Genomic DNA, 57191 nt, shown 5'->3' with positions numbered 1-57191 from the left:
CTGGTGAAAAAGCAGGTGACTCTGTCTCCGCAGATCTCTCTGATGGCAGAAACGATGGTGCTGGCTCCGGTAGGACTGGCCTACGTGATCTGGCTGCAGACCCAGGGGAGCAACACCTTTGTTCAAGACGGACCCAGCCACGCGGTGCTGCTGATGCTGGCGGGCGTGGTCACTGCCTTGCCGCTGCTCTGCTTCGCGCGCGCCGCGCATGAAATGACGCTGACCAGCCTGGGCATGATTCAGTACATCACCCCGATGCTGCAGATTGTATGGGCAGTCTTTGTCACCCATGAGTTCATCGAAACCGGCCGCTGGGTGGGCTTTTGCATCATCTGGGTGGCGCTGGCGATCTTCGTGTTCGACCTCGCGATGAATGCGCGAAAAACTCGCGCTGCTCGAGCAGCACGAGTTACCTCCGTGCCGCTCGAAAGCTAGCTCCCTCGTCCTACAAGCCGAAGATCCGATCCACCATCGCGTTGCGGAACAACCCTTGCGGATCAATCTGCTTGCGGAATTCGCTAGCGCGCGCCAGATCCTCGTGGCGCTCCAGCAGATCCTCGTGCGTCAGGCTGTGCAACTTGCCCCAGTGAGGGCGGCCACCCGCAGCCTTGAAGATTGGCTCGATCCGGCGAAAATACGCCCAGTGGTCCTGCTTGAAGTAGCGGTGCACCGCAATGTAGCAGGATTCGCGTCCCTTGGCGGTGGACATTGGAACATCGTCCGCACCCGTGCATCGCACCTCGATGGGGAACAGCACCTCTTCACCGCTGTTATTGATCGCACGGTGCACCTCGGCAAGCACCTCGGTGGCATCCGCCAGCGGAACGGCATATTCCATTTCGTTGAAGCGCACGCGACGCTTAGACACGAACACCCCGTGGGCCACGTCTGAGTACTCGCGCTGCGCCAACGCCTTCGCCGAGAACTTAGCCAGCGGATACGTGCTGGCAGGAACGAGTCCACTGAGCTGGTTCATTGCCCCGAAGATGCCATTGTTCAGCACCTCGTCTTCCATCACGGACTTCCACCGGGGAATAGGGTGGGTCGGCGTGCCGCCTGGGCGTCGAATATTGGTCTTCACATGCGCCACGGACGTCTGCGGGAACCAGTAGTACTCCAGGTGATCCACGGCGTGACAGCGCGCCGGGAAGTTAGCCACCAGCTGATCGAGGGGCTCGGCAACCTCGCTGGCCTCCAGCACGAACGTCGGCACCACGGACATTTCCACCTCGGTGACGATGCCCCATGCGCCCAGGGAAATCCGGGCGAGGTCAAACAGCTCCCGGTCCACAGCACTTTCGGATTCCGGAGACACGTGGCGAACCTGGCCGTCCGGGGTGACGATGCAGAAACTGCGCACCATCCCCGCGAAACCAGTGAAGTTCGCGCCGGTGCCGTGCGTACCCGTGCTGATCGCACCCACCACGGACTGCGGATCCACATCTCCCTGGTTGGCGAACGCCACACCCAAAGGACGCAGAAGATCCGGCACATCGCGCAGGCGCGTTCCAGCCCGCAGGGTGACGGTCATCTTGTCCTTGTTGAACTCCACCAGCCCGCTGAGGTTATCCAGGTTCACCAGTGTGCCGTCCGTCTGCGCCATGCTCGTAAAGGAGTGGCCCGCGCCGACTGCCTTGACCCGACCCGCTGATTCGGCCGCGGTGCGGATGATCTCCTGCACCTCGCCTTCGCTGCTGGGCTGAGCGATTCGCGTGGGGTTGGACGTTGCCACCCCGGACCAGTTGCTCCACGTGTTCTTAGCCATTAGACAAAGCTCCTTCCTTCACCGCGGTAGGTGGGCCATTCGTCGACCACCTCACCGCCGGATACCACCAACACGGTGTCGATGTATTCAGTTTGTTCGCCCGCCTTGGACGGCCGCATCCACACGTGATCGCCGATGCGCATGGTGCGTGCGGCCTCACCGGTCAGCGGCGTTTGCACTTCGCCGAAGCCTTCGAGCGAGCTGGTCTTGAGTCCTTGTGGCCAGTCCACGACAGGTAGTCGGTCTTTTCCTATCGGGCCCGACGCCACTCTGCCGCCTCCCGCTACCGTCACAGTCTCGAGGTTGGGGCGGCGCACCACGGGAAGAACGAACCATTCCGCGGGCTGCGGCGAGAAGTTCTTGTAGTGATCGAACAACGCGGGGCCGATGATCCCCGATCCAGCGCCGATCTCCGTGATCACCTTTTCCGCCGAGGTGCTTTCGACGGAGCCCGTGCCGCCTCCGTTGACGAACTCCAAGGCGGGCTTGCCTGCCTTGCGGAGATCGGAATTGACGGCCTTGACCAGCTGCTCCCTGCGGTGGGCGAGCTCCCGGGTGGAGAACTTTTTCATCATCGCTACGGCTGGAGAGGTATCCGTGGTGCCGGCGATCTGCCCTTCGTAGGCCATCAACCCGACTAGATCAAAGCCCTTGCGGGTGCCAACCGCCCGGACGAATTCTTGTACCTCGTCAACGCTGCGGATAGGGGAGCGCAGGGCTCCGATATGAAGCTTGCCGAGCTCGAGCGCGGCGTCGATATCAACACAAATACGAAGAGGACCACGCTCGTTGGCGGGCACCACACTATCGATGAAATCGAGGTGCTCCACTGAATCCACCATGAGGGTGATGCACCGGCGGAGGTGATCGTCCGTGATCAAGCGATGGAGGGCCTCGCGGTGCGCAGAAGGGTAGGCCACCAGGACATCGTTGCTGGTAGAAGATTCCACCAGCCAGATGGCCTCGTTGAGGTTGTATCCCAACACACCCTGGTAGCCGGGCTCTTCCAAAATGCGACTGATCAGCCCGCGGATGCGGATGGATTTACTGGCGAGGCGGATGGGGGTACCCGAAGCGCGCCGCGCCATATCGGCGGCATTTGCCAGCGCAGCATCGAGATCCAGCACCGCAAACGGGGCATCGAGGTGTTCAACGACGGAACGAATATCTGGCTTCACAATCGATAGACTACGGTGGGATTATTGCCCTTTGGGCGGAAACAAAATGTTTGTAGTCAAGATTCCTGGCTCGGCAAGAAGTTAGTAGGAAATGCGTTAATGGCTGGATCTTCTTTCGTCCATCTGCATAATCACACCGAGTATTCGATGCTCGACGGCATGGCCAAGGTCGACATGCTGGCCGAAGAAGTGGTGCGCCAAGGCATGCCTGCGGTGGGTATGACGGACCACGGCAACATGTACGGCGCGGACGCGTTCTACCGGGCGATGACCGCCGCCGGTGTGAAGCCGATCATCGGCATCGAGGCCTACATTGCGCCCGAGTCCCGGTTCAACCTGAGCCGTGTGCGCTGGGGAAACCCGGAGCAGAAGCGCGATGACGTGTCTGCCTCCGGTGCGTACCTGCACCAGACGATGCTGGCGGAAAACGCCACGGGACTGCGCAACCTGTTCTACTTGAGTTCGATGGCCAGCTACGAGGGCCAGCTGGGCAAGTGGCCGCGCATGGACGCGGAACTCATCGCAGAGCGCGCCGAGGGCATCATCGCCACCACGGGTTGTCCTTCAGGCGATGTGCAAACTCGTTTGCGCTTAGGACAGTTCGATAAGGCCGTGGAAGCTGCTGCGATGTGGCAGGACATCTACGGCAAGGACAACTACTTCCTCGAGCTGATGGACCACGGCCTGGACATTGAAAAGCGCGTGCGAGATGACCTGCTAGAGGTCGGGCGAAAGCTCAGCATCCCGCCGCTCGTAACTAATGACTGCCACTACGTGCTGGAAAGCCAGGCCGCGGCGCACGAGGTGATGCTGTGCGTGCAGTCCGGTTCCACAATGGATGAGCCCACCTATGACGAAGGCGGCAAGCGCTTCGCCTTCTCCGGTTCGGGCTTTTATGTGCGCACCGCGGAGGATGTACGTGCGCAGTGGGATCACATCGTTGAAGACGGTTGCGATAACACCCTGCTCATCGCAGAGCGCGTGCAGGACTACAGCGAGGTCTGGGAAGAACACCCGCATGACCGCATGCCTGTCGCGGAAGTCCCTGAGGGACATACTCCCACCACGTGGCTGACCCACGAGGTGATGAAGGGACTGGACGAGCGCTTCGCCGGCGAGCAGGTTCCGGACGAGTACATCGATCGGGCGAAGTATGAGATCGACGTCATCGACATGAAGGGCTACCCGTCCTACTTCCTCATCGTGGCGGAGCTGATCAAGTACGCTCGCTCCGTGGGCATTCGCGTGGGACCCGGACGTGGTTCGGCCGCCGGTGCGCTGGTGGCGTACGCGCTGACCATCACCAATATTGATCCGATCGAGCACGGCTTGCTCTTCGAGCGCTTCCTCAACCCGGAGCGTCCGTCCGCACCCGATATCGATATCGACTTCGATGATCGCCGCCGCGGCGAGATGATTCGCTATGCCTCGGACCGCTGGGGCGAGGACAAGATTGCCCAGGTGATCACCTTCGGAACGGTGAAGACCAAGCAAGCAATCAAGGACTCCGCGCGCGCTCACTACGGGCAGGCCGGTTTCCAGATGGCGGATCGCATCACCAAGGCACTGCCACCGGCGATCATGGCCAAGGACATTCCGCTGTCCGGCATTACGGATCCCAACCACGAGCGTTATAACGAGGCCGCCGAAGTTCGTCAGCTGGTGGAGACCGATCCCGATGTGAAGAAGATCTACGACGATGCCCTCGGCTTGGAAGGCGTGGTGCGCCAAGCGGGCGTGCACGCGTGTGCCGTGATTATGTCCTCCGTGCCACTGCTGGACTGCATTCCGATGTGGAAGCGCAAACAGGACGGCGCGTTAATTACGGGCTGGCCGTATCCAGCCTGTGAGGCTATTGGCCTGTTGAAGATGGACTTCCTGGGCCTGCGAAACCTCACGGTCATTGGCGATTGCATCGATAACATCAAGGCCAATCGTGGGGAAGACTTAGACCTCGAGGGACTGACCACGGATGACGAGGCGGCCTATAAGCTGCTCGCCCGCGGCGACACCCTGGGTGTGTTCCAGCTGGACTCCGGCGGCATGCAGGAGCTGCTGAAGCGCATGTCTCCTACGGGCTTCAATGACATCGTGGCCGCACTGGCGCTGTACCGACCGGGCCCCATGGGTGTGGGCGCGCACTGGGAATACGCGGACCGTAAGAATGGACGCAAGCCCATCGTCCCCATCCACCCGGAGTTGGAAGAGCCGCTGCAGGAGATCCTGGAGGAGACCTATGGTCTGATCGTGTACCAGGAGCAGATCATGAGGATCTCGCAAAAGGTCGCGAACTACACCGCTGGCCAGGCAGATGGATTCCGTAAAGCCATGGGTAAGAAGAAACTCGATGTGCTCGAAAAAGAGTTTTCCACCTTCGAAGCAGGAATGCAGTCCAACGGATATTCCGCCGCGGCCATCAAGACGTTGTGGGACACTATCTTGCCGTTCGCTTCCTACGCGTTTAACAAGTCGCACGCAGCAGGCTACGGCCTGGTGAGCTTCTGGACCGCGTACTTGAAGGCTAACTACACCGCGGAATACATGGCCGCGCTGTTGACCAGTGTGTCTGACAAGAAGGACAAGTCCGCGATCTACCTCGCCGACTGTCGTCACCTCGGCATCAAGGTGTTGTCCCCGGATGTCAACGAGTCTGCCTATACCTTCCAGTCCGTCGGCGAGGACATCCGCTTCGGCCTAGGAGCCGTGCGCAACGTGGGCGAAGAAGTGGTGGAGTCAATCATTGCGTCGAGAAAAGAAAAGGGCCTCTTTACGGACTTTTCCGATTACCTCGACAAGATTGACGCCGTGGCCGCCTCCAAGAGAGTCACCGAATCGCTCATCAAGGCGGGCGCGTTCGACTCGCTGGGTCACCCACGCAAGGGTCTGGTGCTGATCCACGAGGACGCGGTGGATGCCGTGATTTCCACGAAGAAGGCAGCGGCGAAGGGGCAGTTTGACCTGTTCGCAGGGCTAGATGCGGGTGAGGCGGGCGACGTGTTCCGCGTGGATGTCCCGGATCAGACGTGGGAGCGCAAGCACGAGCTGGCTCTGGAGCGAGACATGCTGGGTCTCTACGTGTCCGGGCACCCTCTGGATGGCTTTGAGGATGCACTCGAGGCGCAGGTGGATACGCCGCTGACCCAGGTGCTGTCCGGCGAGCTGGCGGACAACAAGGAGATCAAGATCGGCGGCATTATTTCCTCAGTCGAGCGGCGTGTGGATCGCAACGGTTCGCCGTGGGTCATCGCCACGGTGGAGGACCACCACGGCGCGCAGGTGGAACTGTTGGTGTTCTCCAAGACGTATCAGATGGTCGCGCCGCAGATTGTTGAAGATAACATCGTGCTGGCTAAGGCGAGGATCCGCTACAAGGATGACCGCATGAGCCTGTTCTGCGAGGATCTGAAGTCCGCGGAGCTGTCCATCGGTGCTGGTTCGGGAGTTCCGCTGCGTTTGCACATGCGTGTGGACCAGGCCACGCCGGAGAATATGGATCGTTTGCGCCGAGTTCTTGCGCAGAATAAGGGCGATTCCGATGTCTACCTCACGGTGGTTGATGGCGAGGAAGAGGTGCAGTACATGCTGGCGCCGGAGATGCGCGTGGCGAAGTCCCCGTCCCTGATGGGAGATCTGAAGGCGGCGACGTGGGAGGGAATCTTTGCCTGATCAAAGTTCTTCGCAGACGGTCATCGAGGTCAGCGCGGTAGTTTTCTTCAACGCAGAGGGTCGCATGCTCACCGTCCGCAAGCGTGGCACCGAGCTGTTCATGCACCCGGGCGGCAAGCCGGAGCTAGGGGAGAGTGCAGTCGACGCTGCCGTGCGTGAGGTGGCGGAGGAACTGGGCGTTCGTGTACAGCCGGCCGAGCTCACGCTCTTGGGGACCTTTATTTCCGACGCCGCCAATGAATCAGATGCTCTGGTCAAGGCTCATTTGTTTGAGTATCGCCCAGGGGATCCGGAGGAGAATGCGGGGACGCTTATCTCGCAACCGGCTGCGGAGATTGCCGAGCTGCGGTGGCTGGATTTCTCTGAAGGTGTTGAGCTGCCAGGCGATCTCGCTCCGTTGGTGACGGAGCGTGTGCTGCCGCTTTATGGGCGGGGCTAGCCAGGATCAGACTGGGGAGGGACGGAATGCGAAAGACCCTTTTTTGACCAATTGATCCCCTCGAACTTAATGAGAGGGAAGTTGACACTTACACGCGTCTTCTATGGGTAGTGATGACAACTTTGGCGGAACTACTTGGTGGAGCCCTGTCACTCTCACTGATTATCCCGCTCGCTGTTTGACACAGCGGACGATGCCCACGGCTTATCGTTGGCATGTACAACGTCGCCAGAGTCGATCGACTTGCCCATCTGCGTGACGAGGTGAGCGCCGTGATCGGACAACCAGCCCACGCCACCGAGACTAAGAAGCAAAACTTCTCTAGTGGACGTGAGCTGATCGAGGCTGTCCGTACACCGCGAACATGCTCAACAAGCCCACGCGCTCTTAGACTCGCTGAAATCAGAAAATCTTAGCGCAGATGCACTCGACGGTGACCGTATCGACGGCGTCAAGGTGTTGTGGATCTCCGAGGGGCGCGCTGCGCGCGACGAGACAGCGTTCCGGCACGCACTGGCCACTGGTCACCGTCTCCGCGAAGCGGGGGAACGGATGACGGATGCGAAGATCATCGACGCATACGAACGCGCCTACAACATCGTTCAGGCCATTGGCGCGGATAACCGTGAGCCTGAGATGCCGCCGCAGCGTGATCGTGTGACCATGGCGCATCGCGCGCGCGGTTACGTGATGTCGAAAAACCGCTCGTCTGGGGCGTCCGCCTTTAGCGGTGCTACAGACGGCGTGAATGCACGGGAGCGTAAAGCGCTAGCCACGATGGGACGTAAGGGCGGGCAAAAAGCTGCAGAACGATGGAACGATCGGGACAGCGAGTACGCCCAAAAGGAACTAGAGAAGTTACGAAAGACGCAACAGCGGAAGAAAGCTAGAGGACGTTCCACCCGTTCCCGTATCTCTCAGTATGTCAACGACCAATACATAGAGACGGGTCTCGTTCCTACCTGGAAGGAGATCGCAGCTGAAGTGAACGCTTCACGTAGAACAGTGGCCTATCACATGTCCGCACTCAAGAAACTAGAGGAGATTCCCGAGAGCTAGGGGGTGCAATACCGTAAGCAATACACGGTTCCCCTGCCCCTCTTTTGGGCAGTTAGCTTTTAGAGAAACCCACTCTTACAGGGGCACCATGGTGCCTGCTGAGATCACTCAAGAGTCTGCTGGAAGACTGGGGCTGATTTTCTCCGAGCTCTGGTACGTAGTAGTTGAATACAGTGGGTCAGTGAGTGTGAGAGTTCTTCAAGCACACACGCGTGCGTGTGTGCTATTAGCCGAGGGGCGGGCTCTGTTGCAGAGGTAGAGACCCCCAGAGTTAGCCACGAACTAACTACAGTGCAACGCCCTGGCGCTCAACGGTAGCTACTCAAACTTGTCGAACCACTGAGTGTCAACAGTCGGACGCAGCTTCACACCAGACTCCCCATTTGAACGAGTGAGCTTTGCAAGACGATCGCAGCTAATGAGGTCAACCGTCGGAACAGCCGATGAAGCTGCCCTGCGAGCAGTTCGGCCCCTGGCAAATGGTCTGGACTTGGCTGCGTGTTTTAGGGGCCACGCCCTAACCCAAACCGCGCTATCCACTCCGTCTCCAAAGGGGTCCACCGAAAAGAGGTTGACCCTGATCCTCGACGGGGTCGGAGGTCAATTGCGTGACCGGACTACGGCTTGAGCACCACCTTGATGCAGCCGTCCTCCTTCTTCTGGAACTTCTCGTACATCGCCGGCGCCTCCTCCAACGACGCGGTGTGCGTTTTGAGGTCGAGCACGCCCAGTGGATCGGACGGATCGTCCACCAGCGGCAGCAGCGTCTCGGTCCAGGAGCGCACATTGCACTGGCCCATACGCAGCTGGATTTGCTTGTCGAACATCGTCAGCATCGGCATCGGGTCCTTCATGCCGCCGTATACGCCGCTGATCGAGATCGTCCCGCCACGGCGAACGGAGTCGATGGCGGTGTACAACGCGCTCATCCGGTCTACCCCGGCCCTGCCCATTGCTGCGCGCCCCAGCGGCGACGGCAGTTTGCCGACGGCTGCCTGGGCCGCGCTGGCCACCGGCGAACCGTGCGCTTCCATGCCGACGGCGTCGACCACCGAGTTCGGGCCACGCCCGTCGGTCAGATCCTTGAGCTGCTCCGCCACGCCGTCCTCGGAGGAATCCAGCGTTTCAATGCCGTAACGCTCGGCCATGGCGCGACGCTCGGGCACTGCATCCGTCGCGATCACCCGGTATCCCAGGTGCTTGCCGATCCGGGCGCTCATCTGGCCGATCGGGCCCAGGCCCAGCACCGCCAGCGAGCCGCCGTCGGGGACCGCCGCGTAGTCCACGGCCTGCCAGGCGGTGGGCACGACGTCGGAAAGAAACAGGTAGCGCTCGTCTTCACCGACGGTGGGAACCTTGATCGCCCCGTAGTCCGCGTGCGGCACGCGCAAGTACTCCGCCTGTCCGCCGGGCACCGAGCCGTAAAGCCGCGAGTAACCGAGGAACTGCGCGCCGGTGCCGTATTCGCGGACCTGGGTGGTTTCACACTGCGACTGCAGACCCTGGCGACACATGAAGCAATGCCCGCAGGAAACGTTGAAGGGGATGACCACCCGATCCCCCGGCTTGATGTGGGTGACGGCTGAGCCGACCTCCTCGACGATGCCCATGGGCTCATGGCCGATGATGTCGCCCTTGTCCATGAACGGAGTCAGCACCTCATAGAGGTGCAGGTCAGATCCGCAGATGGCGGTCGAGGTGACCCGGATGACCGCATCGGTGGGTTCCTGGATCTGTGGGTCCGGGACCTCCTCCACGCTCACCGTATTTGACGCCTGCCAGGTCAATGCTTTCATGTGTCCTCCTCGCCAGGGCGGCCGCCTCAGCTGAAACGGCGCCATTGTTTGGTTGGTTGAGTCCGACTGTACTGAAAACACGGTGGGCGGGTTGCCCACGTCGCGGCCGGGGTCTCACATCCCGACGGGGCCCTAGGGAGTGTTTTCTACATGGCTGTGGCCTGAGCCTTACCTCTCCGCGTCCAACGCACCGCGGGCGGGCATACGCATAGGCGTACATGTACGCACAGGTCTCTCCCAGGTTTTGATCACGCCCCGCTTTAAGCGGGGCTTATGCCGCATATCGTCTCCATCATCCAGTCCAAAGGAGGCACGGGGGATGAGCTTATTAAAGGCCGAAGGCGCCGCCGCTGACGAGGATGAAGATACCCAGGCCGATCAAGACGATAGGGAACAGTACATGCTCCCAGCGTTCGAGAACTTCCGCGATGGGTGGACGGGTGGCCGCGAACTTCGCCAACAGGACCAGGCCTGCCACCAGGATCAGAAAGACGACGCAGTAGATGATAACGGTGGCGGTATCCACGTTGAGAAAAACCGGGACATAGACGCCGATATTGTCGCCACCGTTGGCAAAGGTCACCCCGGCGACGATCAAGGCGCTTACGTTCTTTCCGCTGACTTTCGCGTCATCGTCGTCGTCATCGTCTCCCTGCCAGGCTTGCCAGGCCGCCCACAGTCCCAGGGCCAGGGGGATCAGCCCGAAGTAGGGGATCGCCTCGGTGGGCAGGAAGGCATCCGCCCCTAGGGTGACCAGGATCGTGGCTGCGAGGATGCCCGCGAAACCAAGGTACTGCCCGGCCAGGATCCGAAGTGTGGTCCCTGCTTGGCCGGCCCCGCGGGCGAAGAACAGCGAGAGCACGATGATGTCGTCGATATTGGTTGCGGTAAACAGACCAACCGCCCCCAGGAGATCAGTTACCACTTACCTGTTCCCCTCTCCGGTGGCGCACCCGGGCACGTCACATGCCGAGTCAATACATGGGGCATTCTCGTCGGCAGCCAGAGTGGTATCCAGCAGTGAGTTCAGCGCCTGGACGAGATGGGCGTCGACGATCTCGTAGCGGGTCTTCCGCCCCTGCGGTTCGGCGACCACAATTCCGCAGTCCCGTAGGCAAGTGAGGTGGTTCGACACATTTGACCGCGTCAGTTCCAGCTCCCGGGCGAGAGCGGCCGGGTAGGCCGGGCCGCCCAGCAGGGTCAGGAGAATACGGGATCGGGTGGGATCGGCCATCGCCCGGCCCAATCGGTTCATCACGTCCAAGCGCGAAGGAATAGTCAGCATGCACTGAACTATACAGCTGTTGCTGAACTGTTGCAACGAGGGTCGAACGTCGGCCCGACGGTGTTGTGTTTCTGAGCCTGTTTCCGCGCGGCTTTAGTGTCTTCCCTTTTTGTGTTTGTGTGGTTGTTGAATCTGTGCCTGTGGCGCAACCTGCTTGTCCCCTACTTTTTACAAACCGTCGTGAACTTTAGTTCGCGACGGAGCTTTTAATGACCCCAGTTCGTGCCCGTCTAAGTGGGGTACACCCCAGACGAACACTTTGAGAATGACAAAAGATCCTGTTCGCTAGGGTTGGTTCCATGGCTAATGGAACAGAACCGTCACTACCTCTAGAGATCACTGAACAGTTAGGTGTGATCTCGGGGTAGAAGGTGGGCTATGCCCGGGTGAGTTCGAAAGATCAGAATCTTGAGCGCCAGATTGAACAACTCAAGGCGGAGAAAGTCTTTACTTACTACACCGATAAGGCCAGCGGTGGATCGCGTGAGCGGCCTGGTCTTGATGAGGCGATGCGGTATGTCCGCGCGGGGGATCAGCTTGTGGTCACGTCGACGGATCGGTGCGCGCGTTCCCTAACGGATCTGTATGCCATTGTTGACGAGCTAGTCAGCAAAGGGGTGTCGGTGAAGTTCCTCAAGGAGGGGCAGACCTACTCAAAAGACTCCACCCCGATCGCCAAGCTGATGCTAGGGCTATTGGGTTCGGTGGCAGAGTTTGAGCGCTCCATTATTAGGGAGCGTCAGGCAGAAGGAATTGCCCGGGCGAAAGAGCGTGGGGTGTACAAAGGGCGCACTCGTGCGCTGACTTATGAGCAAGTGGCTCAGGCACGTACATGTGTCAACGCTGGCGTACCGAAGGCAGAGGTCGCGCGACGTCTTGGGGTGGAAAGGACGACGCTATACAGCTACCTTGGGTAAGCCCGTGAAAGCACATAGCATCCGCCGATGGGGCAGCAAGCTTGAACGGCGGCAGGTTTTGCAATGGGGCATCCTGTCTTAGCTCAGATATGCCCAGCGAATGATCAAGTATCTACCGCAGGGTTTCGAGAATTGTCGCGATGTAGTCATCCTTTAGTTTGAAGCCGTCTGAAGTTTCGGTGAGGACACCTGCTTCCATTCGCCTTTTCCACCAGATTCTCAACATGGCTTCGCTGCATGCTACTCCAGCGAAATCCCCCTCCAATAGGAAAGAACTGCGGATCAGTGATGGGAATTGATATTCATTGCCGTCCCATGGAGTATCTTCCCAAAAAGGCCAGTTGAAGGATTCGAGGCTAGAGGATGATTGCACCTGTTGAGCAGCCCAGTACACGACATCGAGGAGATGTAGCCAAGCTGGGTTACTGCCCCATACTCCGAAGCCGCCTTCAGTTAAGGCCAAGTTGTATGCAGCGCGGCGAATGATTTCTTCATAATCGGCGATATGTGTAGCTGCAATGGATTCCTTCAATTGTGGCGATAAGGTTCCCTCACGTGCGCCTGTGATGTCTTGTTGCATCTTCTCGCTTAGCTGCCCTTGGCCCGCTGTGTCAGGGTCGTAATCGGGCGTGGGTTTCAACTTTTAGAGAAACGTTTCGAAAGACTCAGCTACCAAAGTGAACTGACCAGGCTCGTCATTGTCGAGATACAGGACAGAATGAAGAGGGAAGCCCTCCAGGTCATAGTTGAGCGCGAAGCTCTCATGCATACCGGCGCCGGGGTTGCCAATGAGCAGCACTTTTGTGGGGATTTCCCATTCTTCGTCGAGAAAGCTGGCATAGTCAGCTAGGTCATTGTCATCATCCTCGGAATGGCCGTTGCCGAAAATCTGTTCAACGTTGATCTCGAGCTCTTCGCCGTCGGGAAGACTGATGCCAGTAAGAGTAGTGTTTTCTAAGCTGAGGGTGCCACCGCCAGTCGTCTTGATGAACTTCTTGTAGTCCTCAGGAAGCTTGCCCCCAATTTTTTCCTCGATGGAACGGATACGGAAACTGCCGCAGGGCTTTCCTTGATGGGTGAATTCAATCTGTGACAGTTTCATGGTGTGTCCCTCATAAGCGTTACATGCACTGTATTCCGGTAAGTCCCCGACTGCTACGAGGTCCCAATCCGATAGCTCCAAGCGTCCAGCCCACGCGCAGGTTCGTCGCTCAGATTGACCGTGAGCGTGACAAGCTTTTCCGGCGCTTGGTAGACCAACTCGACCCATCGGCCAGAGATGTCCTCGTTTCCAGCCGCCGGGGTATTACTTGCAGCAAGATCGTCAGACTCTGCTGGGGTGCCACTATATTTAAGGCCTCCAGATCCCGTCACCGGCGCCACCGTAAACAGCTCACCGCTTAACGGCTCGTCGGCGTGCCAGCGCACATCCACCAGTTCTGCCTCCGCCATGCGCAGCTCCTTGCGAAGCCGCAGCAGCTCCTTGTATCCGGCCAACACGTGGGCGTGACCGCCCTCAGTCCGCTCAGACCAGTTCAGCTTGGAATCTAGGAACGTCTGCTCCGCCGCAGGATCTGGCACCTCCTCAGGATTCCATCCCGCCCGGGCAAACTCCCGCATCCGCCCCTCACGGGTCAAACGATTGAGCTCCGGGTCCTCGTGATCCACGAAGAATGCGAACGGGGTAGAGGCTCCCCACTCCTCGCCCTGGAACAACATCACCGTAAACGGGCTGATCAGGACCAGCGCGGCCTTGGCCAACTGCTGCTCCACGCTCAAGTTCATGCTCGGCCGGTCACCGGCAGCGCGGTTACCGGTCTGGTCATGCGTGGTCGTATAAACCACGAACTTTGAGTAGTCGGGACTCTGCAGCGCCCGGCCGTGGGTGCGCTCACGGAAACTGGAAAAGCGACCGTCGTGCCAGAACACGCGTTGGAACGTGGTGGCCAGCACCTCCACCGTCCCGAAATCGGCGTAGTACGCGTGATTCTCCCCAGACACCGCCGTGTGGATCGCATGGTGGATGTCATCGTTCCACTGCGCCACGCCGAAAGTCTCCGTGTACTTCGGATCATTCTGATCAGTCTCCGCGATCACATAGCTGGGCGCGGCCACGTCCCGAATCTGCTCCACGATGCTCACCGCGCCCACATCATCCAACGCATGCACCGCGTCCAACCGCAGTCCATCAATCCCGAACTCCTTGGTCCATATCGCCACAGCATCCAAGATGTAGGCACGCACCTCGTCCGAGAGCGAACCCTGGATGTTGATGACCTCGCCCCATCCTGTGGAACCGCCAGACGTATAAGGACCGAAAACCCCCGTGTAGTTGCCGTCTGGGCCGAAGTGGTTGAACACCACATCCAGAATCACCGCCACGCCCTTGGCATGCGCCGCCTCCACGAAACGCGCCAGCGCATCCGGGCCACCATAGACCTCGGACACAGCGTGCCAGCTGACCCCGTCATAACCCCAGTTGCGCTGCCCGCCGAAAGGCTGAACAGGCAACAGCTCCACAGCAGTGACACCCAGATCAACCAGGCCATCAAGCCGCTCGATGGCGGAATCCAGCGTCCCCGCAGGAGTAAACGTTCCCACGTGCAGCTCATAAATCACCTCGCCCTTGAGCGGGCGCCCTAGCGTCTGAGTGGGCTCGTCCTTCATCCAGACCTGCGACAAACCGTGAATGCCATCAGGTTGGCGTCGAGAACGAGGATCCGGAAACACATCGGACCCATCCACGCTAAACCCATAGCGAGCACCCTCGATCCTGGGCGTGGCGACCCGGAACCACTCACCGTGACGCTCCATCGGATGGCGCGCACCTTCAAGTTCCAACTCCACATTTTTGGCCTTAGGTGCCCAGACACTAAACATGGACTCAACCCTAACTGCGATAATGCATCCATGCCCGCTAACTCCCAGCCCTACCTGCGCCCCTCCACCGGCGAGTGGAGTGCAGAGATCGAGATCAAACGTTCGCGGTTCATCGGGTTCGTTGCCAGGACTGCCGATGAAGGTGCGGCCCGTTCATTTATCGACGCCATCGCCTCCCGCTATCCCGATGCCCGCCATCACTGCACCGCATTCATCGTCCACGTGGACGAGGCCCAACCCATCGAGCGTTCCTCCGACGATGGCGAACCGGCAGGAACTGCTGGCCAACCCATACTCGAGGTGCTGCGGGGAAGTGGCCTGCTGGATGTGACCGTCGTAGTGGTGCGTTACTTCGGTGGAGTGAAGCTGGGTACCGGCGGGCTGGTGCGTGCCTACCAAGACGCGACCAAGGAAGTTCTGGCCCAGGTCACGCGCGTGAGTCACGAGCCGGTGGACCTGTTCCGGGTTTCGGTCCCACACGCGGATGCGGGACGGTTCGAGGCGGACATTCGCACCGAAGACGTCCAGGTGGTCAACGTGGACTACGCGGCCCAGGCTGAGTTCACACTGGGAGTGCCCGCAGGGGATGGGCCGCGGCTGGAATCAGTGGTGGCGAAAATCAGCGGCGGAAACGTGGACATTCACGAGGCCGGAAGTACGTGGGTGGATAGGCCCTCCGGTCAGTAGTGCGCGGCGCAGGACAGTAGAGTGGGACAGCATGAGCATGAATAACTACTCAGGTGGATCCGGAGACATCGTCGGGCAGCGCAAGCAGCAAATGCGCAAGCACGTCTACACCGCGCGCACCTCGGGTGCTGTGGCAGTTGTGAGCTTGGTGGCCGGGCTGATCCTGGACATCCCCCTCCTTTCCGTGGTGATTCCGATCATCGCCGTGATTGTCTTTATCTACTCCGGTGTGCAGATCAAGAAAATCCTGGACCACAAAGACGAGTGGTGAGCGTAGGTCAAGGCGGTTCTGTCAGGATCGACGCCTGGGTGTGGGCAGTCCGGCTGTATAAAACCCGCACGGCAGCCGCGGACGCAGTGCGCGCCGGGCACGTGAAGCTCAACGGCGTGGCGGTAAAGCCTGCGCAGACCGTGGTTCCCGGGGATACCGTGCGCGCGTGGGTGAACCACCGCGAGTACGTGGTGGAAGTAGTGCAGCTGCACAGCAAGCGCGTGGGGCCAGCCATTGCGCGGGCGGCTTATGCAGATCACTCGCCGCCGCCTCCGCCCAAGGAAGTGCTGGCCTCAATTCCGCGACGTGATCGGGGAGCGGGGCGCCCGACCAAGCGGGAGCGACGTCAAATGGACCGCCTCATGGGCAAGCGCTAGCGCTGTACGTTTTAGAGTTGTACGTCCTAGTCTGAGTCGGCTTGGACCTCTGTGTCAGCCTAGAGCTCTCCGTCAGTGGATGTTTCAGACATCGTGGTCTGCCCCAACTTTTGCCAACGGTTGCCCAACCGGCCGGGGCGGCTGGTCGCATCATCGCCGATATGAACGGTCTTGCGAATGTGATCGCGCCCGTAGACATACAAGAGCATGTCGTCGAGAAAACGGACCTGACCCGGCGAGTACGGGTACTCGAACGCCTGCAGCAAGCGCTGTACACGGTCCGGAGATAGCAAATCCGCGAGCTGCTGATACGTGGTGATCCCGTGGGCGGCGAGCATGTCCACGGCGTATCCGTAGTAGGCCACCTTGGAGGCAGGGAACTGCTCTCCCAACAGGCTGGTCAGCACGCGCGGGAGGGTGGATTCCTGGATCTCGCCCTCGGTGTAGTTGGCGCGATCCTCTGGGTTATCCACGGCATCAGCGATCAGATCGAACTGCTGATCAGCGAGCTCAATTAAGCCCGCGGCCAGGGTAAACGCGCGCTGCACTTCGGGCTTGGGGTTCCCGGTGAGGCTCTTGTAGCGCACGTCGTGCTCAAACTCCGCCCATGCGTGCTGCAGCACGGTGCGCAATTGGATCTCCATGAGCATGTCGTCCAGCTGCGGAACCCGCACGATGACGTGCTGAGAGGAATAGCCGAACCCGCCGCGCCGGGCAGTTTCCGCGGCCTTGTCCACCACGGCCTCGATGGTGAACAGATCCTCCATCACGGTGAGAAGCTGTGGGATCTCCGAGGAGTGATACGTGATCACGCGGGCGCCGAGGATGTCATAAGCGCTGGCGATGTCCACGTAATCCGGGTAGTTCTCGTTGGCGACCTTGGCCATGAAGCTCACGCGATCCTTGATGCGCACCACCACCTGGTCATAGGCAATGCCGGCATCGTCCAGGGCTTCCTGAATCACGTCGCGAATCTCTGCCCGGATGCCGGGGTTAGCGGCGACCCAAGCATCGTATTGCGCGAGTTGGCGGTTAGTGCGGCTGCGAGAACTCATGCCATCCTAGATAGCACAGCCTGCCCACGATCGGAAAACAGATCGCGCAGGGGAACTTCGCCTTGCCACATGCGGCCGCCTGGCAGTTGATCCTCCCAGAGACCCTCGGGGAGCATGACCATGGTCTCGCCCCATCCGCCCGCACGCTGCACGGTCAAGGGACGGCGGATGGCCAGGATAATGGCGGATTTATCACGCATCATGCCGACCATGGAGCGGTAGAGGGGACCCTGAGCCATGACAGGAAAGTAGCCAGCGTCATCCAGTTCCAAATGGGAGCGCACGCGCAGCGCGGTAGTTATGAGACCTAACCGACGGTCATCCGGCGTGGAAATATCGCCCCGGGAGACGCGCTCTAGCGCCTCTTCGCGGGCATCGAAATCCACCGGGCGGCGGTTGTCCGGATCCACCAAGGAATCAGTGAAGAATTCCGTGCCCTGATAAATGTCCGGAATGCCCGGGGACATCAGCTGCAGGAGCTTCTTGCTCAGGGAGATCTCCTGACCGGCATCGTCGATCAGAGACACGAAACGGGTGATCAGAGCGGCGTGGGCATCGAAGAGCTCGTCGATCCAATTCAAGATTGAGTTTTCGAAATCCTCATCAACATCGAACCAGGTGGTGTGCACACCTGCTTCGCGCATCGCCTTGGTGGCGTAATCATGCACGCGCGTGCGCAGTTCCTCAGATATAACGCCGTCACTGGGCCACACTCCGATGATGTTCTGCAGCAGGAAGTGGCAGGTCATCCCGTCCACGTAGGTGATCTGCTTGCACAGCTCAGCGAAGTCTTCCGGAACTTCGGTGATGGCGGTGATCCGGGAGCGGACGTCCTCGCCACGCTTCGTATCGTGCGTGGTCAAAGCCGTCATCGCGCGAGGCCACAGTCGGATTCGCTCGGCCTGCAGCATGTGGTACTCGGCTAGGGATACTCCGAAACGACCGGGAGCGCCGCCGACTTCCTGCAAGCTGACCAGACGTGAGCCGCGATAGAACGCCGTGTCTTCCACGCCCTTGGCCATCACCGCTCCACAGACCTGGGCGAAGCGAGTATTGGCCTCGCCGTAGGAGAGCAACGCAGAACTAATCAGGTCCAACGCATCTGCGCGTTCGGGGTGCTTCATCAGCATTTTGGCCAGAACGGTGCTGGTGACACGAGACAGCGATTGGTAGTCCGCGCGGTAGACCGGCATCGCGGCTACCAAACCGACGAGGGTTTCCTCGAGAAGTTCGTCCGAGACCTGGTCCCCTTGGGTGGACCAGTTATCTGCGCGCACGGCGCGGGCCAAGCGATGAACCTCCGCTGCCAGCTCGAAGCGGGCAACCTCGGACTTCAGTTCTTCCTCAGCAGCCTCGAACGCTGCATTGTCCCAGCGCACGCCCGTCCACTGATCGGCGATATCACCCATGCTCTGCACAGCGTTGCGGTTGACGAAGACTCCGTCGAACTCGCGCAGGGCGTCGTAGCCGGTGGTGCCGTCCACGCTGAGGCGGGGATCCAGTGGCTCGTTGACAGCCAGGATCTTTTCGATCAGCAGCCAGCGGTCCTCACCGATGAGCATGCGCAGGTGCTCTAGGTATCCAAAGGGGTCGGCCAGGCCATCGGGATGGTCCACGCGCACTCCGTCGATGACACCTGCAGCCAGCAGCTGATTAAGGATGCGGTGCGTGTGTTCAAAGACCACGGGATCTTCCTGGCGTAGCCCTGCCAACCCATTGATGGAGAAGAAGCGACGGTAGTTGATGATGCCGTCTCGCCAGAACATCAACCGGTAGCTCTGACGGTCGTGAACCTCCTGCGGAGTGCCCTCGTTGGTGCCGGGAGCGATGGGGAATTCGTTGTCGTAGTAGCGCAGGACATCGCCGTCTACTTCGAGCTTGTCCACGTCTTCCTCGCTGCCCAGCACGGGGATGCCCATGCGCCCACCGGCGCCGTTGTCCGCGGACCAGTCGATATCGAAGTAGGTGGCGTATTCGGACTCTTTGCCATGCTTGAGTACATCCCACCACCAGTCGTTGAGGCGGGGATCATCCACGCCCACATGGTTGGGAACGATGTCCACCAGAATCTTGATGCCAGCGGCGTGTGCTGCCTCAGCGAGGGATTTCAGACCCTCGATTCCGCCGAGCTCTGGGTTGACCGTGGTCGGGTCGATCACGTCGTAGTTGTGGGTGGACTCTTTGGGAGCCGTCAAAATGGGGGAGAGGTACAGGTGGCTGACCCCAAGGCGGGAGAAGTAATCGATGCGCGCTTCAGCATCAGCGAAGGTAAACGCTTGTGCAGGATCACTGCTAGGGCCGCGCAGTTGGAGTCGGTAAGTGGCAGACATGCCTCCTACCTTAGGGGAAGAGACATGCAGTAGCCCGCGGACAAATCCAGTGGCCCAACCCATTCCGGCACCACATGAGCATCGCGCGCAGCACACGCACGCAACTGGCCGTCGCGATAATAGACCGCAGGTCGGCAGCCCAGAGCGATCTCTAGCGCCTCCAGGAGCACCGTGGCAATCTTCGGATGGGTCAGCAAGCACTCGGCGGGCAGCTCATCTGCTACTACCCGGATGGCGATCCACCGCATTGCCCCGCCCGGGATCAGCTCGTCCGTCCATCGATATTCGAGTGCCGTTCCGTGCAGGGACAGCAGCCTGCGTAGTTGCTGGAGAATCTCTTCCGCCCGCTGGTGCCACCGCGCGCTTGCTCGGCCCGGGCCTGCGGGAATGGACGCGCACAAGCCGCTACCTAGAGCCACCAGCTCAGTGCGCTGGGCGTCCGCGACGTGGGGACTACCCGAAGCAGCGGAACTCGAACGAAGCTGAGAGGCGGTTTCTGTGGTGAGAGTCAGCATGAGTTATCTGACTCCGCACCCATAAGAAACGTTCACCGCAGCGCGAGGCAGTAAGAACGAGCTACCACCGCGCGAAAAATGCCCCGGCAAACCCCAGAAAACTAGGCCTTACCCACGGCCTTCAGGAACTCGGCAAAGCTCAGGATCTTGATCTCCTGACCCTTATCCTGCAACTCCCGAGCCCGCTTTTCCTTGCTGGTCATCGAGGCCCATTCGCCCACCACCAGCATGGTGGTCTTCTTCGTCACGTTCTTGCCCACCGTTCCACCGGCCTCGGCAATCATGTCCCAGACCTCGCCCTTGTCGTACGGCTCCACGTCACCGGTGACGGTCACATTCTGCTCGAAGATGGGGTTATCGATGTCCGCGTCTGGGTTCGCCTCGGGAACCTCGTCCGGAGTCGCCACCTTTTCCCACGGTGCCGGGCGCCTAGCGCCACCAGATTCCTTCTCCTCAGCAGCCGCCTCCGTAGAGCCTCCGCTCAGCCACTCTTCAGCAGTGACCGACTCATCCTTCGCGTCCGTTTCAGCAGCAGGAATAGACACATCGTCCAAGGGATAGCCCGCCTGCAGATTGGTGAGCCGTTGATGCGCGGTCAGAAAATCCTCGAGGTGATTCGGGGAGTAGTTAATGCGCGTGCGGACCAGATCCTGCTGATCATCGCGGGAAAGAAGCTCAATCCATCCCGGAGATAACTGGTCCGGGGCCTGCAAGTACCAGCCGAGAAGCGCAGAGGGATCGATGTTGGCGTCGGGAAAAAGGGACGCTGCCACCGAGGAACGGGTGACGGTGACGGCCTCCTCGGTCACGGTGACCTCGGCGCCACGGGCGTGAAGGGTAGGAGTACTCATGGTTTCACCAACGTATCAAGAGGACGCTGTAGGATCACCACGCTGCGACCTCCCACCTTGAGGGAATCATTGGCGGAGAAGGTGCGGGTCTCCTCGGAAATGCCGTGCGGCAGACGAGTATCCAGCACCACGGTCCAAGAGCCTTCCTCGCCGGGATCCACGTGCATGACGCTATCGCGGGAAGGCATGCTGAACTCGATGGGCTCATTGTGTGCGTTGAAGCACAACAGGAAGGAATCATCTTCCACCTTGCGGCCCTGCTTGTCTGGCTCCTCGATCGCCATGCCGTTGAGATGCACCATCAGGGACTTCCCAAAGTGATGGGACCAATCTTCCTCGGTCATCAGGCGCGCCTCTGGGGTCAGCCAAGCAATATCTCGCTCGGCCACGTCCTCGCCCAGCGGACCACCGGCGAGGAAGCGACGGCGACGGAACACCGGGTGCTTCTTGCGCATCTTCAACACGTAGCGCGTGAAGGCAAGTAGGTCCTCATCCGCAGAATCCCAATCCATCCACGAGATCTCGTTGTCCTGGCAGTACACGTTGTTGTTACCGCCCTGGGTACGGCCGATCTCATCACCATGGGCCAACATGGGCGTGCCTTGGCTCAGGATCAGCGTGGTCAGAAAGTTGCGGCGCTGCTGCTGGCGCAGCTCGAGGATGTCCTGGTTATCGGTCGGCCCCTCTTCGCCGCAGTTCCACGACCGGTTGTGGCTCTCGCCGTCCCGGTTGTCCTCGCCATTGGCCACGTTGTGCTTTTCGTTGTAGCTCACCAAGTCATTGAGAGTGAAGCCATCGTGCGCAGTGACGAAGTTGATCGACGCCGTGGGTCGGCGCCCGTTGCTGGCGTACAAGTCCGAGGAACCCGTGAGGCGCGACGCAAACTCACCCAATGTCGCCGGTTCGCCCCGCCAAAAGTCGCGGACAGTATCGCGGTACTTGCCGTTCCACTCTTTCCACAACGTGGGGAAGTTGCCCACTTGGTAGCCGCCTTCACCTACATCCCACGGCTCGGCGATCAAGCGCACCTGGCTGACAATTGGGTCTTGCTGTACCAAGTCGAAGAACGCGGACAGGCGATCCACGTCGTGGAACTCGCGAGCCAGCGTAGAGGCGAGGTCAAAGCGGAACCCGTCAACGTGCATCTCCGTGACCCAGTAGCGCAGGGAATCCATGATAAGCTGCAGAGTTTGCGGGTGGCGCACATTCAGGGAGTTACCGGTGCCGGTGTAGTCCATGTAGTGCGCGCGATCGTCTTCCATCAGGCGGTAGTACGCCGAGTTGTCGATCCCGCGGAAGTTGTAGGTCGGGCCCATATGGTTGCCCTCGGCGGTGTGGTTGTAGACCACGTCGAGGATCACTTCCAGTCCCGCATCGTGGAAGTTATGCACCATCTGCTTGAACTCAGCCACAGCGCCCTCGGCGGAGTTCGATGCTGCGTAATCCCGGTGCGGGGCAAAAAATCCCAGGGTGTTGTAGCCCCAATAGTTGCGTAGCCCGAGCTCGCGGAGGCGATCATCGTGGACGAACTGGTGCACGGGCATCAGCTCCACGGCCGTGACTCCAAGATTCTTTAGATAGTCCACGGTCGCGTGGTGGCCTAGGCCGGCGTACGTTCCGCGCAGGTGCTCCGGGACGCCGGGCAGGGTGGCAGTCATGCCCTTGACGTGGAGCTCGTAGATCACGGTCTCATGATCTTCGATGTGTGGGCGACGGTCGTTGGACCAGTCGAAGTAGGGATTGATCACCACAGAACGCATGGCGTGTGCTGCGGAATCCTGGTGATTGCGCTCTGCTGGGCTGAGGATGTCGTAGTTGAACAGGGACGCATCGCCGTCAAATGCGCCGTCGAAGGACTTGCCATAGGGATCCATGACCAGCTTGGAAGGGTCGCAACGGTGGCCGTTTTCCGGATCCCACGGGCCGTGGATGCGGTAGCCATAGCGCTGTCCAGGGACGATTCCCGGGAGATAGCAGTGCCAAATGTGCGCATCCACCTCATCGAGCTGCACCCGGGTTTCCATCCCGCGGTAGTCAAACAGGCACAGCTCCACCTTTTCGGCGACTTCGGAGAAGATGGCGAAGTTGGTGCCGTTTCCATCGAAGGTTGCACCGAGGGGATATGCATCGCCCGGCCACACTAGTAATGGCGCTCCGGGGGCGCGCAAGCCACTCTTATCAGCCAAGCCAAAAGACATGCTGACCATCCTAGCCCCGCGCCAGACACCTAGCCGGGCAGTAGGGGTGCGAGGATCACTTCCACGTTGCGGCGAACGTGGTGCGCATCGGCTGATGCCTGGGCAGCGTCCGCATCGCCGAGAGCGCTGGCTACAGCCTGCTGCGCCTGGACGTCCATGGCCGCGCCCAAGACGTAATGAAAGGCGATTTCCCCTAAGGAACCAGCAGTTTCCCGTACATCGGCACGCAAGTCTCGGTCCGTGGTTCCGGAAGCCAAAGCAGCCAAAGTAATTTCCGCGCCATCGCGCAGGCTCGTCATCGCCGAATAAATTGCCACGCAGTAGTTAACGATCCGGGTCCACTCATCACGCGATTGCAGACGCGCGCCGGGTGTGGTCTGCGGTGGCTGAACACACTCGAGTAGCTGATTTGCTATAGCTCCCAATAGTTCCTGTTTACTGGGGAAATGCCAATACAGAGCACCGGGAGCGACATCCAGCGAGCGCGCTAATCGGCGCATGGTCAGATCAGCTAAGCCGTATTCGGCGAGGATCTGCGTGGCATGAGCCAGGATGGTGGAAGGGTTGAGCTGCACGGATTTCAGGGTAGTCTGCTTTGCATGACACATCGCAAGACCCTTCTGGCTGCCGTAATGGCGGTTCCGCTTTTCCTCGCCGCTTGTGGCTCAGACGAGGAAGGCTCCTCGGACGCCTCCAGCACTTCCGCATCCAGCGAGGCAACGCAGTCGAAAGACAGCTCCGAAACTGCAGCATCGGGAGAGTCCTCTGCTACTCCGTCCAGCTCAGAGGGGCAAGATCCCGCCAAGGATCCCCAAGATCCGGCACGAGGCGAACAGTCTGACCAATCCCAAGAGGGCTCGCCCGCTCCAGCCAACGGTGAAGGTCAGGCTCCGGTTCCTGCAGCCGCCGGCACCGGCTCCGAGGAAGACCGCCAGGCCATCACCAACTTGGTTTACGGCATGGACGATGGCGGGGATAACGTCGGCGCATTCCTGACCTACACGGTGGATCATTCCTGCAGTGCGTACAAGGAGCGCTACGGTGGCGACGAAACTCTGCGCCAGCAAGCGGACGAGGCCAGGAACTTGACCTTCACCCAGATCGGCAGCCCCAAGCCCACCGTCACCGGTGTGGACAACGTCCAGGTCAACGGCGATTCAGCGTCCGCAGACGTGTCTTCAGACACCAGCACGGAGAACCTCAAGTTTGTCCGCGAGGGTGGAAGCTGGATGTTCTGCAACTAGGCAAAGCGCACACCAAACACATGAGTAGTGGTTTCTTGTTCGGCCGTCGGGCCGTCCCTCGGGGCGTTTCCGATGGCTTGCTTGTTTTTGTAGTCACCACGGTGATCTTCACCATCGCCGGCGCCGTGTGGGGATGGCTGTATCCCACCTCGCAGTTCTTGGTGACCCCGAACCGCGGATTGGAAGAAGTCCCGGGTACCGCCGATTCTGGCTTCCGCGCCTTCCTGATTTTCGCTGCGGTGACGTGCGTGCTGGGTCTGCTGACAGCCGTGTGGGCATTCCGGTTTCTGTGGCGGGGAATCGGCCAGCTGATCTGGGTGGCCGCCTGCGTGGCGTTTGGGACGTGGTGGTTCGTCTTTATCGGCGAGCAGGTGCTTGACTGGCTCGCTCCGGTGTACGACGCAAACTCGACGCACGCCGGGGATATCATCAAAATCTCGCACGCCATTTCACCGTGGCCGGGAATCATGCTGGCCCCAGCCGTGGCGATGATGACCTATTGGATCGGGGCTGTGACCTCGACCGATGCAGATTTTGAGCGTGCCCGCTAGCTAGCTGGGAGCTAGTCCCTAGTCCTCTTTGCGGAAATCCAGGATGTATCGGTAGTGCTCGATGAGTTCCTGGATGACCGGATCGAAGTCCGCATCTGTGTCATCCATCCACTGCTGCAAGTCGGGGAGGGCAGCGGTGGCCTTGGTGATGGAAGCGTCTGCATCCATCGTGAGACCGATAGCCAACTGAGCACCTGCCATCGTCAACCAGGCCATACATTCCTTGATGGGGTCTGCAGCTAGGTGGAAGTTTTCCGCAGCCAGGCGTGACTGTTCCACTACGTCGTCTTCGCTGACCACGATGTGCGCCATGGTTAGATGCCATTCGCCGAGGTTCCACCGTGCGTCAGATTCCGGCAACGCCAGGGTGGCGTCCCCCGCGGGATCTTCTCTAAGCAGCTCGCGAGCTTCGTTCATCATGGTCAGAGCATCGGGGTAGTCCACGTCGCCGGACATGGCGATGGATTGCAGCACCTGGGAGGCATTGATGTTCTGTCCGGCCTGTCGGTACAACTCGGCGCGGCGGGACTGAATCTTCCGTACCTCTTCCTCTAAGCCCAGCTCCAGCCCTGCGAAGGTGGCGATGGTGTAGCAGGCGATGGTCCGGTCTAGGTTCGGGGAAAACTCGGACCACTCGGCGACCGCGCGAGAGTTCTCCCACGCTTCGTGGTGCAGGCCAGACATGAATGCGGCCTGCGCCAGCATCGCGCGCATGTCCAACATCGCGGGGCATACGGGGATGCCGTCCGTGGCTTTGACCATGCGGGAGGCCAGCTCCCACGCATCGCCTTCTCGTCCCAAGGTGGACATGGTGCGGCACGCCAGTTCGGCTCGTTCCATGGCCATGACTGGGGCTTCGATCTCTATCGCGATGTCTGCGCACTGACCCCAATGGTTGGCGATTCTGCGGTCATTGTCCGCCGTGACGGACAGAGTCAGGTCGTCGAATTCATCAGAGCTGGCATCGATTCCGCCCAGATCTTGCGGAGCATTGAGATTATCCAGCATCGCGAAGTGCCCCAGCATGTAGTGTGCCTCGAAGTGGGAGACGGGCTGGTGTGGCAACTCCAAGACCGCCTCGGCGGAGGCGCGGGCCTCGTCTAGGCGGCCTTCGGCCCAGTGTTCTTGAGCAAACCACAAAAGCTCGTCTGCACGCTGCGCGGGGTTGCGCCCGAAGCGACGGACAACCGAGGCGAAGAACTGCGCCAATTTATCCTCGGAGATCTCAGGAACGGAAGACTCAGGCGAATCACCGTCCGCCTGTTCACCGGCAGAGCCGAGGAAATAGTCACTCGAGGGCACCCCAGCCAGCGCCCCGATGTCCCCGCGCTCGCGGGCTGCCTTGAGGCTGGTGGCCACGGTGTGCGCGGTGGTGGCAGAGGCGGTCAACATGCCGGCCTGCCGCTTGCTCACGTTCTTCCACGACATCTCTGGGTTTTCAGACAACGTGAGGGAATCGGCATCCGGCCGCCACAAACGCATGCGCTCGGCCAGATCCGCCAGCAGGGAGGCGGCCGAAGGCAGCGGATACACCGAATGCTCGGACTGGTTGAGCGATTGATAGGCCAAGTGGGAGCCTGCAATCAGCCCTGCTTCGTTGTCGTTGCCTTCGCGCGCCCAGTGCAGCAGGTTGCGCAGGGCGCTAATGGCCTCGTCTTCCAAGCCCATCCAGTCCGCCGCCGCAGCCCGCACCGCGTAGAAGTCTCCTCGCTGTTTGGTGGGGATGTCTGCCTCGTCGACCAGCCAGAAGTGCTGCGCGTAATCATTGATGAGCTTCCAACTACGCCGAGTGTCCCCAGAGGCGGATGCCGACGCTGACTCGGAGAGCAAAGAGGTGATGGTTTGTGCCATTGTCTCGTGCCACCTGCCTTTCCTGTCTGTCTCCACCGCTGGGTAAGATCGCTATGAAGCCTAGAAGTCCACGTTAGTGGAAACGCCCACAGGAGGATGTCACCGATGCTTGCCCGGATTGATCTCAGAGGTCAGACCCCCACCACATCCGAGCTGCGACATGTCCTGCCCAGGGGCGGCACGGACATTGAGTCGGTTTTGCCCACGGTCTCGCCCATCGTGGAGGACGTTCGTACCCGCGGTAGCCAGGCAGCGTTGGAGTACGGCGCGAAGTTCGATGGCGTAACCCCTGAGTCCGTTCGGGTTCCGGAACGCGTTATTTCCGACGCCCTGCTCACCCTCGATTCCGATGTTCGCGCAGCTTTGGAGGAATCCATCCGCCGCGTGCGCGCGTTCCATTCCACTCAGGTGCCAGAAGACTACACGGTGGAGATCGCTCCCGGGGGACTGGTGACGGAACGTTGGGTACCGATCGAGCGCGTGGGTTTGTATGTCCCGGGTGGCAAAGCGGTATATCCATCGTCGGTGATCATGAATGTGGTTCCAGCGCAGGAGGCTGGCGTCGGCACCTTGGTGATTGCCTCCCCACCACAGGAACAAGGATGGCCACATCCCACCATCCTGGCGGCCTGCGCACTGCTGGGCGTGGAAGAAGTGTGGGCGGTCGGCGGTGCTCAGGCCGTGGCGCTGATGGCCTATGGCTGCGACGAGCAGAGCTTGGATCCAGTGGATCTAGTGACCGGGCCGGGCAACATCTTCGTGACTGCGGCAAAGCGCCTGGTGCGTTCCGTGGTGGGCATCGATTCCGAGGCTGGACCTACGGAGATCGCCATCATTGCCGATGATTCAGCGGATGCCGTGGAAGTGGCTTATGACTTGATCAGCCAGGCGGAACACGATCCGATGGCTGCCTCTGTGCTGATAACCACATCAGAGCAGCTGGCAGATGAGGTAGATCGTGAGGTTGCGGAGCGTTACTCCGTGACGCTGAACGCGGACCGCGTGCAGGAAGCGTTGGAAGGCCAGCAGAGTGGCATCGTTGTGGTGGATTCCATTAAGGCTGCCATCGCTGCGGCCAACGCGTATGCCGCGGAACACCTGGAGATCCACACCGAAGGTGCGGAACAGGTTGCGCAGCGAATCGTAAATGCCGGCGCGATCTTCATCGGCCGGTACAGCCCAGTACCGCTTGGCGATTACTCCGCGGGTTCCAACCACGTCCTGCCTACGTCCGGCTCGGCTCGCCACAGCTCCGGACTGTCCACGCACACCTTCATGAAGTCCATCCACGTGGTGAACTACAGCAAGGATGCCCTCTGCGATGTGTCGCAGACCGTGATTGCGCTGGCCGACGCAGAACGCCTGCCCGCCCACGGTGAAGCCATCGCCGCACGATTCAACAACTAGACAATCCACGGGAGCACATTCATGGCACAGTTGTCCGATCTTCCCCTGCGCGAGGAACTGCGTGGCCAGTCCGCCTACGGCGCCCCGCAGCTCAAGGTGGCCAACCAGCTCAACACCAACGAAAACCCCTACGCGCCCAGCCAGGCGATCATCGACGAGATCGCAGAAAAGGTTCGGGAGCTGGGCGAGGAACTCAACCGTTACCCAGACCGCGATGCCACAGGCCTGCGCACGGAATTGGCGCGCTACATCTCCCAGCAGACGGGAGTGGACGTAGACGCGAACAACGTGTGGGCGGCCAACGGTTCCAACGAGGTGCTGCAGCAGCTATTGCAGGCCTTCGGTGGCCCCGGTCGCTCCGCTCTGGGCTTTACCCCCAGCTACTCCATGCACCCCATCCTGTCCGCGGGCACCCAAACGGAATTCATCGCCGTGCCTCGGCCGGAGTCCGAAGGCTTCGCTATCGACATGGATGCAGCGCTGGCAGCCATCGAACAACACCAACCAGACATCATCTTTGTCACCACGCCCAACAACCCCACCGGAAACGTCACCTCGTTGGAGGACATCCGGCGGATCCTCGATGCCGCGCCGGGCATCGTGATCGTGGATGAGGCCTACGCGGAGTTCTCTGATGAGCCTTCCGCGCTGACGTTGATCTCCGAATACCCGACCTCGCTGGTGGTTTCCCGCACCATGAGCAAGGCCTTCGACTTCGCCGGAGGCCGCCTGGGCTACTTCGTGGCAGATCCCGCATTCATTGAAGCCGTGATGCTGGTGCGCCTGCCATACCACCTGTCCACACTGTCCCAAGCTGCAGCCACCGCAGCCCTGCACCACAGTCAGGACACGCTGGCCACCGTGGAAAAGCTCCGCGAGGAGCGCGACCGCGTGGTGGCGCGCCTGCGCGAGCTGGGATTCACCACCATCAATTCCCACTCCAACTTCGTATTCTTCGGCAGGTTCGCGGACTCGCACACCACCTGGCAGGAGTTTTTGGATCGAGACGTTCTCATCAGAGACGTTGGCGTACCCGGATGGCTGCGCGTCACTATTGGCCTACCGCAGGAAAACGATGCATTCTTGGAGGCAGCACAAGCATTGGCGTCGAAAGAAAAGAAGAACTCATGAGCCAGCAACCAGAAGGAAACGCGAGCCAGCGCACTGGACGCGTGAGCCGCACCACCCGCGAATCCGAGATCACCGTGGAGATCAACCTCGACGGCACCGGACGCACGGAGATTTCCACTGGCCTGCCGTTCTTTGACCACATGCTGACCGCCTTCGGCGCTCACGGTTCCTTTGACCTGAAGGTTCAAGCCAAAGGCGATGTGGAGATCGACGCACACCACACCGTGGAGGACACGGGCATCGTGCTGGGGCAAGCGCTGGGTGAGGCGCTGGGTTCCAAGGAAGGCATCCGTCGTTTCGGCGATTCCTTCATCCCCATGGACGAGACGCTGGCACACGCAGCAGTGGATGTCTCCGGTCGCCCGTACTACGTGGGCACCGGTGAGCCAGACGCACTGTTGCACACCATCATCGGCGGGCACTACGCCACCGTGATCAACCAGCACTTCTTCGAAACACTGGCGCTCAACGCCCGCATCGCGTTGCACGTGCGCTGCATCTACGGACGCGATCCGCACCACATCACCGAAGCGGAATTCAAGGCCGTGGCCCGGGCACTGCGGGAAGCCACGGAAAATGACCCTCGCGTATCCGGCATTCCATCAACCAAGGGAGCTCTCTAAAACGACATGGCAATCAGCAGGCAACCAGCGCTATCCCCGGAGGAACTCGACCAGCTAGAGACTGTGTGGAAGGCTCCGGGCCTGGTGGCCACGCTGATTTCCGTGTTCTGTGCTTTCGGCGGATGGTCGTTGCTGCTGCCCGTGATCCCGCTGGCAGTGATCCAGCAGGGCGGATCCGATTCGCTGGCGGGTCTATCCACTGGCGTATTCATGGGGGCCACCGTGATCACGCAGGCGTTTACGCCGTGGTTAATCAAGCGGGTTGGTTTTCCCGCGGTGATGGCATTTGCCGGGCTGATGCTCGGCCTGCCCGCGCTGTTTTATGTGGTGGATATGTCCGCGGTTCCACTGCTGGTGGTGGCGGTGATCCGCGGTATTGGGTTCGGCGCCGTGACCGTGGCGGAAGCCGCATTGATCGCGGAGTTGGTGCCGCCGCGCATGATGGGCAATTCCTCCGCTGCGCTGGGCGTGTCCGTGGGGCTATCGCAGCTGCTGAGCTTCCCGCTGGGTCTGTGGCTACTCAACGCGCACGGCGAGGCCGTGGTGTTCGTCACCGCGGCGGTCTATGCCTCGGTGGGAGCCGCGGCGGCGTATTGGATCCCGTATCGTTCCCGTGCTCAGCTGCAACAAGCGCGCCGTTCGCAGGCCGCACCTTCTATTTCCGACGCCACCTCCGACCAGATCATCCATGGTCCCCAAGCGCATCCGCCACAGGCCGCTACGTGGAAACTCGCCGCCGTTCCGGGGCTGGCAATTGGCGCCATCGCCACTGGATTTGCGGCATTCAGCACCTTCCTTGCGCCCGCCGTGGAAGAGGTGGATGTCTCCGTCGCCGCGTTGGTCTCGGCAGCGGGTCTGTCCGTCTTGGGCGGACTGCAGATGCTGGGTCGCGTGCTGGCCGGGCGTGTCGCCTCCCGCAGCGGTCAGGCTGGGCGATTGGCTGCGACCGGCCTGGGCTTTGGCATCGCCGGACTGCTGACCGGGGGCGCAGTGATCACCTTTGCCGACGGGGGACTGGTGCTGGTCATCGGCGCATTCGCTGCCGCAGGGCTGTTCGGCTTAGGCTTCGGCATCGTCCAAAACGAGGCCTTGCTGATGCTGTTTGAACGCCTGCCGCGAGAAAAGACAACGCTGGCCAGCGCCCTGTGGAACATGACCTTCGATTCCGGTACCGGCATCGGCGCAGTGGTGCTGGGCATGGTGGCGGGCGTGCTCGCGTACTACCAAACCTTTTGGATCGCTGCGTGCATTGTGGCCGTGGCACTGTTGGCCGTCATTACCGACGGCATCATCGGGCGCAGGCGTCAGTGGGAACACAACAACATGGCTCATCAACTCCGCGCAGTCCGGCAGAGGGTCCGCGCACCGCGCATGGACCGCGAACACTAGGATGACAACTTATGGGATTGCAACCTACGAACGAATCATCTGAACAGTCTTCCGCGCCACGCACCGAGTCTCCTACCGTTGCGCTGCTGGATTACGGCAGCGGCAACGTCCGCTCCGCACAGCGCGCACTGGAACGCGCCGGCGCGGAAGTCACAGTCACCGCGGATCCTGAGACCGTGCTGGCTGCAGACGGATTGCTCGTCCCGGGAGTGGGAGCCTTCGCCGCGTGCATGGAGGGACTCAAAGAGGTCAAGGGAGACCGGATGATAGGGGAACGGCTCGCCGGAGGCCGTCCTGTGTTGGGAATCTGTGTGGGGATGCAGATTTTGTTTGAGTATGGCGTCGAATTTTCAGACGGAGAGGGCGCCAAGCCAGCAGAAGGCACCGGAGAATGGCCGGGCACCGTGCAACATCTGGATGCCGACGTGCTGCCGCACATGGGGTGGAACACGGTTGACGTGGCGGAAGGATCCGCGTTGTTCGCAGGAGCCGCGGCGGACGAACGCTACTACTTTGTCCACTCCTATGGCGTGACGGACTGGGAATTGATCACCGACGGGCGCACCGTAGCGCCGCTGGTCCACTGGGCAGAACACGGCCGTTCCCGGTTCGTCGCCGCCGTGGAAAACGGCCCGCTGTGGGCCACGCAGTTCCACCCGGAGAAGTCAGGAGACGCCGGTGCGTTGTTGTTGCGCAATTGGGTCGATACTCTGCGTTAAGTTCTGTCTTGGCCGTGCGTTAGACTTTGTTGAGCTGGGTCACAACGTATGGCCCATCACGCCGGTTTAGCGCCGCGCGCGATTTAACTCAATACTTATTCCAGTTTTCCGTTTTGTCGAGTCACTAAGGATTCCTTCAGTCATGACTTCTGCCGCCCAACCGCTCGTTTTGCTTCCCGCAGTCGATGTCGCCGATGGGCAGGCCGTGCGCCTCGTCCAGGGCGAAGCTGGCACGGAGACCAACTATGGTGCTCCCATCGACGCGGCCCTGGCCTGGCAAAACGCTGGCGCAGAGTGGGTCCACCTAGTGGACCTGGATGCGGCCTTCGGGCGCGGAAGCAACTTCAAAATCTTGCGTGACGTGGTGGGGCAGCTGGACGTAGACGTGGAGCTCTCCGGTGGTATCCGCGACGACGAATCCCTGGAACGCGCACTGTCCACCGGCTGCCGCCGCGTGAATATCGGCACCGCCGCTCTGGAAGATCCCGAGTGGTGTGAGTCCGTGATCAAGCGCTACGGAGACAAGGTGGCCATCGGCCTGGATACACGCCAGGTGGACGGCGAATGGCGCCTGCGTGGACGCGGTTGGACCTCCGATGGTGGCGAGCTTTGGGAGGTTCTGGAGCGCCTGGATTCCCAGGGCGTATCCCGTTTGGTCGTCACCGATGTCAGCCGCGATGGCATGCTCAACGGTCCGAACATCGAGCTGCTCCGCGAAGTCGCCGCAGCTACCTCTGCGCCCGTGGTGGCCTCGGGTGGAATTTCTTCGCTGGACGATATCCGTGCGCTGGCAAAGGTTGTGGGCGAGGGCGTGGATTCCGCCATCGTGGGTAAGGCCCTGTACGCAGGTAAGTTCACTTTGGAAGAAGCTCTGGAGGCAGCGCGACCATGAGCATGGACAACAGCGACCAGCTAGATACGCGCACGCTGCTGGCTATCGCCGAAGCTGCCGTGGATGAAGCCGAATCTACCTTTTCCGCAGCTGTGGGTGCGGAGCCAGAGATCATCAAGTCTCCCGGAGACTTCGCCACCGAGGCGGATCTCTCTGTGGAGCGCCAGCTGCGCACGCTACTGAGCCAATACACCGGCCTGCCCGTGCACGGCGAGGAATTCGGCACGGTTCTTCCCGGTGAGATCCCTGGCGAAATGCCACAGGAGCGCTACCCGAACCAAGACAAGGCCGATGGCATCGACGGTCCCCGCGCGAACACCGTGCAGGAAGACATCGAGCCAGAGACCTACTGGGTGGTCGATCCCATTGATGGCACCGCCAACTACGCGGTAGGCAATCCCTTTGCCTGCATCCTGTTGGCACTGGTCCACAAAGGCGAGACACAACTGTCTGTCACGGAGATGCCGCTGCTAGGACGCCGTATTTCTGCCCGTCGGGGGCACGGATTGCTGGTGGACGGCATGCCTGCCCGCCCGTTGCCACCGTCAGATCCCGGTGTGACGCAGATCAGCTTCGGCTCCATCCTCTCGCAGCGCCGCGGCAACCTGCCCATCAGCTACCGCCAGGACATGCTCAACGAAATCGGCAAGTCCTACCCACGCATGCGTGTGACGGGTTCCGTGGGCATCGACTTGGCCTTCACCGCCGCCGGAGTGTTCGGCGGCACCGTGACTTTCAGCCCGAACCTGTGGGACAACGCCGCGGGCATCCTTGCCGTGCAGGAAAACGGGGGAGTGGCCACCGACTTCGCTGGAAACCCGTGGCGCCCAGGCGTCTCCGGTTTGGTCGCCGGTGAGCCAGAGGTGCACGCCACTTTGCTGCAGCACATTCAGGCCGTTCCCATCGGCACTGCCGCACGCACCGCTCAAGAAATCCGCGACCGAGGAGGCATCAATTGAGCGTCACCACTCGAGTCATCCCGTGCCTGGACGTCAAAGAAGGACGGGTAGTCAAGGGCGTAAACTTCCAGGGACTCCGCGATGCCGGTGACCCCGTAGAACTCGCGGCTCGGTATGACGCTGAAGGTGCAGATGAGCTGACCTTTTTGGATGTGTCGGCGTCGAAAGAAGGACGCGGCACCATCCTGGAGGTCGTGCGACGCACCGCCGACCAAATCTTCATCCCACTGACCGTGGGCGGCGGCGTGCGCAGCGCCGATGACGTGGACGCCCTGCTGCGCGCAGGCGCGGACAAAGTCTCCGTGAACTCCTCTGCCATCGCGCGGCCGGAGCTGCTGCGCGAGCTGTCCGAGCGCTTCGGCGCGCAGTGCATCGTTTTGTCCGTTGACGCTCGGCGCTTGCCCGAAGGCGAGCCTGGTGCTTACGAGGTGACCACGCACGGTGGCACCAAGGGCACGGGAATCGACGCTATCGAATGGGCTCGCCGCGGCGAAGAGCTGGGCGTGGGGGAGATCCTGCTGAACTCTATGGATGCGGATGGCACCAAAGAGGGATTCGACATCGAGATGCTCGAAGCCGTACGCGCGGCCGTGAACATCCCCGTCATCGCCTCCGGTGGTGCAGGCAAGGCCAGCGACTTCGCACCGGCCGTCGCCGCTGGCGCCGATGCTGTATTGGCTGCCTCCATCTTCCACTTCGGCCAGGTCACTATCCCCGAGGTCAAGCAGGCCATGGCGGACGAAGGCATCGAGGTGCGCTTGTGAGCAGCACCAATCCCGCGGAATATGAGCTGGATCCAGACATCGCATCCCGCTTGAAGACCAACGCAGACGGGCTCGTGCCAGCCATCGTCCAAGACGCGGATACCAACGACGTGCTGATGATGGCGTGGATGAATGATCACGCCCTGGCTCACACGCTGGCTACCAAGAAGGGCACCTATTGGTCCCGCTCCCGGCAGGAGTACTGGATCAAGGGCGAGACCTCCGGACACACTCAGGAAGTCACCTCGGTCCGGCTGGACTGCGATGCGGACACGATCCTGGTGCACGTCAACCAGGTAGGTGCCGCCTGCCACACTGGCACGCGCACCTGTTTCGACGCAGACCGGATTCTCTAGCGCCTGTGTAGTTGGTGCACAATGGAACCCATGTCTGAAGCTTTCATGACCTCCCGCGAGACATTCCGCGCTCTGGCGACCAACCACCGCGTAGTGCCCGTTGTCCGCAAAGTTCTGGCAGATGGCCAGACCGCACTGAGCGCCTACCGCAAGCTGGCCGAAGGGCGCCCCGGCACCTTCTTGCTGGAATCCGCCGCGCAAGGACAATCGTGGGATCGCTGGTCGTACATCGGCACAGGCGCACGCTGTGCCCTGACCGCTAAGGATTCGGCAGCGCGCTGGATTGGTGAGCCTCCCGTGGACATGCCAGACAACGTGGACCCACTGGATGCCATCCGGGAGACTCTCAGCGCTCTGCACACTGCACCCATCGAGGGGCTGCCTCCGCTGACCAGCGGCCTAGTCGGCTTCATGAGCTTTGACATGATCCGCTACATCGAGGAACTGCCGGATACCTGCGACAACGATCTCGACGTGCCGGACATGCTCCAGTTGCTGGTAGACGGCATGGCCGCCGTGGACCACCACGAGGGCGCGATCTGGCTCATCTCGACCGTGGTCAACTGGGATAACTCAGATGCCCGAGTCGACGAAGCCTACAACGAAGCAGTAGGCAAGATCGATGAAATGGTGGAGAGACTCAACTCGGGCGACACTGGTGGCGTCGACACATTTTCCACCCCGGAACCACAGGTCCGTCGGCAGAGGACCATGGACGATCACCTCTCCCGCATCGAGGAAGTCAAGGAACACGTCCGCGCCGGCGATGCCTTCCAAGTGGTACTCTCGCAGCGCTTCGAAATGGACACCTCCGCGGCACCTCTGGACATCTACCGCATGCTGCGCGTGGCCAACCCCAGTCCGTACATGTTCCTGCTAAACGTTCCCACCGAGGATTTCACCGATACTGCGTTCCACGTGATCGGCTCGTCTCCGGAATCGTTGGTACAGGTCAAGTCTGGAGAGGTGACCACGTTCCCCATCGCCGGGTCACGTCCTCGCGGAGCGTCTTACGAGGAAGACGTGCAGTTCGAAAAGGAATTGAGCAACGACGAGAAAGAAAACTCCGAGCACCTCATGCTGGTGGACTTGGGACGCAACGACATCGGCCGAGTATGCACTCCAGGAACCGTGGAAGTCCACGACTTCCGTCACGTGGAGCGCTACAGCGCGATCATGCACTTGGTCTCAGGAGTTAGCGGAAAGTTGGAGGAGGGCAAGACTGCTGTGGACGCCTTCGCCGCTACGTTCCCCGCGGGAACGCTTTCTGGCGCGCCGAAGCCGAGTGCTCTGAGCATCATTGACCGCCTCGAGGACACGCGGCGTGGCGTGTACGGCGGAACTGTCGGCTACTTCGACTTCTCCGGCAACACAGACCAAGCCATTGCGATTCGTACGGGCGTGTACAAGGACGGCACGGTGTACGTGCAGGCCGGAGGCGGAATCGTCGCAGATTCCGATCCGGTTGCTGAGGACGAAGAAACACGAAACAAGGCAGCAGCGGTGTTGCGCGCAGTGGCGGCCGCAGAGACGATGCGCTCCGCAGAAACGGAGCTGAGCTAATGGCCGGGCAAACCAGCGTTGCCAAGCGCAACCGCAGCATGGCACTGATCTTGGTGGTTCTTTCCGCCGCCGGGCTGTGGGGTGCTGGCCGCATGAAGTACGTCACCGCGCAGATTTTCGACGACAAGACCGGCGAATTCTCCCGCAGCTTGGTGGGATCCGTCTGGGATCCCGCGGCCACTCCGCTGGCGCTGGCCATGCTGGCTTGTTTGATTTTGAGCTTGGCTATGCAGCCGCTGATCCGTCGTATTTTGGGTGTGCTGGTGGTGCTGCTGGCTGGAACTGCGAGCTTCCGCTCGGTCAGCCTGCTGACCACGGACGTTGATCTGATGCGCGTGCGCGACCTGCTGGTTTCCGGTGTGGCGACGCAGCGACAGAACGCCCCGGAGACTATTTCCGACTGGGCGCAGGTGGCCTCGGCGGAAGTACACACTGCACCTGTGCTGCTGGCGATCGTTGCCGCTGCGCTGGGTGTCATCGGTGGCGTGATCCTGGCCATGCAGCCGGGTGAGCGCACGGAAGCCAACTCTCGCTACGTCACCCCGGAGGTCCGCCGCGAGCACGTGCACGAGGATCTCGCAGACAACCCGGATTCCAGCCGCGTGCTGTGGGATGCGCTGGATGCCGGTGTGGACCCTACCGAGGCAGACGAGGCTGACGAAGCAGAGCGCAACGATGCGAACCGTGAGGCGAAGAACAGGCCCAAGGGCGACGGCTAGACCAAGGGCTGATTTTAAACCTCGGAAGTAGACCGATACCCTTAGGTTCACTAGCTGTGTGAACCTGCAGCGTGCAGAGGCCAGACTTCGCACCACGGAGCTGCTCAACAGATTGGAACAGTTCATGACCTCACCAACCCCTAGCGTTCTTGATCAAATCATCGCGGGTGTGCTGGAAGACCAGGCTGTCCGTGAAGCCCAGATTCCGTACAAGGAGATTAAGGCACAGTCCAACGACGCGCCACCAGCCATCGATGCTTATGCCGCGCTGGCCAACAAGTGCGTGTCTGTCATCGCTGAGGTCAAGCGTGCCAGCCCCTCCAAGGGCGATCTGGCTGACATTCCCGAGCCAGAAGTGCTGGCCGCTGCCTACGAGGAAGCTGGGGCATCGGTCATCAGTTGTTTGACAGAGCAGCGCCGGTTCAAGGGGTCTCTGGCTGATTTTGATGCTGTTCGACGCAACGTCGAAATCCCTCTGCTGCGTAAGGATTTCATGGTGAATCCGTACCAGATTCACGAGGCCCGAGCCCACGGCGCGGATGTCATCCTGCTGATCGTGGCGGCCTTGGATCAGCGTCGGTTGGAAAGCCTGCTGGATCGCACGGAATCATTGGGCATGACCGCCTTGGTGGAGGTTCACACCGAGGAAGAAGCCGAGCGGGCCGTGCAGGCCGGCGCCAAGGTGATTGGGGTGAATGCTCGCAACCTGAAGACCCTGGAAGTGGACAACGGCGTATTTTCCCGCATTGCCCCGGGGCTCCCCAACGACGTCATCAAGATTGCTGAATCCGGCGTGCAGAACAAGCACGATCTTCTGGCCTACGCAGGAGCAGGCGCTGATGCCATCTTGATCGGCGAGGGCCTGGTGACTGCCGAGGATCCGGGTAAGAAGTGCCACGAGCTGGTTGTGGCTGGCCAGCACCCGTCCTGCCCGAAGAAGTGCTAGCCCCGAGGTTCTGGATAAGCCGAGCGTGAGCGCTGTCCCGGGTGGCAGGTAAAGTAGGGCGGGTGAATAGCGAGGACAAAATCATGCACGCTAAGCGTTCCGATGCGCAGGGTGGCGCTCTGCCTACCGCGGGAGAAATTCTTGCCACTGCCACGCACCACGAGCCCGATACGCGGGGACACTGGGGCGATTACGGCGGGCGCTATATTCCAGAAGCCCTGATGGCCGTGATCGATGAGATCACCGATGCCTGGGGCAAAGCGAAGGCGGATCCCGCCTACCTGCGTGAGCTCGATGAACTGCACCGCACGTACTCCGGCCGCCCCTCACCGCTGTACCACGCAGAGCGCTTCTCTCAGCGAGTCGGCGCGGACGTATGGCTCAAGCGAGAGGATCTCAACCACACCGGTTCCCACAAGATCAACAATGTGTTGGGCCAAGTTCTGCTGGCTAAGCGCATGGGCAAGACTCAGGTCATTGCGGAAACCGGAGCCGGCCAGCACGGCGTGGCCACCGCTACCGCCTGTGCCCTGATGGGCATCGAGTGCAAGGTTTACATGGGTGAGGTGGACGCACTGCGACAGGCACTCAACATCGCCCGCATGCGCCTGCTGGGTGCCACGGTGGAAGTGGTCACCATCGGCTCCCGCACCCTTAAGGACGCGATCAACGAGGCCATGCGCTTTTGGGTTTCCAATTCTGATGACACCTACTACTGCTTCGGTACCGCCGCCGGTCCGCACCCCTTCCCACAGATGGTGCGCGATTTGCAGCGGGTAATCGGAGTTGAGGCCCGCCAGCAGTTCCAAGCGGAAACTGGTCAGCTTCCAGATGCCGTGGTGGCATGTGTCGGCGGCGGTTCTAACGCCATCGGTCTATTCCACGCGTTCATCGAAGATGAAGGCGTGAAGATCATTGGCGCTGAGGCTGCCGGCGACGGAGTAGAGACCGGCCGCCACGCAGCCCCCATCAACGTGGGTCGCAAGGGAGTCTTCCAAGGCTCCTACGCGGACCTGATGCAAAACGAAGACGGCCAGATCGTGGAGTCCCACTCCATCTCTGCAGGCTTGGATTACCCTGGCGTCGGACCAGAACACTCCGCACTACACGAAGCCGGACGCGCAGAATACCTGCCGGTCACGGACACGGAGGCCATGGACGCATTCAAGGCGCTGTGCGAAACCGAAGGAATCATCCCCGCGATCGAATCCGCACACGGCGTGGCAGCGGCCATCAAGGTGGCAGAGTGCGAACCAGGTGCACGCATCATCATCAACTTGTCCGGTCGTGGCGATAAGGACGTGGATTCCGCGGCCAAGTGGTTCGGGATGAAGCTCAAGGAGGATCAGAACTAATGGCACGGTCGCAGAGTTCACGATTGGCCAAGGTGTTTACGGATGCCAAGGCAGAAGGCCGCGCAGCCTTCGTGGGATACCTGCCCGCAGGATTCCCCACCCTCAGCGAATCCATCGAGCTGGTGGAAACGCTAGCCCAGCACGCGGACCTCATCGAGGTGGGCATCCCGTTCACCGACCCGATGATGGACGGCCCGACCATCCAGCACGCCGCAGACGTGGCGCTGGAAAATGGCTTCCGAGTCAAAGACACCATCGAAGTGGTGCGCAAGATCACCGAGGCTGGTGGCAACGCCGTGATCATGACCTACTGGAACCCCGTGCTGCAGTACGGGCCGGAGAAGATGGCAGAGGAGCTGGCGGCAGCTGGCGGTTTGGGAAGTATCATCCCTGACTTACTTCCAGAAGAGGCCGAGCGCTGGGCTAAGGCCTGCGAGGCCAACGACCTGGATCCGGTCTATCTCGTGGCGCCGTCGACGACTCCGCAGCGGCTGGAATCCACCGTCAACGCGGGCGGTGGTTTCATCTACGCGGCCTCCCACATGGGAGTCACTGGCGCGCAGGAATCCGTGGCCTCGTCCGCGGAAGAGCTCGTGGCTCGCACTCGCGAAGTTACCGACCTGCCCGTGGCCGTGGGGCTGGGAGTGCGCAGCGGCGAGCAGGCGGCTTCCATCGCCGAATACGCCGATGGAGTGATCGTGGGCTCCGCGCTGATCGAGGCCGCCGAAGACGGTCGCTTGGCCGAGCTGGCAGAAGAGTTGGCCGCGGGAGTGCGAGGGAACGTCTAACCCATGGACCAGATGATTCTTGCCAACATCCCATCGCCACCGCAGGGCGTGTGGCATGTGGGTCCCATCCCGCTGCGCGCCTACGCGCTGTGCATCCTCACTGGCGTGGTGGTGGCCTACTTCTGGTCCCGGGCGCGCTACGCCAAGCGGGGCGGAGACCCAGAAGTCGTAGTGGATGCGCTGCTGGTTGCGGTGCCCGCGGGCATCATCGGTGGCCGCCTGTACCACGTCATCACGGACTGGCACCGGTACTTCGGGCCCGGCAAAAACCCCATGGATGTTTTCAAGATCACCAACGGTGGCCTGGGCATTTGGGGAGCAATCATTCTGGGCACCCTGGCCGTATGGTTGCTATTCAAGATAAAGAAGGTCCCGCTGGCTCCTTTTGCGGATGCCGTGGCGCCCACGATCATTCTGGCGCAGGCTATTGGCCGCCTCGGAAACTGGTTTAACCAGGAACTCTACGGCGGACCATCGGATTCTCCATGGGCCTTGGAGATCTACCGCAGGGTGACGGAAGCTGGCGTTGAATCACCCATCAACGGGCGTTCCACGGGCGAGGTCATCGCCGTGGTGCAACCCACCTTCCTCTACGAAATTCTGTGGAACCTGCTGATCTGCGTGCTGCTGGTGTGGGCGGATAGGCGCTTCAAGCTCAGCCATGGTCGAGTCTTCGCGCTCTACGTGGCGGGCTACACACTGGGGCGCTTCTTCATCGAGATGCTGCGTACCGATCCCGCCACGATGATCTTCGGCGAAGTGCGCATCAACGTGGTGGTCTCCGCGGTGGTATTCGCCGCGGCCGTGGCGGTATTTGTGGCGATCACCCGCAAGGTGCGCCGAGACCCCGACACTGGTCTGAAGACTCAATAGCCCTGCTGTATCCTCAATGGGGTGAACAGAAGAACCAAGATCGTGTGCACCCTGGGGCCCGCAGTGGCCTCGCAAGACAATATTTTGGGACTTGTGGAATCCGGAATGGATGTCGCTCGCCTCAACTTCTCACACGGCGATCACGCCGATCACGAGCAGAACTACAAGTGGGTTCGTGAGGCCTCCGACAAGACCGGACACGCAGTAGGCATCCTCGCCGACCTGCAGGGCCCGAAGATTCGCCTCGGCCGTTTCACCGAAGGCGCCACTGTCTGGGCCACCGGCGAGACCGTCCGCATTACCGTCGACGACGTGCACGGAACCCACGACCGCGTGTCCACCACCTACAAGGGCCTTGCCCGCGACGCGCGACCCGGCGACCGCCTCCTGGTGGACGACGGCAAGGTCGCCCTGGTCTGTAAGGAAGTAGACGGCAACGACGTGGTCTGCGAGGTCACCGAAGGTGGCCCCGTGTCCAACAACAAGGGCGTATCTCTCCCGGGCATGAACATCTCCGTTCCCGCCCTCAGCGAGAAGGACAAGACGGACCTGCGCTTCGCCCTGCGTCTGGGCGTGGACTTCATCGCGCTGTCCTTCGTGCGTTCCCCAGCGGATGTGGAGTTGGTCCACGAGATCATGGACGAGGTTGGCCGCCGCGTTCCCGTGATCGCCAAGCTGGAGAAGCCGGAAGCCGTGGATGCGTTGGAGCCGGTAATTCTCGCGTTCGACGCCGTGATGGTGGCACGCGGTGACCTCGGCGTGGAGGTTCCACTGGAGGATGTTCCACTGGTGCAGAAGCGGGCCATCCAGATTGCTCGTGAGAACGCCAAGCCGGTGATCGTGGCCACCCAGATGCTAGATTCCATGATTGAGAATTCTCGCCCCACCCGTGCAGAAGCATCGGACGTGGCCAACGCTGTGCTGGACGGAGCGGATGCCGTGATGCTCTCCGGTGAGACATCCGTGGGCAAGCACCCAATCAACACGGTGCAGACCATGGCTCGCATCGTCACGGCAGCGGAGATCGATGGCGACGTTCCGCCGCTGAGCCACCGCCCGCGCACCCGTCGTGGTGTGATCTCTTATGCAGCCAAGGACATCGGCGAGCGCTTGAACGCGCGCGCTTTGGTGGCATTCACTTCCACCGGCGATACGGCCAAGCGCGTGGCACGCTTGCGCTCGCGGTTGCCGCTGCTGGTGTTCACGCCGTCGCAGGCCGTGCGTTCTCAGCTGGCACTGACCTGGGGTGCGGAGACTTTCCTCGTGGGGGACGTGTCCAGCACTGACAAGATGATTCGCTCCTTGGACGAAGCTCTGCTGTCCATGGATGAGTACAACTATGACGACATGATGGTCGTGGTGGCCGGATCCCCTCCAGGAATCGCCGGCAACACCAACATGATTCAGGTGCACTTGCTGGGCCAAGAGCACAGCAAGTAGTTCCGGAATCTGTTCCGATGTGGCGCTAACTTTTTAGTTAGCGCCACATGTATGTCAGCACAGCCGCAACGGCGGCCGTGGTGGCAGCTTCCACAGTTCCGCGGGCGGGGGCGAACTGGGGGCTGTGATTGCCAGGTACGTCGGTTCCATCGGCCCAGACCTGTGGGTCTGTCGCACCGACAGTCCAGAACAGATAGGGCACGTTGAAGTGCCGAGGGATCTCCGAGAAGTCCTCCGAGGCCGTCCACCGGTCTGCGTCGATGGACGCATCGCCGAACGTGGCATCGAACACGGGACGCACAGCCTCGAAGACAGACGGGGAATTGTCCGTCAGCTCGCCATGAGCGGAGAACTCGATGACGGGATCCTTGGTGCATCCGGAGGCGATGCACTCGCCCTTGATCACACGCTCGATCGCGGCATATGTCTTGTCCCGCACGGAGGTGTCGTAGAAACGGCAGTTCAGCACCAGGGTGGCGGTCTCCGGAATGGTGTTGTTGGTGTGACCCGAGCTCAACGTTCCCACGGTAATCACCGCGAAGTCCTCTGGGGAGACTTCGCGGCCCACGATGCCCTGTAAACGCACCACGATCATCGCCGCCAGGTACGTGGGATCCAGCGATTCGTGCGGCTGAGAACCGTGCGCAGACTTGCCGTGCAGCGTGACGGTGATGGTATCGCAGGCAGCAAGTACCGGCCCGGGAGCAGTCATCACGGTGCCCGCCTTGCCCGGAACAATGTGTTGGCCTAGGCACAGATCTGGGGTGGGGATGACTTCGCTGAGCCCATCCTCGATCATCATGCCCGCGCCGCGGGTAACTTCCTCGGCCGGCTGGAACAGCGCGATGAACGTTCCCTGCCACTTATCGCGGCTCTCGTCCATGACGGCGCACAGCCCCATCAGTGCGCTGGTGTGTGCATCGTGGCCGCAGGCGTGCATCACACCCTCATTTTCCGAGACCCACTCCAGGCCCGTATCCTCCGTCACCGGTAGAGCATCGAAATCCGCCCGCATCAAGATGGTGGAGGACTCGCCACTGGCAGGGGGATTGCTAAACACCGCAACCACGCCGTGGCCGCCCACCCCAGTGGTGACCTCGCAGTCGAAATCCTCCAGCTTTTCCGCGATGAAGGCCGCAGTCTTCTCCTCGTGCAAAGACAGCTCGGGATGCTTGTGCATCCACCGATAGAACTCCTGCTGCCAGCTCAGATCCGCGCTGTGGTCAGAAGCGAACGCGGCTATGGCGCTGGCGTCGGAAGAAAAAGACAGGGAGGAAGGGGACGACGAGGGGGCATCGGTGATGGAGTCAGACATGCCTCCATCTTAAGGAACGCTAACTTTAGCGGATGGCGGGGTTGTACTTCAGTTGGTTCGGGGCGAACTTACACTCATCGCCGAGGCGAATGCCTGGAGCCAAACGGCCCTGCTCGCGGGCCTCGATGAGAGCCGGGAGCACACGGTCCTTGAGATTGCCCGGGGAGATGGTGTTGATGTAGATCTTCGTGCCACCTTCAAAACCAGCCATCGTGGACACGCGCCACTTGATGACGATGCGCCACGGCATGGGCACGTCCACGTCCAGGGGACGGTGCAGCCACTCCTCGTTGCACGGGACGTCCGGACCAGCGGCGATGTGGCAGGCATGCACCAAGTCGGCCACGCCGTCGCGCTCCTCATCGGACATCAACCACGGCTCCGTGGTGGCGGATTTACTGAAGACCTCGAGGGTGGGGAAGCGGTGGCCGAACCCAGCGAAGGCAATCGCGTGGTCATTTTCTGCGAACACCAAGTTGAAACGAGAAGCGTAATCCACCGCCCACTCGTTGTACATGTTGGCATTGCGGCGAACCTGGGCGATCTCCACCTCGTTCTGCAGGCCGTGCTCATCGATCGCCACCAGCTGCTTGTGCAGGTGATCAAAGCTAGCGCCGGCGGGGGCGAGCCAATTCTGGAACACCGCAACGTAGCGCGCATAGCGGTTGGAACGGTACAGCTGATCCATGCCATCAACGGTAAAGGCGATGAAGTGCCGGTGATCCTGCCAGCTCAACGTGCCGGAGCTGGCCAGCTGATCCGTCGTGGTGGCGCCGGGGACGTAGTGATCCCGGGCGATGATGACATCGTGGCCACCCGCGAACAAGCTGTCAGACTTCTCCTGCAGCGTCTGCATGCGGCGCTCCTCGGAGAAGAGCTCGTCGATCTCCTCTGGCGAGTGCCCAGCGGCTTCCATCTTCACGCGCAGAATCTGCTCCACGTGCTGCTGGCCCTCTTCTTCCGAGAGGTAATCCACCTTGTGCTTCGCGGCTGCGGCGGTAATGGTGTGGCCGTAGTTCAGCGCCCAGTATTCGTAGGTCAGGATCTCGAAGAGATTGGCAACCCGGCGGAACAGGGGATTCGTGTCCTCCAGCTGGCTGGTCTTGACTCCCCGCAAGATCCGCGGCTTCTCGTCCTCATCCAGGACAAGGCGCGCCTTTTCCGGAGGAGTGTCCCACTTGCGGTCATTGCCGAAGGCACAGGTGCTATCGCGGTCCGTGATCTCCTTGGCCTCCACGGTGTGGACAGACAACGGGCGGTTCGCCCGGCCGGGGACCGTCCACACTTCCATGCCCGTAAACGGGTTGACCTGCTTGATCGTTCCGTCCGGCAGTGTCGTCAGCGGCGGGACGGGGGCGGGGAAATGCGAAGATGAACCAATCACCCCTCAAATATAACCCAGGAGAAATTGCAGCTCGGTAAATGAGGGCATGCGGACGGGGAGAAAACGCGCAATGGGCCGTGGTGTACAAATTGAGGCATGCCAAGCATCACATTCCGCATTCTCGCGAAACCTAGCCAGCTGGAGTTCATCGAGGACGATTTCCGCAACCTCGTAGCCGCTCTGGGAGATGACCTAGACGCTGATCTGGACGTCACCACCGGCCTTGTTCCGGATCCCGAATTGGTCACCACGTGGGTGGAGCAGTTCGGTGAAGAAAGTGACCCAGACAGCGACGATGCCCCCGAAGGTACGGAAATCAAGGTGGACGTTCGCCACTACGGCATGGGCTCCATCTCTGGGCTCACCATGCACTTCGCAGAGTTGTTGACCGTGCGAGAGAAGGACCCCAAGGAGCCACTGCTGCGACAGGTTCAGGACGATCCGGGCTCCCCGCGCGTGCCGTGGCACGTGCAGGTGCAGCCCTAAGCTCCTCGCGCAGCTTTAGAGCAGGCTGGAGAGGAATTCCTGCGTGCGTTCCTGCTGCGGGTTTGTGATGACCTCGCCGGCAGGACCGCTTTCCACCACCACGCCGCCGTCCATGAACACGACGGTATCGGCGACTTCGCGCGCAAAGCCCATCTCGTGGGTGACCACCAGCATGGTCATGCCCTCGTCGGCCAGTTTGCGCATCACGCCCAGTACCTCGCCTACCAGCTCAGGATCCAGCGCAGAGGTGGGCTCGTCGAACAGCATCAGCTTTGGACGCATCGCCAGCGCGCGGGCAATCGCCACGCGCTGTTGCTGCCCGCCGGAGAGCTGGATGGGGTAGGCGTTTTCTTTCGACGCCAAGCCCACCCGCTCCAGCAGCTCTCGCGCGTGCTTAGTGGCCTCTGCCTTGGACTCGCCCTTGACCTGGATCGGCGCCTCGATGATGTTTTCCAGCACAGTGCGGTGTGTGAACAGATTAAAGTGTTGGAACACCATGCCTATCTCTAAGCGCTGCTTGGCCGCGTCCTTTTCGGAAATCTCGTAGAGCTTTCCGTCCTTTTCCTTGTAACCAATCAGCTCGCCGTCTACCTCGACGCGGCCAGAGTTGATTTGCTCCAGGTGATTGACGCAGCGCAGCAGGGTGGACTTGCCGGAGCCCGAAGGCCCGATCAAGCAGGTCACCGAGCCGCGAGGCACCACGAGGTCGATGCCCTTGAGCACGTCGAGGCGACCATAGCGCTTCCACATGTCCTTGATGGCGATCATGGGTACGGCAGAGCCCGCAACAGTGGGCTGTGGAGAGTTAGTCATCAGTGCTTGTCCTTTGTCGCTTCTGTCTAGGACTGTCCGTGGGAACGCTGGTTGTTTTCGACGGTCACGTTGCGCGGTGGCACACCCTCGGCGTCGGTCAAAACAGCAAGCTGACGGGCGGACAGCTGGCGGGAAGAACCACGGGAGAAGTAGCGCTCCAGGTAGTGCTGGCCAACCATCAAAACGCTGGTGATCAGCAGGTACCACGTGGCCGCGACCATCAGCAGTGGCACGGGCTGGAAGATGCTGTTGGAGATATCCGTGCTGCGTCCATAGAGCTCGCCGGTGTAAGGGATAGCGATGACTAGCGAGGTGGTCTTCAGCAAGGAAATCAGCTCGTTGCCCGTGGGTGGAATGATGATACGCATGGCCTGCGGCAATACGGTACGGCGCATGTTCTGCCACCACGTCATGCCCAGCGCCTTGGAGGCCTCGGATTGGCCTTCCGGAACGGCTTGGATTCCGGCGCGGACGATTTCGGCCATGTAGGCAGCTTCGTTGAGGCCCAAGCCCAAGACGGCCAGCAAGAAAGCATTCTGAAGAACATCCTGCAAGTCCACCTCAGTCACGCCCAAGTTCACCACCTGGTAGACAGCGCCCAGTAGACCCCAGAACACCAGCTGCACGTACACCGGCGTGCCGCGGAATATCCACAGGTACAGCCAGGACACTCCCTGCAGCACCGGGTTGGGGGACATGCGCAGAACGGCGACGATCGAGCCCAGCACCACTCCCAGCACCATGGCCAGGATGGTCAAAGCGATGGTGTGCAGAGCGGCCACGGCAATGCGAGTGTCCAGGATGTACTTGAAGTAGGTATCCCAGTGATAGGCCTCGCGGCTGGCGGCATCGAAAAGAAAAATTCCCAGCAACACAAGAACCACCGAGGCAAAGATCCAACGGCCAGGATGGCGCAGCGGGATGGCTTGGTTTTCCTTGGGGCGGCGCTTTGTAGCCGGGGTGGCCGCGGCTGAGGAGGTGTCGGGTGAGGAGGTCATGCGTGAGTCCTTTGCATGGTCAGTAGAGAACCGGACGTGCGGCGGGTGCGGCGTGACGTACCGCGAGATGCTGCGGCAGCGCTGCGGAGGAAGCCTGGTCGAGGTGGTGTAGCAGGGCGACGGGCTTGCGCGCCGCGGCTACCGCTGGTGTTCGGCACAGGGCCCAAGTTGAAGGTCACGGTATCGATGGCACCCTCTTTGAGCCCCCACGGTTGGAGGATCTTTTGGTAGTCGCCGGATTCCAGAAGCTCCTGTAGAGCGGCCGTCAACGCTGATCCCAGCTCGGACTGCTTCTTGACTGCCCAGCCGAAGGGGGCGGTGTCAAAGGCCTCGCCGATCTGCGCAAGCTTGTCGTCTGAGCGCTCCACGGCGTAGGAGATCACCGGCGAGTCCGAAGAGTACGCATCCGCCTTCTTCAGGATCGTGGCGGTGGCGGCGGAGTCCGCGGTGGCGAAGACCATCTTGTTGATCGCGGGCTTGCCCTCAGCCACGCACTGCTCGGACTTGCCTTGGACTTCGTCAGTTTCGGAATAGGTTCCCTTTTGCACAGCGACGGTCAAGCCACAGGCGTTGTCCGGATCGATGCTACCCTCGCGTCCCGGCTGGGTGGCCCAGGAGACTCCAGCATTGAAAAAGTCCACGAAGTCGTAGTTTTCCTGGCGCTCCTCGGTATCCGTAAACGACGAGGCGCCCACGTCCACCGTGCCTCCAGAGATGGAGGGGAGGATGAGGTTGAAATCCATCTGCCGCATGTCCACCTTGAGTCCGAGAACAGCCGCGGCGGCACTAATGAGGTCTACTTCGTAGCCAATGATCTGGCCTTGGGAGTTCTTAAACTGCGCCGGGGCATACGGGGTGTTGGCACCCACGGCGAGGGTTCCGCGCTGCGCGATGGGTGCGGGGACGAGCTTCGCCAGCGCCTCATTTTTTGCGGGCTGGACCTTTTCCCATCCCTCCGGATTGCCGAGTTCCTCATTGGTTACACACGCGGCCAGCACCGTGGTTAGGCTCAAAGCGATGGTCGCCTTCAGCATGCGGCGGGAAACGCTGTTTATCATGCGGAAAGTATATAGGAGCTTATGAATAATACTCACCTCGCCCTGCTCAACTCCCCGCGTGGAAAAATCATCGCGGAAAGGGATGGGGAAGTGCTCGTGGGGCTGTGGTTTGCAGGCCAACCGTTGGCGCCTTCTGAATCTTCTTTTTTTGACGACGCCACCTCTGTCCCGCTGTGGGTTCAACTCCAGTCCGAACTCGATGAATACTTTGCGGGCAAACGTGAGGTTTTCACTGTTGCGTATGAGTTGCGGGGCACGCAGTGGCAGAAGTCTGTGTGGTCCGAGCTGGAGAAGATTCCGGCGGGGCAGACCGTGACCTACGGGGAGATTGCCGCAGCGTTGCACAACGAGGGGGCCTCCCGGGCGGTTGGTACAGCTGTGGGGCGGAACCCCGTGAGCATCATTGTGCCGTGCCATCGGGTGCTCCCAACTAGTGGCGGAATAGGTAACTACGGTGGCGGCGTGGAGAATAAGGCAGTGCTATTGACGTTAGAAGGGGCAGTGGAATGAAAGACGATGTAATCGGTGATTACCTCCAAGAGCTATTGGAGAAGTTGCAGGACAATAGCGAAGGGGAGGTAGCTGCATATATCCCAGAGCTCGCGGCGGCAGATCCGGAGCCTTTTGCGGTTGCTTTCTGTACCAATGAGGGGCAGGTGTACGCCGAGGGTCTCCGAGAGGGGGACTCGGAGCGAGAATTCACCATCCAGTCATTGTCTAAGCCTTTCGCCTATGCCTTGGCCCTGAAAGAAGAGGGGCTGGAGGAAGTTGCACGCTTTGTTGGCGTGGAGCCTTCCGGCGAGGCATTCAACGAGCTGAGCTTGGATAAGGCGACCAAGCGGCCCATGAACCCGATGATCAACGCGGGTGCGATCACGGTGAACCAGCTGATCAATGGTGAAGAGTCGTCTGTGGAGGACCGAGTGAATAAGATCCTCGAATTCTTCTCAGATCTGGCCGGGCGGCAGCTCCGGATTGATAGCGATACCTGTGATTCCGAGCTTGAGACTTCAGACCGAAATATGTCGCTGGCCTACATGCTCCGCAGCTACGGGATGATTCAGGATTCTGCAGAAGACGCGATTGTCAGCTACGTCAAGCAGTGCTCCATAATGGTCACTGTGTCCGACTTGGCCATGATGGCCGCGACGTTGGCTAATGGGGGAGTTCAGCCTAGGACGCACAAGCAGGTGTGCAGCCGGCGAGTTGCGATCCAAGTACAGGCGGTCATGGCTAGTGCTGGCATGTACAACGCTGCCGGACGGTGGATGGCATCCGTCGGCTTGCCAGCGAAGTCTGGGGTGTCCGGAGGGATTATCGGCACGCTACCTGGTCGTCTGGGCATTGCTGCGTTTTCTCCCAAGTTGGACGAGGCAGGCAATAGTGTGCGTGCCAAGCGCGTCTTCGAATACTTGGATCGCGACATGGGGCTGCATCTGATGGCGCCGGAAAAGCAGGGCCGGGGTGCCGTGCGCAGTATTTCGATCATGAAAGATGATCAGGCTTCGGGGGGTTCTCAAGGCAAGCGAACTGTCATCCGCCTGCAGGGCGATATCGATTTCAACGCGTGCGAGAAAATCTGGCGCACCATCCAGGAGCATGACTTCGAGTCTGAAAACGTGACCGTGGATCTGGAGAAGGTTGATGAGATCAACAGCGTGGGCAAGCGGATGATTGGTGAGTTCCAAGACCGTCTGGTGAGGAACGGAATGAAGATTGAAATCGTGGATCCCGACGAGGTGCTGGCTTAGCCTCCTAGCTGGTGTTTTGTAACTTCCTATGGCGGTGCAATAGGCTGTTACAAGCGTTAGCGCCCCAGTAGCCCAATTGGCAGAGGCAATGGATTCAAAACCCATACAGTGTGAGTTCGAGTCTCACCTGGGGCACACTTTTTCATCAAGAGCCGCCTGTATTCCGCAGGCGGTTTTTGCACAAGGATCCCCCAAAGCTGCCATGTGATTTTCATTTCCACAGGTCGCAGAAAGTAGTGTGGCGCTTCTGGGGGATCCATGTGCGTGGGAGCCAACTAGGCGACGGAAGGTCACCTCAGGCACACCACCCCACCTCGCATACATGCATACGGCCACGCAGTCGATTCGCTTCCTGCCAAATCCACCTATGCTCGACCCCACGAATAACATGCAGAAGCTCGTTCCCAGCATTAGGTGCAACCGCAGCGCAGAGGCCGTCGCTGCACTCTAAGAAGAAGCCTTCGGTGCCGCCGGCTTCGAGGTCAGCTCGGTATTCGAGGCTCGCTACCCAGAGACACATCTCCCAGATTTCCAAAAGAATTCGCTGGTCAGCTGGTCACGATCAACGTGACCATCAATGGTTACCTCCTGACTCTCATCAACGCAGGTGACTAATTCCGCCCTAGCCCTGGCATGTCCTTCATGCTCAATTTCGATCCTCTTATGTTCGACGTCCCGGCTCAGGATCGCGCGGAAGAGGCCGCAAATCTTTACGTGGAACTGTTCAATCACAAGAATGAACAGCGTGCCGAAGCACACATCGCCGAACAGCACGGCCATGCGCTCGACCTAATGGACCTTTTGTGGAGAAGCGCCATGGAAGCCGTTAACTGGGGATCCGAAATCCTTCACGAGCACCTCGAGGATGACCCAGAAGACGATGCCTATGCTGCCTTATTCACTACCTTGACCGGGCTCGCAGCGAGGGCGTTGCTCGCCTTCAACGAAGTGTCCTGGTTACTGCGAGGTGGCTACCCTCAGGGCGCATTTACCCGTGTTCGCTCTCCACGAGCTCTATATTGTTGCGAGGGTCCTCTGGGAATACGGCTCACCTGTGTCAAACTACCCTGACCTCGTGGAACGATACCTTCTTCATCAGGAAGTGTTCCTTAAAGGAGCCGCCAGGGACCTGATCAGTACTGGAACTCCGGGTATCGATGAGACTATCAACACTGAGATTCTTGACGCCCTCGATTCACGACAGAGGGAGCTTATCGGTACATATGGGAAAGTGTTTTCGACATCTTGGGGATGGGCGGCCCCTCTGTTTCCCAAGAAGACACCCTCATTCATGGACCTTAACAAGCTCGTGATGCCAAGCCTAAACGCCTACTACAGAATCGCGAGCGAACACCTGCATGCCAGCTCTGCTGGCTTAGCTAACGCAGGAAAGTTAGATGGAATGGGTACTATCGGGTACAACGGTGGAGCGACCATTGATGGCCTCGCGTTTCCGGCCATTTTCGGATCCACATTCTTGCTCTCTTTAGTAGGCACTATCGTCCCTATAGAGATTCATAACTCAGAGACGGACAAAGATATTGACACCGGGCGTCACATGCTTGGGGTCCTAGCTCGGTTGCACAGAGAAATCCTCGACGCCTGGAACGGGGAGTCGACGGAAGACCACTCAGCAGTAAACGGGACTGACGGCGACTCCAATGAGAGAGGTTGATAATCATGGGCTCAACAGTGCACTTTTTTATCCCGCTTGGCTGGTCGCTCCAAGTACCTGATGGCTTCAATAAGACCAAATATCCATCTGGTCAGTATGAAACAGAGGAAGGGGTTGCCGCCCCGACCACAGACAGCGCCCACTTCATCTTCCATCAGCGTGTGCTTGAGGGGTCTCCGCACCCTCCGATGGAAGCTGGTTTCGAGATCGCTGCCAAGAGGACAAACACCCAGCCCCGGGAAAGTCCTCCTGCCATTCTGCGCACTTCCCACCAGACGGTCGTTGAATCCATGGTGGGGTTGGATTACGAGCCCTTAACTTCTGGGCAGAATCTGAACGATGACGCACCAGACGAGCTAACTAGAGCCTTCGACTATGCAGTCTCGGAGCAAAATATTCTTCTCCGCGCAATCGCAATGGCCCTGGAAAAACCGCTTAGGCTGGTAGCGAGGGAATCGCTCCCCCCGACGATTCCGATCACAATCTCTGCCACCAAACCATGGGAGATGATCAATAAGAATGCGCTACCAGACGTAGAAGATCTCAGCGTCTTCAACGTCAACTGGAACATCCCGATTGCGCCTGATGGCACTCACGATCACGACCAACAAAATACCTGGATTGATGCCGCACTGGTAAATCTCTCCACCACGGGACCGTTCACTACCTACGGTGACTTCCGCCGCGAGGCTGATCTGAGCTTTTCCCAGGAAGGAAACTACCGGACCGCAATCATCCTGTATGCCTCTGCTTGTGAGTCCCTGTTAGATGAGCTTCTACAACATACCCTTTGGGAGCAGAATCTGCGCCCAGAAGAGACAGCAAGGAAATTTCTAACCAAACGAGGCAGCCCCCGAGGCATTGTCGATCTCGTCAAGAACGAACTAGGGAGTCTCTACTCAAATTCCGGGTGGGGGCGTAACACACCCGAGGTCATTGACAGGTGGATCACCTACGTCGCTGATCTGCGAAATCAGGCTATCCATGATGGGTATATTCCTACCTCAAGTGAACTACGTACCTGCGTGGAGACAGTTAATGATCTGGTGGAGTTTCTCGCTGATCAAGTCTTTACAGCCAGGACAACACGGCCTATTACTGCGCTTGCTCTTCTCGGACAAATAGGTCTTGAGGCTCGAGGTGGCTGGGACGAACAGTTCTCTAGCTACGAAACTAGCCTGACCGATGTGAACTTTCGACTCAGAATTTTTCGGAGGTGGGGGAGCGCGCTGTCATACTTCCGGACTAGCAACCGAAAGAGGACGGTGCCGGGAGCAGAGCAGTCCACCTGCTACTTGGTCATTTACCCACAGGGCAAGGATGAGTTTTTCCTTGTGGACCAAAACGGAGTCATGGCGCAGCCGATCACCCGCGAAGAGGTCATTCTGCCCGATAAAGCCGAGGAGAAGATCTGGAATATTAAAAGCCTGAATACTCCGCTTCCTGCAGTGATTAAACTCTCATACGAGAAGCTTGATCTCTTACAGGAGCCAAAGTGGGAGCACTATGTCTACGATGTGCTCCCCGGCCGCGAGGTCACCTTCTCCACTTTAATGGATTAGTAAATTAAAACTATCTGAGGTTTATAAGAGTGCTACTGCTACCGGGCGAGGCCCACTTGATGAAGTGCTACTAGGCCAGCTGACTATACAGCCCCAATGGCTGCGCGCTTGCATGTAGGCAATACGCCAGTTTCGCGACGCAATGCACTGTAGGCCGTCGTACAGTCACCTCACCATTGCTACCCAGCTATCTCCTCCGGGGAATCGGGGAGGAAATAGGCCACCAGGGTCACGGCGGTGAGCACCGCGGCAACCGCGATGGCGGTTCTGCGGGGTGTGCTCGGCATGGATTAGATCTCCTTATTCCGGGGCGGTGGGGAAGAAGACGGTGTTCTGGTTGTCCCGGAAGACCACAACACCGAGGAAGGTCATCGTGCTGCCCGGTGGGTGGTCTGCAGCGACTCTGCCCACCTCGGCACTCAACCCTGCTGTGGGGGTTACTCGTAGCGAAGCGAGCTGACCATCCCGGTTTCCATGTGATAGGCGTTATGGCAGTGAAATGCCCACTCACCGGGGTTGTCAGCGATCAGGTCGGCGATCATGGTTTCACCGTGGCGGAGAAGGACGGTGTCCTTGCGTAGCCCGCCGCTGCCGGGTAGCGCCCAGGTGTGGCCGTGGATGTGCATGGGATGGGGCATCATGGTCCTGTTGCGCATGACCATCCGCAGGCGCTGGCCCTCCTGCACGGTCGCGGAGGAGGATTGGCCGTCGGTGAGAATGCTCCATTCATACGGCATCATCTGCCCGCCCAGGTCGATGCTGACTTCTCGGTCTGGTGTGCCCTCGGGCAGGAGTGCACGGTCTGCTGGCTTCAGGGAGGACAGAAGCAGTCCGGTGGACGACAACTCGGGGAAGTCGACATCGGGGCGGGGGGCCTGGCCGCCGGCGGTGCGGATGACGGCGAAGGCGCGGTCGTCCTTACCCACCGCCAAAGCCGTGAGCGGGAAGATGCCGTCGCCGAGGATGACCTCGACGTCGACACGCTCGCCCATCGACAGGTAGATCGATTCGGTCTCCCAGGGCTGGACAGGGAAGCCGTCGGTGTGGGTCACGGTCATGCGGTGGCCACCGAGGGCCACCTTGAAGATGGTGTCACCGCCGGAGTTGATAAACCGCAGGCGGGCCTTGTCGCCCGGGCGGGCTTCGAAGGTCCGGTGAGCACGGGGGATACGTCCGTTGATGAGGTAGTGCGGATACATCACATCGCCGACATCTCCGCCCAGTACCCGGTCCGGGGTGCCGTGCATCATCTGGCCGTGACCTCCCATTCCCATCCTCCCGTTATGGTCGTCCGAGCCCATTCCGGTGAGCTTGTCGAGCTCATCGTCGGGAGTGCCATGAATGCCATCGACCCAGTCGTCGAGCACGATGGTCCACTCGACGTCCTGGTCCTCAGCGTCTTGCGGGTCACGGATGATCAGTGGGGCGTGGAGGCTGCGATCAAGCTGCAGGCCGGTGTGGGAATGGTAGAAGTAGGTGCCACCGTGGGGGACTTCAAAAACATAGGAGAAAGACTCGCCAGGTTCAATGGGGTCCTGGGTCATGCCGGGCACACCGTCGGCTGCGTTGTGGAGTGCGATGCCATGCCAGTGGATGGAGGTGCTCTCAGGCAGTTCATTGGTGATATCGACCTGGAGGACGTCGCCGGCGGTGGCCTCAATGGCCGCATCCCCGGTGTCAGAGACGTATCCCCACGTCTTGGCTTCGATGCCGCCGATATCCAGAGAGAGGGGCCGGGCGGTCAGTGTCCGGCGCACCGTCGGCTCACCGAGCGCAGTGGGGGTGGGAGTGGGGCGAAGGGAGGGACCTGGTGCCGAGGCAGCGGGTCCAGGGTCGCTGGTGCAGGCGGCCACGGCCCCGGTGCTGGCGAGGACGAGCCCGCCGAGCAGAAACTGTCGTCGGGAAAACGCGTTCGTCATGATTTAACCTTCCTTGGTGCAAGATTTCAGTGACACGGGAGACAGGCGCAGGTGAGGACCCTGCTGAGCCATCACGTCAGGCGCAGGTCTGTGACACAGGTGGCACCGTCGTCGGTGGTGGAAAACTCCGTGGTGCCGGTACGCCCCTGGTAGCTGACCTCAATCAGGCCGGTGGCATCATCGGGAAGCCAGAAGCCAATAAACCCGTTGTCGAAGGTGGTTGTCGCCTCGTCCACCAGCACCTCACCGGTCGCCTCATCGGTGATCGTGACCTGGATATCCTCATTGTCGAGTTCCCCCAGGCAGGTCGTGAGGCTGTGGTAGAAGCAGTCGTGGGTGGAGGTGAGATAGGGTGCGATCGAGACATACGTCTGATTGTCGGGAAGATCGACCACGACTTCCTGGTCATCGCTCGAGAGCAGCAGTTCATCGGCACGCACGGAGGCGATCAGATCCGTGGGACGCTCAGTGACCTTCTGCCGGTCGAGGTGATCAATGATCTCCACCGCGTCCATGGCGGCCAGGCCATGGGTAGTCAGGAATGTATCCTGGGACACCGTCCCGTCGGCGGTGGGTTCCGGGTCGGCGGCCGAACACCCCGTGAGGGCGAGGGCAAGGGCGGCGGCTGCGATCGCTGCTCGTTTCACGTCAATCTCCTTGGATCGTGGTAAGACCGTGAGAAGACACCGCCTCAAGGTCGATGCCATACCTTTATCTAGCACGGGTGCCTGACGGCCCAGAAATCAAAAACCCTGCTCACAGCCTTATAACAGGGCGAAAAGGGGGTGACTCCGGTGGGCTGGGTCACCACCGGGACACCACCCCACAGCCGTGGGCGATGTCCTTCTACCCGACCCGGGTATGCGGTGCAGGCAGTGAAATCCCTGGTGGCGCCTGCTGAACTGACCAGGGGAGGCGATGCCGCCGGCCCGGGGTGGGGCACAGGGGTGACGGCGGTCGAAGGGTGATGTTTGAAGATTTGATGAAGGTTTCCCCGCCGGGCACTGAGCGAGGGTGGTATTCTTCCCTGGCCGGAGCGATACTGGGGTCTATGGCTGACCGCACACCGACCACCGCCACGCCCCCGGGGCGGGTGCTGGTCGTCGATGATGAACAACCCCTGGCTCAGATGGTGGCCTCCTACCTCATCCGGGCCGGCTTCGATACCCGCCAGGCGCACACCGGCACCCAGGCCGTGGACGAGGCCCGTCGCTTTTCCCCCGATGTTGTGGTGCTGGATCTGGGGCTGCCCGAACTCGACGGCCTGGAGGTGTGCCGACGGATCCGCACCTTCTCGGACTGCTACATCCTCATGCTCACCGCGCGTGGCAGCGAGGACGACAAGATCAGCGGTTTGACCCTGGGGGCGGATGACTACATCACCAAACCTT

General features: G+C 60.5%; 56 protein-coding genes and 1 tRNA gene (2 of these 57 cut by a window edge). 33 read left to right on the top strand and 24 right to left on the bottom strand.

What is annotated here, in order from left to right; genetic code table 11:
• Positions 1-435 carry the final stretch of an EamA family transporter RarD gene (gene rarD, locus CS919_RS07865; RefSeq protein ID WP_099298941.1) on the top strand. It extends 462 nt beyond the left edge of the window, so 435 of the gene's 897 nt are visible here — the last part of the coding sequence; its start codon lies beyond the left edge, outside the window; its stop codon occupies positions 433-435.
• Positions 436-445: 10 nt separating this feature from the next.
• On the opposite strand, the gene CS919_RS07860 is transcribed toward rarD, so the two are convergent.
• Positions 446-1765 carry a D-arabinono-1,4-lactone oxidase gene (locus tag CS919_RS07860; protein WP_099298940.1) on the bottom strand — a complete coding sequence of 440 codons (1320 nt, stop codon included), beginning with the start codon at positions 1763-1765 and terminating at the stop codon, positions 446-448.
• Positions 1765-2943 carry an alanine racemase gene (locus CS919_RS07855; RefSeq protein ID WP_099298939.1) on the bottom strand — a complete coding sequence of 393 codons (1179 nt, stop codon included), beginning with the start codon at positions 2941-2943 and terminating at the stop codon, positions 1765-1767. The genes CS919_RS07860 and CS919_RS07855 overlap by 1 nt, the downstream gene beginning before the upstream one ends.
• 99 nt (positions 2944-3042) lie before the next feature.
• On the opposite strand from CS919_RS07855, the gene dnaE reads away from it, so the two are divergent.
• Positions 3043-6609 (top strand): DNA polymerase III subunit alpha, encoded by a 3567-nt coding sequence (gene dnaE, locus CS919_RS07850; protein WP_099298938.1) that lies wholly within the window; start codon positions 3043-3045, stop codon positions 6607-6609.
• Positions 6602-7048, top strand: a complete 447-nt coding sequence (locus tag CS919_RS07845; protein ID WP_268803776.1) for an NUDIX hydrolase — start codon at positions 6602-6604, stop codon at positions 7046-7048. Before dnaE ends, CS919_RS07845 begins: the two co-directional genes overlap by 8 nt.
• Before the next feature lie 155 nt (positions 7049-7203).
• On the opposite strand, the gene CS919_RS10725 is transcribed toward CS919_RS07845, so the two are convergent.
• Positions 7204-7341, bottom strand: a complete 138-nt coding sequence (locus CS919_RS10725) for a hypothetical protein (RefSeq protein ID WP_159460965.1) — start codon at positions 7339-7341, stop codon at positions 7204-7206.
• A gap of 163 nt (positions 7342-7504) precedes the next feature.
• Here CS919_RS10725 and CS919_RS07840 point away from each other — a divergent pair, with 163 nt between their 5' ends.
• A complete protein-coding gene (locus CS919_RS07840; RefSeq protein ID WP_099298937.1) occupies positions 7505-8107 on the top strand; it encodes a hypothetical protein in 603 nt (200 codons plus the stop codon).
• A 617-nt stretch (positions 8108-8724) separates the two neighbouring features.
• Here CS919_RS07840 and CS919_RS07830 read toward each other — a convergent pair.
• From CS919_RS07830 to cmtR, 3 genes are all read right to left on the bottom strand, one after another.
• Positions 8725-9903, bottom strand: a complete 1179-nt coding sequence (locus tag CS919_RS07830; RefSeq protein ID WP_099298936.1) for a zinc-dependent alcohol dehydrogenase — start codon at positions 9901-9903, stop codon at positions 8725-8727.
• A 328-nt stretch (positions 9904-10231) separates the two neighbouring features.
• Positions 10232-10828 carry a cadmium resistance transporter gene (locus tag CS919_RS07825; RefSeq protein ID WP_099298935.1) on the bottom strand — a complete coding sequence of 199 codons (597 nt, stop codon included), beginning with the start codon at positions 10826-10828 and terminating at the stop codon, positions 10232-10234.
• The gene (gene cmtR, locus CS919_RS07820; RefSeq protein WP_099298934.1) at positions 10829-11188 is read right to left on the bottom strand and encodes a Cd(II)/Pb(II)-sensing metalloregulatory transcriptional regulator CmtR; all 360 of its coding nucleotides are present in this window, start codon (positions 11186-11188) and stop codon (positions 10829-10831) included.
• Between the two features lie 371 nt (positions 11189-11559).
• On the opposite strand from cmtR, the gene CS919_RS07815 reads away from it, so the two are divergent.
• Complete coding sequence (locus CS919_RS07815) at positions 11560-12105, top strand: recombinase family protein (RefSeq protein WP_234990869.1); 546 nt, start codon at positions 11560-11562, stop codon at positions 12103-12105.
• 112 nt (positions 12106-12217) lie between these two features.
• On the opposite strand, the gene CS919_RS07810 is transcribed toward CS919_RS07815, so the two are convergent.
• The 3 genes from CS919_RS07810 to treZ form a co-directional block, all read right to left on the bottom strand.
• Entirely contained in the window at positions 12218-12685 is a 468-nt protein-coding gene (locus tag CS919_RS07810; RefSeq protein ID WP_099298933.1) for a hypothetical protein, read from the bottom strand.
• A gap of 63 nt (positions 12686-12748) precedes the next feature.
• The gene (locus CS919_RS07805) at positions 12749-13207 is read right to left on the bottom strand and encodes an SMI1/KNR4 family protein (RefSeq protein ID WP_159460964.1); all 459 of its coding nucleotides are present in this window, start codon (positions 13205-13207) and stop codon (positions 12749-12751) included.
• A 53-nt stretch (positions 13208-13260) separates the two neighbouring features.
• A complete protein-coding gene (gene treZ, locus CS919_RS07800) occupies positions 13261-14985 on the bottom strand; it encodes a malto-oligosyltrehalose trehalohydrolase (RefSeq protein WP_099298932.1) in 1725 nt (574 codons plus the stop codon).
• Between the two features lie 30 nt (positions 14986-15015).
• Here treZ and CS919_RS07795 point away from each other — a divergent pair, with 30 nt between their 5' ends.
• From CS919_RS07795 to CS919_RS07785, 3 genes are read left to right on the top strand one after another with little or no spacing between them, the layout of a single operon-like run.
• Positions 15016-15672: an IMPACT family protein gene (locus tag CS919_RS07795; protein ID WP_099298931.1), complete on the top strand. Its 657-nt coding sequence runs from the start codon at positions 15016-15018 to the stop codon at positions 15670-15672.
• A 37-nt stretch (positions 15673-15709) separates the two neighbouring features.
• A complete protein-coding gene (locus CS919_RS07790) occupies positions 15710-15943 on the top strand; it encodes a hypothetical protein (RefSeq protein ID WP_099298930.1) in 234 nt (77 codons plus the stop codon).
• On the top strand, positions 15940-16320 hold the full coding sequence (locus tag CS919_RS07785) for an RNA-binding S4 domain-containing protein (RefSeq protein WP_099299060.1): 381 nt from the start codon (positions 15940-15942) through the stop codon (positions 16318-16320). The genes CS919_RS07790 and CS919_RS07785 overlap by 4 nt, the downstream gene beginning before the upstream one ends.
• A 59-nt stretch (positions 16321-16379) precedes the next feature.
• Here the strand turns inward: CS919_RS07785 and CS919_RS07780 are convergent, their stop codons facing one another.
• From CS919_RS07780 to CS919_RS07755, 6 genes are all read right to left on the bottom strand, one after another.
• Positions 16380-17375: a GTP pyrophosphokinase gene (locus CS919_RS07780; RefSeq protein WP_099298929.1), complete on the bottom strand. Its 996-nt coding sequence runs from the start codon at positions 17373-17375 to the stop codon at positions 16380-16382.
• Entirely contained in the window at positions 17372-19705 is a 2334-nt protein-coding gene (treY, locus tag CS919_RS07775; protein ID WP_099298928.1) for a malto-oligosyltrehalose synthase, read from the bottom strand. The genes CS919_RS07780 and treY overlap by 4 nt, the downstream gene beginning before the upstream one ends.
• A gap of 5 nt (positions 19706-19710) precedes the next feature.
• Positions 19711-20220: a hypothetical protein gene (locus CS919_RS07770; RefSeq protein ID WP_099298927.1), complete on the bottom strand. Its 510-nt coding sequence runs from the start codon at positions 20218-20220 to the stop codon at positions 19711-19713.
• A 101-nt stretch (positions 20221-20321) separates the two neighbouring features.
• Positions 20322-21071 carry a BRCT domain-containing protein gene (locus CS919_RS07765; RefSeq protein ID WP_099298926.1) on the bottom strand — a complete coding sequence of 250 codons (750 nt, stop codon included), beginning with the start codon at positions 21069-21071 and terminating at the stop codon, positions 20322-20324.
• Positions 21068-23269: a glycogen debranching protein GlgX gene (glgX, locus tag CS919_RS07760; protein ID WP_234990868.1), complete on the bottom strand. Its 2202-nt coding sequence runs from the start codon at positions 23267-23269 to the stop codon at positions 21068-21070. The genes CS919_RS07765 and glgX overlap by 4 nt, the downstream gene beginning before the upstream one ends.
• A gap of 29 nt (positions 23270-23298) precedes the next feature.
• Positions 23299-23844, bottom strand: a complete 546-nt coding sequence (locus CS919_RS07755) for a TetR/AcrR family transcriptional regulator (RefSeq protein WP_099299059.1) — start codon at positions 23842-23844, stop codon at positions 23299-23301.
• 24 nt (positions 23845-23868) lie between these two features.
• Here CS919_RS07755 and CS919_RS07750 point away from each other — a divergent pair, with 24 nt between their 5' ends.
• Together CS919_RS07750 and CS919_RS07745 are read left to right on the top strand one after the other, a co-directional pair.
• A complete protein-coding gene (locus CS919_RS07750) occupies positions 23869-24513 on the top strand; it encodes a hypothetical protein (protein ID WP_143341770.1) in 645 nt (214 codons plus the stop codon).
• Between the two features lie 20 nt (positions 24514-24533).
• Positions 24534-25064 carry a hypothetical protein gene (locus CS919_RS07745; protein WP_099298923.1) on the top strand — a complete coding sequence of 177 codons (531 nt, stop codon included), beginning with the start codon at positions 24534-24536 and terminating at the stop codon, positions 25062-25064.
• Between the two features lie 18 nt (positions 25065-25082).
• Here the strand turns inward: CS919_RS07745 and CS919_RS07740 are convergent, their stop codons facing one another.
• Positions 25083-26915 (bottom strand): hypothetical protein, encoded by a 1833-nt coding sequence (locus CS919_RS07740; protein ID WP_099298922.1) that lies wholly within the window; start codon positions 26913-26915, stop codon positions 25083-25085.
• 105 nt (positions 26916-27020) lie between these two features.
• Here CS919_RS07740 and hisD point away from each other — a divergent pair, with 105 nt between their 5' ends.
• The 16 genes from hisD (at position 27021) to pyk (ending at position 42839) form a co-directional block, all read left to right on the top strand.
• Positions 27021-28322 (top strand): histidinol dehydrogenase, encoded by a 1302-nt coding sequence (gene hisD, locus CS919_RS07735; protein ID WP_099298921.1) that lies wholly within the window; start codon positions 27021-27023, stop codon positions 28320-28322.
• Positions 28323-28343: 21 nt separating this feature from the next.
• Complete coding sequence (locus CS919_RS07730) at positions 28344-29453, top strand: histidinol-phosphate transaminase (protein ID WP_099298920.1); 1110 nt, start codon at positions 28344-28346, stop codon at positions 29451-29453.
• Complete coding sequence (gene hisB, locus CS919_RS07725) at positions 29450-30076, top strand: imidazoleglycerol-phosphate dehydratase HisB (protein WP_099298919.1); 627 nt, start codon at positions 29450-29452, stop codon at positions 30074-30076. The genes CS919_RS07730 and hisB overlap by 4 nt, the downstream gene beginning before the upstream one ends.
• Positions 30077-30082: 6 nt before the next feature.
• On the top strand, positions 30083-31465 hold the full coding sequence (locus CS919_RS07720) for an MFS transporter (RefSeq protein ID WP_200818360.1): 1383 nt from the start codon (positions 30083-30085) through the stop codon (positions 31463-31465).
• Positions 31466-31476: 11 nt separating this feature from the next.
• Positions 31477-32184, top strand: a complete 708-nt coding sequence (gene hisH, locus CS919_RS07715; RefSeq protein WP_099298918.1) for an imidazole glycerol phosphate synthase subunit HisH — start codon at positions 31477-31479, stop codon at positions 32182-32184.
• A gap of 142 nt (positions 32185-32326) precedes the next feature.
• Positions 32327-33076: a bifunctional 1-(5-phosphoribosyl)-5-((5-phosphoribosylamino)methylideneamino)imidazole-4-carboxamide isomerase/phosphoribosylanthranilate isomerase PriA gene (gene priA / locus CS919_RS07710; protein ID WP_099298917.1), complete on the top strand. Its 750-nt coding sequence runs from the start codon at positions 32327-32329 to the stop codon at positions 33074-33076.
• 2 nt (positions 33077-33078) lie between these two features.
• Positions 33079-34035, top strand: coding sequence for an inositol monophosphatase family protein (locus CS919_RS07705; RefSeq protein WP_099298916.1), 957 nt, complete (start codon positions 33079-33081; stop codon positions 34033-34035).
• Positions 34032-34799: an imidazole glycerol phosphate synthase subunit HisF gene (gene hisF / locus CS919_RS07700; protein ID WP_099298915.1), complete on the top strand. Its 768-nt coding sequence runs from the start codon at positions 34032-34034 to the stop codon at positions 34797-34799. The genes CS919_RS07705 and hisF overlap by 4 nt, the downstream gene beginning before the upstream one ends.
• Positions 34796-35155 (top strand): phosphoribosyl-AMP cyclohydrolase, encoded by a 360-nt coding sequence (gene hisI / locus CS919_RS07695; RefSeq protein WP_099298914.1) that lies wholly within the window; start codon positions 34796-34798, stop codon positions 35153-35155. The genes hisF and hisI overlap by 4 nt, the downstream gene beginning before the upstream one ends.
• 30 nt (positions 35156-35185) lie before the next feature.
• Positions 35186-36718, top strand: coding sequence for an anthranilate synthase component I (locus CS919_RS07690; protein WP_099298913.1), 1533 nt, complete (start codon positions 35186-35188; stop codon positions 36716-36718).
• Entirely contained in the window at positions 36718-37437 is a 720-nt protein-coding gene (locus CS919_RS07685; protein ID WP_099298912.1) for a TIGR02234 family membrane protein, read from the top strand. The genes CS919_RS07690 and CS919_RS07685 overlap by 1 nt, the downstream gene beginning before the upstream one ends.
• Before the next feature lie 124 nt (positions 37438-37561).
• Entirely contained in the window at positions 37562-38383 is an 822-nt protein-coding gene (trpC, locus tag CS919_RS07680) for an indole-3-glycerol phosphate synthase TrpC (RefSeq protein ID WP_099299057.1), read from the top strand.
• Positions 38384-38466: 83 nt separating this feature from the next.
• A complete protein-coding gene (gene trpB, locus CS919_RS07675; protein ID WP_099299056.1) occupies positions 38467-39738 on the top strand; it encodes a tryptophan synthase subunit beta in 1272 nt (423 codons plus the stop codon).
• On the top strand, positions 39738-40526 hold the full coding sequence (gene trpA, locus CS919_RS07670; RefSeq protein ID WP_099298911.1) for a tryptophan synthase subunit alpha: 789 nt from the start codon (positions 39738-39740) through the stop codon (positions 40524-40526). The genes trpB and trpA overlap by 1 nt, the downstream gene beginning before the upstream one ends.
• Positions 40527-40529: 3 nt before the next feature.
• Positions 40530-41399 carry a prolipoprotein diacylglyceryl transferase gene (lgt, locus tag CS919_RS07665; protein ID WP_099298910.1) on the top strand — a complete coding sequence of 290 codons (870 nt, stop codon included), beginning with the start codon at positions 40530-40532 and terminating at the stop codon, positions 41397-41399.
• Between the two features lie 21 nt (positions 41400-41420).
• Positions 41421-42839, top strand: a complete 1419-nt coding sequence (pyk, locus tag CS919_RS07660; protein WP_099298909.1) for a pyruvate kinase — start codon at positions 41421-41423, stop codon at positions 42837-42839.
• A gap of 37 nt (positions 42840-42876) precedes the next feature.
• On the opposite strand, the gene CS919_RS07655 is transcribed toward pyk, so the two are convergent.
• Together CS919_RS07655 and CS919_RS07650 are read right to left on the bottom strand one after the other, a co-directional pair.
• Entirely contained in the window at positions 42877-44154 is a 1278-nt protein-coding gene (locus CS919_RS07655) for an amidohydrolase (RefSeq protein WP_099298908.1), read from the bottom strand.
• A gap of 25 nt (positions 44155-44179) precedes the next feature.
• Positions 44180-45538, bottom strand: coding sequence for a DUF4921 family protein (locus tag CS919_RS07650; protein WP_099298907.1), 1359 nt, complete (start codon positions 45536-45538; stop codon positions 44180-44182).
• A gap of 96 nt (positions 45539-45634) precedes the next feature.
• On the opposite strand from CS919_RS07650, the gene CS919_RS07645 reads away from it, so the two are divergent.
• Positions 45635-46024 carry a hypothetical protein gene (locus CS919_RS07645; RefSeq protein WP_099298906.1) on the top strand — a complete coding sequence of 130 codons (390 nt, stop codon included), beginning with the start codon at positions 45635-45637 and terminating at the stop codon, positions 46022-46024.
• 15 nt (positions 46025-46039) lie between these two features.
• Here the strand turns inward: CS919_RS07645 and CS919_RS07640 are convergent, their stop codons facing one another.
• From CS919_RS07640 to CS919_RS07630, 3 genes are read right to left on the bottom strand one after another with little or no spacing between them, the layout of a single operon-like run.
• Complete coding sequence (locus CS919_RS07640; protein WP_099298905.1) at positions 46040-46837, bottom strand: amino acid ABC transporter ATP-binding protein; 798 nt, start codon at positions 46835-46837, stop codon at positions 46040-46042.
• Between the two features lie 26 nt (positions 46838-46863).
• On the bottom strand, positions 46864-47835 hold the full coding sequence (locus CS919_RS07635; RefSeq protein ID WP_099298904.1) for an amino acid ABC transporter permease: 972 nt from the start codon (positions 47833-47835) through the stop codon (positions 46864-46866).
• Positions 47832-48893 (bottom strand): ABC transporter substrate-binding protein, encoded by a 1062-nt coding sequence (locus tag CS919_RS07630; RefSeq protein ID WP_099298903.1) that lies wholly within the window; start codon positions 48891-48893, stop codon positions 47832-47834. Before CS919_RS07630 ends, CS919_RS07635 begins: the two co-directional genes overlap by 4 nt.
• Positions 48894-48914: 21 nt before the next feature.
• On the opposite strand from CS919_RS07630, the gene CS919_RS07625 reads away from it, so the two are divergent.
• From CS919_RS07625 to CS919_RS07615, 3 genes are all read left to right on the top strand, one after another.
• Positions 48915-49403 carry a methylated-DNA--[protein]-cysteine S-methyltransferase gene (locus tag CS919_RS07625; RefSeq protein WP_099298902.1) on the top strand — a complete coding sequence of 163 codons (489 nt, stop codon included), beginning with the start codon at positions 48915-48917 and terminating at the stop codon, positions 49401-49403.
• Entirely contained in the window at positions 49400-50644 is a 1245-nt protein-coding gene (locus tag CS919_RS07620) for a glutaminase (protein WP_099298901.1), read from the top strand. The genes CS919_RS07625 and CS919_RS07620 overlap by 4 nt, the downstream gene beginning before the upstream one ends.
• A 61-nt stretch (positions 50645-50705) precedes the next feature.
• Positions 50706-50779 (top strand) — tRNA-Leu (locus CS919_RS07615).
• Between the two features lie 369 nt (positions 50780-51148).
• On the opposite strand, the gene CS919_RS07610 is transcribed toward CS919_RS07615, so the two are convergent.
• A complete protein-coding gene (locus CS919_RS07610) occupies positions 51149-51424 on the bottom strand; it encodes a hypothetical protein (RefSeq protein WP_099298900.1) in 276 nt (91 codons plus the stop codon).
• Between the two features lie 214 nt (positions 51425-51638).
• On the opposite strand from CS919_RS07610, the gene CS919_RS10875 reads away from it, so the two are divergent.
• Together CS919_RS10875 and CS919_RS10775 are read left to right on the top strand one after the other, a co-directional pair.
• Positions 51639-52319 carry a DUF5677 domain-containing protein gene (locus CS919_RS10875; protein WP_234990867.1) on the top strand — a complete coding sequence of 227 codons (681 nt, stop codon included), beginning with the start codon at positions 51639-51641 and terminating at the stop codon, positions 52317-52319.
• A 5-nt stretch (positions 52320-52324) separates the two neighbouring features.
• Positions 52325-53881: a hypothetical protein gene (locus tag CS919_RS10775; RefSeq protein ID WP_200818359.1), complete on the top strand. Its 1557-nt coding sequence runs from the start codon at positions 52325-52327 to the stop codon at positions 53879-53881.
• 437 nt (positions 53882-54318) lie between these two features.
• Here the strand turns inward: CS919_RS10775 and CS919_RS07595 are convergent, their stop codons facing one another.
• On the bottom strand, positions 54319-55800 hold the full coding sequence (locus CS919_RS07595) for a multicopper oxidase family protein (protein ID WP_099298899.1): 1482 nt from the start codon (positions 55798-55800) through the stop codon (positions 54319-54321).
• Between the two features lie 71 nt (positions 55801-55871).
• Positions 55872-56447 carry a CueP family metal-binding protein gene (locus CS919_RS07590; protein WP_075728841.1) on the bottom strand — a complete coding sequence of 192 codons (576 nt, stop codon included), beginning with the start codon at positions 56445-56447 and terminating at the stop codon, positions 55872-55874.
• A gap of 404 nt (positions 56448-56851) precedes the next feature.
• On the opposite strand from CS919_RS07590, the gene copR reads away from it, so the two are divergent.
• Positions 56852-57191 carry the start of a two-component system response regulator CopR gene (gene copR, locus CS919_RS07585; protein ID WP_099299054.1) on the top strand. 383 nt of this gene lie beyond the right edge of the window, so 340 of the gene's 723 nt are visible here — the first part of the coding sequence; it begins with the start codon at positions 56852-56854; the stop codon falls past the right edge of the window.

Origin of the sequence: Corynebacterium dentalis (genome assembly GCF_900232865.1) — a bacterium.
Lineage (GTDB): Bacteria > Actinomycetota > Actinomycetes > Mycobacteriales > Mycobacteriaceae > Corynebacterium > Corynebacterium dentalis.
The sequence above is the reverse complement of the archived record's forward strand: the minus strand, read 5'-3'. Positions and strand labels throughout refer to the sequence as shown.

Coding starts and splice junctions, on each gene's coding strand:
- CS919_RS07810 (WP_099298933.1), bottom strand. CDS start 12,685: ATGCAACAAGACATCACAGGCGCACGTGAGGGAACCTTATCGCCACAA.
- CS919_RS07720 (WP_200818360.1), top strand. CDS start 30,083: ATGGCAATCAGCAGGCAACCAGCGCTATCCCCGGAGGAACTCGACCAG.
- CS919_RS07765 (WP_099298926.1), bottom strand. CDS start 21,071: ATGAGTACTCCTACCCTTCACGCCCGTGGCGCCGAGGTCACCGTGACC.
- CS919_RS07690 (WP_099298913.1), top strand. CDS start 35,186: ATGTCTGAAGCTTTCATGACCTCCCGCGAGACATTCCGCGCTCTGGCG.
- lgt (WP_099298910.1), top strand. CDS start 40,530: ATGGACCAGATGATTCTTGCCAACATCCCATCGCCACCGCAGGGCGTG.
- trpB (WP_099299056.1), top strand. CDS start 38,467: ATGCACGCTAAGCGTTCCGATGCGCAGGGTGGCGCTCTGCCTACCGCG.
- CS919_RS07645 (WP_099298906.1), top strand. CDS start 45,635: ATGCCAAGCATCACATTCCGCATTCTCGCGAAACCTAGCCAGCTGGAG.
- CS919_RS07705 (WP_099298916.1), top strand. CDS start 33,079: ATGGACAACAGCGACCAGCTAGATACGCGCACGCTGCTGGCTATCGCC.
- CS919_RS07610 (WP_099298900.1), bottom strand. CDS start 51,424: ATGGCCGTGCTGTTCGGCGATGTGTGCTTCGGCACGCTGTTCATTCTT.
- CS919_RS07860 (WP_099298940.1), bottom strand. CDS start 1,765: ATGGCTAAGAACACGTGGAGCAACTGGTCCGGGGTGGCAACGTCCAAC.
- trpA (WP_099298911.1), top strand. CDS start 39,738: ATGGCACGGTCGCAGAGTTCACGATTGGCCAAGGTGTTTACGGATGCC.
- trpC (WP_099299057.1), top strand. CDS start 37,562: ATGACCTCACCAACCCCTAGCGTTCTTGATCAAATCATCGCGGGTGTG.
- CS919_RS07790 (WP_099298930.1), top strand. CDS start 15,710: ATGAATAACTACTCAGGTGGATCCGGAGACATCGTCGGGCAGCGCAAG.
- CS919_RS07595 (WP_099298899.1), bottom strand. CDS start 55,800: ATGACGAACGCGTTTTCCCGACGACAGTTTCTGCTCGGCGGGCTCGTC.
- CS919_RS07780 (WP_099298929.1), bottom strand. CDS start 17,375: ATGAGTTCTCGCAGCCGCACTAACCGCCAACTCGCGCAATACGATGCT.
- CS919_RS07730 (WP_099298920.1), top strand. CDS start 28,344: ATGGCACAGTTGTCCGATCTTCCCCTGCGCGAGGAACTGCGTGGCCAG.
- hisD (WP_099298921.1), top strand. CDS start 27,021: ATGCTTGCCCGGATTGATCTCAGAGGTCAGACCCCCACCACATCCGAG.
- glgX (WP_234990868.1), bottom strand. CDS start 23,269: ATGTCTTTTGGCTTGGCTGATAAGAGTGGCTTGCGCGCCCCCGGAGCG.
- hisB (WP_099298919.1), top strand. CDS start 29,450: ATGAGCCAGCAACCAGAAGGAAACGCGAGCCAGCGCACTGGACGCGTG.
- hisH (WP_099298918.1), top strand. CDS start 31,477: ATGGGATTGCAACCTACGAACGAATCATCTGAACAGTCTTCCGCGCCA.
- CS919_RS07830 (WP_099298936.1), bottom strand. CDS start 9,903: ATGAAAGCATTGACCTGGCAGGCGTCAAATACGGTGAGCGTGGAGGAG.
- CS919_RS07685 (WP_099298912.1), top strand. CDS start 36,718: ATGGCCGGGCAAACCAGCGTTGCCAAGCGCAACCGCAGCATGGCACTG.
- CS919_RS07770 (WP_099298927.1), bottom strand. CDS start 20,220: ATGCTGACTCTCACCACAGAAACCGCCTCTCAGCTTCGTTCGAGTTCC.
- CS919_RS07795 (WP_099298931.1), top strand. CDS start 15,016: ATGCCCGCTAACTCCCAGCCCTACCTGCGCCCCTCCACCGGCGAGTGG.
- CS919_RS07620 (WP_099298901.1), top strand. CDS start 49,400: ATGAAAGACGATGTAATCGGTGATTACCTCCAAGAGCTATTGGAGAAG.
- CS919_RS07805 (WP_159460964.1), bottom strand. CDS start 13,207: ATGAAACTGTCACAGATTGAATTCACCCATCAAGGAAAGCCCTGCGGC.
- priA (WP_099298917.1), top strand. CDS start 32,327: ATGACTTCTGCCGCCCAACCGCTCGTTTTGCTTCCCGCAGTCGATGTC.
- CS919_RS07630 (WP_099298903.1), bottom strand. CDS start 48,893: ATGATAAACAGCGTTTCCCGCCGCATGCTGAAGGCGACCATCGCTTTG.
- cmtR (WP_099298934.1), bottom strand. CDS start 11,188: ATGCTGACTATTCCTTCGCGCTTGGACGTGATGAACCGATTGGGCCGG.
- CS919_RS07740 (WP_099298922.1), bottom strand. CDS start 26,915: ATGGCACAAACCATCACCTCTTTGCTCTCCGAGTCAGCGTCGGCATCC.
- CS919_RS07625 (WP_099298902.1), top strand. CDS start 48,915: ATGAATAATACTCACCTCGCCCTGCTCAACTCCCCGCGTGGAAAAATC.
- CS919_RS10775 (WP_200818359.1), top strand. CDS start 52,325: ATGGGCTCAACAGTGCACTTTTTTATCCCGCTTGGCTGGTCGCTCCAA.
- dnaE (WP_099298938.1), top strand. CDS start 3,043: ATGGCTGGATCTTCTTTCGTCCATCTGCATAATCACACCGAGTATTCG.
- CS919_RS07745 (WP_099298923.1), top strand. CDS start 24,534: ATGAGTAGTGGTTTCTTGTTCGGCCGTCGGGCCGTCCCTCGGGGCGTT.
- CS919_RS07655 (WP_099298908.1), bottom strand. CDS start 44,154: ATGTCTGACTCCATCACCGATGCCCCCTCGTCGTCCCCTTCCTCCCTG.
- CS919_RS07750 (WP_143341770.1), top strand. CDS start 23,869: ATGACACATCGCAAGACCCTTCTGGCTGCCGTAATGGCGGTTCCGCTT.
- treZ (WP_099298932.1), bottom strand. CDS start 14,985: ATGTTTAGTGTCTGGGCACCTAAGGCCAAAAATGTGGAGTTGGAACTT.
- treY (WP_099298928.1), bottom strand. CDS start 19,705: ATGTCTGCCACTTACCGACTCCAACTGCGCGGCCCTAGCAGTGATCCT.
- CS919_RS07640 (WP_099298905.1), bottom strand. CDS start 46,837: ATGACTAACTCTCCACAGCCCACTGTTGCGGGCTCTGCCGTACCCATG.
- CS919_RS07635 (WP_099298904.1), bottom strand. CDS start 47,835: ATGACCTCCTCACCCGACACCTCCTCAGCCGCGGCCACCCCGGCTACA.